At 70.1% G+C, this 57,671-nt stretch carries 46 protein-coding genes and 2 pseudogenes (1 of these 48 cut by a window edge); 37 read left to right on the top strand and 11 right to left on the bottom strand.

The window, feature by feature from the left end:
* Positions 1–1,991, top strand: the 3' portion of a protein-coding gene (locus tag ACT53R_RS18790) for an XVIPCD domain-containing protein (RefSeq protein WP_476173442.1). Its footprint begins 973 nt before the window's first position; 1,991 of the gene's 2,964 nt are visible here — the last part of the coding sequence; its start codon lies beyond the left edge, outside the window; it ends in the stop codon at positions 1,989–1,991.
* A 72-nt stretch (positions 1,992–2,063) separates the two neighbouring features.
* Here ACT53R_RS18790 and ACT53R_RS18785 read toward each other — a convergent pair whose 3' ends face one another.
* Complete coding sequence (locus ACT53R_RS18785) at positions 2,064–3,704, bottom strand: electron transfer flavoprotein-ubiquinone oxidoreductase (RefSeq protein WP_476173441.1); 1,641 nt, start codon at positions 3,702–3,704, stop codon at positions 2,064–2,066.
* A gap of 219 nt (positions 3,705–3,923) precedes the next feature.
* Here ACT53R_RS18785 and rpoZ point away from each other — a divergent pair, with 219 nt between their 5' ends.
* From rpoZ to recG, 4 genes are all read left to right on the top strand, one after another.
* Entirely contained in the window at positions 3,924–4,226 is a 303-nt protein-coding gene (gene rpoZ, locus ACT53R_RS18780; RefSeq protein WP_476173446.1) for a DNA-directed RNA polymerase subunit omega, read from the top strand.
* A 146-nt stretch (positions 4,227–4,372) separates the two neighbouring features.
* Complete coding sequence (locus tag ACT53R_RS18775) at positions 4,373–6,550, top strand: RelA/SpoT family protein (RefSeq protein WP_476173440.1); 2,178 nt, start codon at positions 4,373–4,375, stop codon at positions 6,548–6,550.
* Between the two features lie 189 nt (positions 6,551–6,739).
* Positions 6,740–7,123 carry a RidA family protein gene (locus ACT53R_RS18770; protein ID WP_476173439.1) on the top strand — a complete coding sequence of 128 codons (384 nt, stop codon included), beginning with the start codon at positions 6,740–6,742 and terminating at the stop codon, positions 7,121–7,123.
* Positions 7,124–7,148: 25 nt separating this feature from the next.
* A complete protein-coding gene (recG, locus tag ACT53R_RS18765; RefSeq protein ID WP_476173438.1) occupies positions 7,149–9,269 on the top strand; it encodes an ATP-dependent DNA helicase RecG in 2,121 nt (706 codons plus the stop codon).
* Between the two features lie 4 nt (positions 9,270–9,273).
* On the opposite strand, the gene ACT53R_RS18760 is transcribed toward recG, so the two are convergent.
* Together ACT53R_RS18760 and ACT53R_RS18755 are read right to left on the bottom strand one after the other, a co-directional pair.
* Positions 9,274–9,594 carry an ArsR/SmtB family transcription factor gene (locus ACT53R_RS18760; RefSeq protein WP_476173437.1) on the bottom strand — a complete coding sequence of 107 codons (321 nt, stop codon included), beginning with the start codon at positions 9,592–9,594 and terminating at the stop codon, positions 9,274–9,276.
* Between the two features lie 38 nt (positions 9,595–9,632).
* Entirely contained in the window at positions 9,633–10,028 is a 396-nt protein-coding gene (locus ACT53R_RS18755) for a rhodanese-like domain-containing protein (protein ID WP_476173436.1), read from the bottom strand.
* Positions 10,029–10,122: 94 nt separating this feature from the next.
* Here ACT53R_RS18755 and ACT53R_RS18750 point away from each other — a divergent pair, with 94 nt between their 5' ends.
* The 11 genes from ACT53R_RS18750 to ACT53R_RS18700 all read left to right on the top strand — a co-directional run bounded on the left by ACT53R_RS18750 (position 10,123) and on the right by ACT53R_RS18700 (position 20,088).
* The gene (locus tag ACT53R_RS18750; protein WP_476173435.1) at positions 10,123–11,394 is read left to right on the top strand and encodes an NAD(P)/FAD-dependent oxidoreductase; all 1,272 of its coding nucleotides are present in this window, start codon (positions 10,123–10,125) and stop codon (positions 11,392–11,394) included.
* Positions 11,395–11,437: 43 nt separating this feature from the next.
* Complete coding sequence (locus tag ACT53R_RS18745) at positions 11,438–11,641, top strand: YgaP family membrane protein (RefSeq protein WP_476173434.1); 204 nt, start codon at positions 11,438–11,440, stop codon at positions 11,639–11,641.
* Complete coding sequence (locus ACT53R_RS18740) at positions 11,638–12,720, top strand: efflux RND transporter periplasmic adaptor subunit (protein WP_476173433.1); 1,083 nt, start codon at positions 11,638–11,640, stop codon at positions 12,718–12,720. The genes ACT53R_RS18745 and ACT53R_RS18740 overlap by 4 nt, the downstream gene beginning before the upstream one ends.
* Positions 12,713–15,979 (top strand): efflux RND transporter permease subunit, encoded by a 3,267-nt coding sequence (locus ACT53R_RS18735; protein ID WP_476173432.1) that lies wholly within the window; start codon positions 12,713–12,715, stop codon positions 15,977–15,979. Before ACT53R_RS18740 ends, ACT53R_RS18735 begins: the two co-directional genes overlap by 8 nt.
* Positions 15,976–16,617 (top strand): Tll0287-like domain-containing protein, encoded by a 642-nt coding sequence (locus tag ACT53R_RS18730; RefSeq protein ID WP_476173431.1) that lies wholly within the window; start codon positions 15,976–15,978, stop codon positions 16,615–16,617. The genes ACT53R_RS18735 and ACT53R_RS18730 overlap by 4 nt, the downstream gene beginning before the upstream one ends.
* Before the next feature lie 13 nt (positions 16,618–16,630).
* Positions 16,631–17,098 carry an OsmC family protein gene (locus ACT53R_RS18725; protein ID WP_476173430.1) on the top strand — a complete coding sequence of 156 codons (468 nt, stop codon included), beginning with the start codon at positions 16,631–16,633 and terminating at the stop codon, positions 17,096–17,098.
* Positions 17,099–17,121: 23 nt separating this feature from the next.
* Positions 17,122–17,580 carry a phosphate-starvation-inducible protein PsiE gene (locus tag ACT53R_RS18720; protein ID WP_476173429.1) on the top strand — a complete coding sequence of 153 codons (459 nt, stop codon included), beginning with the start codon at positions 17,122–17,124 and terminating at the stop codon, positions 17,578–17,580.
* Entirely contained in the window at positions 17,570–17,815 is a 246-nt protein-coding gene (locus tag ACT53R_RS18715) for a DUF2798 domain-containing protein (protein ID WP_476173428.1), read from the top strand. Before ACT53R_RS18720 ends, ACT53R_RS18715 begins: the two co-directional genes overlap by 11 nt.
* Before the next feature lie 31 nt (positions 17,816–17,846).
* Positions 17,847–18,287, top strand: a complete 441-nt coding sequence (trxC, locus tag ACT53R_RS18710; protein ID WP_476173427.1) for a thioredoxin TrxC — start codon at positions 17,847–17,849, stop codon at positions 18,285–18,287.
* A gap of 25 nt (positions 18,288–18,312) precedes the next feature.
* Positions 18,313–18,870 (top strand): protein tyrosine phosphatase family protein, encoded by a 558-nt coding sequence (locus ACT53R_RS18705; RefSeq protein WP_476173426.1) that lies wholly within the window; start codon positions 18,313–18,315, stop codon positions 18,868–18,870.
* Between the two features lie 81 nt (positions 18,871–18,951).
* Entirely contained in the window at positions 18,952–20,088 is a 1,137-nt protein-coding gene (locus tag ACT53R_RS18700; protein WP_476173425.1) for a redoxin domain-containing protein, read from the top strand.
* A 13-nt stretch (positions 20,089–20,101) separates the two neighbouring features.
* On the opposite strand, the gene ACT53R_RS18695 is transcribed toward ACT53R_RS18700, so the two are convergent.
* Positions 20,102–20,965: an MBL fold metallo-hydrolase gene (locus tag ACT53R_RS18695; RefSeq protein ID WP_476173424.1), complete on the bottom strand. Its 864-nt coding sequence runs from the start codon at positions 20,963–20,965 to the stop codon at positions 20,102–20,104.
* Between the two features lie 78 nt (positions 20,966–21,043).
* Here ACT53R_RS18695 and ACT53R_RS18690 point away from each other — a divergent pair, with 78 nt between their 5' ends.
* The 4 genes from ACT53R_RS18690 (at position 21,044) to ACT53R_RS18675 (ending at position 25,103) form a co-directional block, all read left to right on the top strand.
* Positions 21,044–21,991 carry a nucleoside hydrolase gene (locus ACT53R_RS18690; protein WP_476173423.1) on the top strand — a complete coding sequence of 316 codons (948 nt, stop codon included), beginning with the start codon at positions 21,044–21,046 and terminating at the stop codon, positions 21,989–21,991.
* 103 nt (positions 21,992–22,094) lie between these two features.
* A complete protein-coding gene (locus ACT53R_RS18685; RefSeq protein ID WP_476173422.1) occupies positions 22,095–22,337 on the top strand; it encodes a type B 50S ribosomal protein L31 in 243 nt (80 codons plus the stop codon).
* A gap of 318 nt (positions 22,338–22,655) precedes the next feature.
* Positions 22,656–23,939 (top strand): citrate synthase, encoded by a 1,284-nt coding sequence (locus tag ACT53R_RS18680; RefSeq protein ID WP_476173445.1) that lies wholly within the window; start codon positions 22,656–22,658, stop codon positions 23,937–23,939.
* A gap of 156 nt (positions 23,940–24,095) precedes the next feature.
* On the top strand, positions 24,096–25,103 hold the full coding sequence (locus ACT53R_RS18675; RefSeq protein ID WP_476173421.1) for an alpha/beta hydrolase: 1,008 nt from the start codon (positions 24,096–24,098) through the stop codon (positions 25,101–25,103).
* A 102-nt stretch (positions 25,104–25,205) separates the two neighbouring features.
* On the opposite strand, the gene ACT53R_RS18670 is transcribed toward ACT53R_RS18675, so the two are convergent.
* Positions 25,206–25,733 carry a Dps family protein gene (locus ACT53R_RS18670; RefSeq protein ID WP_476173420.1) on the bottom strand — a complete coding sequence of 176 codons (528 nt, stop codon included), beginning with the start codon at positions 25,731–25,733 and terminating at the stop codon, positions 25,206–25,208.
* Between the two features lie 120 nt (positions 25,734–25,853).
* On the opposite strand from ACT53R_RS18670, the gene hrpA reads away from it, so the two are divergent.
* The 3 genes from hrpA (at position 25,854) to ACT53R_RS18655 (ending at position 30,763) form a co-directional block, all read left to right on the top strand.
* Positions 25,854–29,900, top strand: coding sequence for an ATP-dependent RNA helicase HrpA (hrpA, locus tag ACT53R_RS18665; protein WP_476173419.1), 4,047 nt, complete (start codon positions 25,854–25,856; stop codon positions 29,898–29,900).
* Between the two features lie 137 nt (positions 29,901–30,037).
* On the top strand, positions 30,038–30,283 hold the full coding sequence (locus ACT53R_RS18660; protein ID WP_476173418.1) for a hypothetical protein: 246 nt from the start codon (positions 30,038–30,040) through the stop codon (positions 30,281–30,283).
* A gap of 231 nt (positions 30,284–30,514) precedes the next feature.
* Positions 30,515–30,763: a hypothetical protein gene (locus ACT53R_RS18655; RefSeq protein WP_476173417.1), complete on the top strand. Its 249-nt coding sequence runs from the start codon at positions 30,515–30,517 to the stop codon at positions 30,761–30,763.
* Positions 30,764–30,859: 96 nt separating this feature from the next.
* On the opposite strand, the gene ACT53R_RS18650 is transcribed toward ACT53R_RS18655, so the two are convergent.
* A complete protein-coding gene (locus ACT53R_RS18650; RefSeq protein ID WP_476173416.1) occupies positions 30,860–32,275 on the bottom strand; it encodes a S8 family peptidase in 1,416 nt (471 codons plus the stop codon).
* Between the two features lie 571 nt (positions 32,276–32,846).
* Between ACT53R_RS18650 and ACT53R_RS18645 the strand changes: the two genes are divergently transcribed.
* Entirely contained in the window at positions 32,847–33,101 is a 255-nt protein-coding gene (locus ACT53R_RS18645; protein WP_476173415.1) for a hypothetical protein, read from the top strand.
* Between the two features lie 81 nt (positions 33,102–33,182).
* Here ACT53R_RS18645 and ACT53R_RS18640 read toward each other — a convergent pair whose 3' ends face one another.
* Positions 33,183–33,680: a hypothetical protein gene (locus tag ACT53R_RS18640; protein ID WP_476173414.1), complete on the bottom strand. Its 498-nt coding sequence runs from the start codon at positions 33,678–33,680 to the stop codon at positions 33,183–33,185.
* A 75-nt stretch (positions 33,681–33,755) separates the two neighbouring features.
* On the opposite strand from ACT53R_RS18640, the gene ACT53R_RS18635 reads away from it, so the two are divergent.
* Both ACT53R_RS18635 and ACT53R_RS18630 read left to right on the top strand, forming a co-directional pair.
* Entirely contained in the window at positions 33,756–35,915 is a 2,160-nt protein-coding gene (locus ACT53R_RS18635) for a RelA/SpoT family protein (RefSeq protein WP_476173413.1), read from the top strand.
* Between the two features lie 43 nt (positions 35,916–35,958).
* Positions 35,959–37,470, top strand: a complete 1,512-nt coding sequence (locus tag ACT53R_RS18630; protein WP_476173412.1) for a hypothetical protein — start codon at positions 35,959–35,961, stop codon at positions 37,468–37,470.
* Positions 37,471–37,971: 501 nt separating this feature from the next.
* Here ACT53R_RS18630 and ACT53R_RS18625 read toward each other — a convergent pair.
* Positions 37,972–40,083 (bottom strand): glycosyltransferase, encoded by a 2,112-nt coding sequence (locus tag ACT53R_RS18625; RefSeq protein WP_476173411.1) that lies wholly within the window; start codon positions 40,081–40,083, stop codon positions 37,972–37,974.
* A gap of 203 nt (positions 40,084–40,286) precedes the next feature.
* On the opposite strand from ACT53R_RS18625, the pseudogene mrcB reads away from it, so the two are divergent.
* The 6 genes and pseudogenes from mrcB to lepB all read left to right on the top strand — a co-directional run.
* Positions 40,287–42,686 (top strand): annotated as a pseudogene (gene mrcB, locus ACT53R_RS18620) (penicillin-binding protein 1B); the annotation flags it as partial.
* 95 nt (positions 42,687–42,781) lie between these two features.
* A complete protein-coding gene (locus ACT53R_RS18615) occupies positions 42,782–43,399 on the top strand; it encodes a tetratricopeptide repeat protein (RefSeq protein WP_476173410.1) in 618 nt (205 codons plus the stop codon).
* A gap of 10 nt (positions 43,400–43,409) precedes the next feature.
* Complete coding sequence (locus ACT53R_RS18610) at positions 43,410–45,578, top strand: ATP-dependent DNA helicase (protein ID WP_476173409.1); 2,169 nt, start codon at positions 43,410–43,412, stop codon at positions 45,576–45,578.
* Between the two features lie 129 nt (positions 45,579–45,707).
* Positions 45,708–46,439 (top strand): tRNA (adenosine(37)-N6)-threonylcarbamoyltransferase complex dimerization subunit type 1 TsaB, encoded by a 732-nt coding sequence (tsaB, locus tag ACT53R_RS18605; protein WP_476173408.1) that lies wholly within the window; start codon positions 45,708–45,710, stop codon positions 46,437–46,439.
* 32 nt (positions 46,440–46,471) lie between these two features.
* Positions 46,472–47,620 (top strand): hypothetical protein, encoded by a 1,149-nt coding sequence (locus ACT53R_RS18600; RefSeq protein ID WP_476173407.1) that lies wholly within the window; start codon positions 46,472–46,474, stop codon positions 47,618–47,620.
* Between the two features lie 103 nt (positions 47,621–47,723).
* Positions 47,724–48,347 (top strand): signal peptidase I, encoded by a 624-nt coding sequence (lepB, locus tag ACT53R_RS18595; protein ID WP_476173406.1) that lies wholly within the window; start codon positions 47,724–47,726, stop codon positions 48,345–48,347.
* Between the two features lie 135 nt (positions 48,348–48,482).
* Here lepB and ACT53R_RS18590 read toward each other — a convergent pair whose 3' ends face one another.
* Together ACT53R_RS18590 and gshB are read right to left on the bottom strand one after the other, a co-directional pair.
* A complete protein-coding gene (locus tag ACT53R_RS18590) occupies positions 48,483–49,397 on the bottom strand; it encodes an energy transducer TonB (protein WP_476173405.1) in 915 nt (304 codons plus the stop codon).
* 5 nt (positions 49,398–49,402) lie between these two features.
* The gene (gshB, locus tag ACT53R_RS18585) at positions 49,403–50,347 is read right to left on the bottom strand and encodes a glutathione synthase (RefSeq protein ID WP_476173444.1); all 945 of its coding nucleotides are present in this window, start codon (positions 50,345–50,347) and stop codon (positions 49,403–49,405) included.
* A gap of 198 nt (positions 50,348–50,545) precedes the next feature.
* Here gshB and pilG point away from each other — a divergent pair, with 198 nt between their 5' ends.
* The 5 genes and pseudogenes from pilG to ACT53R_RS18560 form a co-directional block, all read left to right on the top strand.
* Positions 50,546–50,947 (top strand): twitching motility response regulator PilG, encoded by a 402-nt coding sequence (gene pilG, locus ACT53R_RS18580; protein WP_476173404.1) that lies wholly within the window; start codon positions 50,546–50,548, stop codon positions 50,945–50,947.
* A gap of 17 nt (positions 50,948–50,964) precedes the next feature.
* A complete protein-coding gene (locus tag ACT53R_RS18575; RefSeq protein ID WP_476173403.1) occupies positions 50,965–51,336 on the top strand; it encodes a response regulator in 372 nt (123 codons plus the stop codon).
* Positions 51,333–51,911, top strand: a complete 579-nt coding sequence (locus ACT53R_RS18570; protein WP_476173402.1) for a chemotaxis protein CheW — start codon at positions 51,333–51,335, stop codon at positions 51,909–51,911. The genes ACT53R_RS18575 and ACT53R_RS18570 overlap by 4 nt, the downstream gene beginning before the upstream one ends.
* 53 nt (positions 51,912–51,964) lie before the next feature.
* Positions 51,965–53,986: a methyl-accepting chemotaxis protein gene (locus ACT53R_RS18565; RefSeq protein ID WP_476173401.1), complete on the top strand. Its 2,022-nt coding sequence runs from the start codon at positions 51,965–51,967 to the stop codon at positions 53,984–53,986.
* Positions 53,987–54,083: 97 nt separating this feature from the next.
* A pseudogene (locus ACT53R_RS18560) lies at positions 54,084–57,329 on the top strand (Hpt domain-containing protein); the annotation flags it as partial.
* Here the strand turns inward: ACT53R_RS18560 and ACT53R_RS18555 are convergent.
* Positions 57,319–57,671: pentapeptide repeat-containing protein (locus ACT53R_RS18555; RefSeq protein ID WP_476173443.1), on the bottom strand; the 353-nt coding region annotated here is incomplete at its 5' end. The pseudogene ACT53R_RS18560 and the gene ACT53R_RS18555 overlap by 11 nt on opposite strands.

The raw sequence follows: 57,671 nt of genomic DNA, 5'->3' as shown, positions 1-57,671 counted from the left end.
CATCGCAGGCCAACACGCAGCTGAAGTTCGACGCGAACACGCACATCAACGCCGACTGGCTGCGCAATCGCGACGGCCAGCAGATCTACGGCGCCGACAGCGGCTTCAAGCTCGGCAAGGATGGCAACGGCACCGCGGCGTTCCGTGTCGACGAAGCGGCCGGCACGTCGCAGGCCAACACGCAGCTGAAGTTCGACGCGAACACCCACCTCAATGCCGATTGGCTGCGCAACCGCGACGGCCAGCAGATCTATGGCGCCGACACCGGCTTCAAGCTCGGCAAGGACGGCAACGGCACCGCGGCGTTCCGCGTGGACGAAGCGGCCGGCACGTCGCAGGCCAACACGCAGCTGAAGTTCGACACGAACACCCACCTCAACGCCGACTGGCTGCGCAATCGCGACGGCCAGCAGATCTACGGCGCCGACAGCGGCTTCAAGCTCGGCAAGGACGGCAACGGTACCGCCGCGTTTCGCGTCGACCAAGCCGCCGGCACATCGCAGGCCAACACGCAGCTGAAGTTCGACACGAACACGCACCTCAATGCCGATTGGCTGCGCAACCGCGACGGCCAGCAGATCTATGGCGCCGATACCGGCTTCAAGCTCGGCAAGGACGGCACCGGCACCGCTGCGTTCCGTGTCGACGAGCCCGCCGGGACGTCGATGTTCAACACCAAGCTCAAGTTCAACGACGACTTCCATCTCAACGCCGACTACAGCAATACCAAGGCCGGGCAGATCTACGGCGCCGACGCCGGCTTCAAGCTGGGCAAGGACGGCAACGGCACGGCGGCGTTCCGCGTCGACGAACCAGCCGGCACGTCGATGTTCAACACCAAGCTCAAGTGGAATGACGGTTTCGGTCTCGGTGCCGACTACACGAACACGAAGAATGGCGCGATCTACGGTGCCGAAACGACGTTCCGCCTCGGGCAGAACGGCACCGGCACCGGCGGTTTCCGCGTCGATGAGCCGGCGCACACCTCGTCGCTGAATTCCAGGCTGAAGTTCGACAACGGCGACACGCTGAACTTCGATCTGTCGAAGTCGCCGGCGGGCAAGGTCTACGGTGCCGATGCGGCGTTCGGCGTGTGGCGCGACGGCAAAGGCCTGGCGAGCTTCCGGATCGACGAGCCCAACGGCGCGTCCAACTACAAGCTCGGCGCCAGTTTCCCGAACGGCAACGAGCTCAACGCGACGCTGACCAAGGACCGGCTGGGCAACACGTTCGGCGTCGGCGGCAAGCTGGGTTTCAACGACGGCGCCGGATCGGTGGGATTCGACGGCAAGTTCGGTCCGGTGACCAGCGTTGGCGGCTCTATCAATTTCAAGAACAAGGATCTGGAATACAGCGGCGTCGTGCGTGCGGACAACAGCATGGGGCCGTTTCGCGTGTCCGAGTTCGGTGCGAAGGTGTCGACCACCGGCAGCGATCGCTACCAGTTCACCGCCGAGGCCGGTTATCGCCCCGAGACCCACGAAACCTACGGCCGCGTCGGCATTACCATCCACTTCGGCGGCGGCTCGAAGCCTTCCCGGCCGATCTCGCATGCGCCCGATCCGATTCCGTTCCCGGAGCCTTCGCGCCCGATCGCGGCGTCGCGCGACGCGCAGCCGGTTGTCCTGCCGGAAAACCAGGGGTTGTACCAGCAGGCGGTGTCCGGCGTGCAGCGGTTGAACGGTTCCGGCGCGCAGTTGCCGGTCGAACAGACCGCGGCGAGTCTGGTGGTGCTGGCGAAGGAAAACGGCATCCGCAACATCGACTACGTGGTCATGGGCCACCAGACCGCGGGCGGGAAGCAGAACATCTTCATCGGCGACGGTGATCCGTCGGGCGCGACGTCGCGGCAGGCACACATCGATCGTGCGCAGGCGGAGAGCACGCCACTGCGCGACAGTCTGCAGAAGATGGACACGACTCCGTTCGCGCAGACGTCGGGCCAGCACATGCCGGCGCCCGGCCAGGAGCCGGTGGCAGCGCGACGCTGATCCGATTCGTCGTCGCGAAAAGGAAACGCCCGGGATTCCCGGGCGTTTCTTCGTGTGCCGAGCGGGACGCGCTCAGAGATTCTGGTAATTCGGCCCCGAGCCGCCTTCCGGCGTGACCCAGTCGATGAGCTGGTACGGGTCCTTGATGTCGCAGGTCTTGCAGTGCACGCAGTTGGCAGCGTTGATCTGCAGGCGCTTTCCCTCGCTTCCATCAGCACGCACGTCGGCGACGATTTCGTACACGCCGGCGGGACAGAAGCGCGTGCACGGGTTGCCGTATTCCTCTGCGCACTGGCTCACGCAGACCGACGTGTCCCGCACCTTCAGATGCACAGGCTGGTCTTCGTCGTGCTCGGTCGCGGCAAAGTACACCGCAGCGAGGCGGTCGCGCGGCGCCAGCGTGCGGTCGACATAGTCGCGTTTCGGTTGCTCGTGCGCGCCGACCTTGTCCAGCGACGACCAGTCCGCCTTGTTCTTCAGCGTCCACGGCGAGGCGCCGCCGGTGACGGTCTCCCAGGCCGCATTGAGCATGCCGAGCCACAGGCCGCGCTTGAAGCCGGGCTTCACGTTGCGGACTTTCTTCAGCTCGGCCATCGCGTCGGAGGCGCGCAGCTTCGCGTCGAAGCCTTCCGGCGCCAGTTGCGAGCCGACCAGGTGCTCGGCCGCGAGCATGCCCGAGCGGATCGCCTGGTGCGTGCCCTTGATCTTCGGCACGTTGAGCAGGCCGGCGGTGTCGCCGATCAGCAGCGCGCCCGGCATCTCGACCTTCGGCAGCGACTGCCAGCCGCCGGTGACGATGGCGCGGGCGCCGGCAGAGACGATGCTGCCGCCGTCCAGCAGCGGCTTCACCATCGGATGGTTCTTCCATTGCTGGAAGGCTTCCCACGGCTTGTAGTCCGGGTCGTGGTAGTCGAGGCCGCTGACGTAGCCCAGCGCGACCCGGCCCTTGTCCAGGTGGTACAGGAAGCTGCCGCCGTAGGTGTGGCTGTCGGCCGGCCAGCCGAAACTGTGGACGATCTTGCCGGGCGTGACCCGGTCCTCGGGCACCTGCCACAGTTCCTTGATGCCGATCGAGTACCCCTGCGGGTCGCTGTCCTTGTCCAGCTGGAAGCGCTGGATCAGGCGCTTGGTGAGGTGGCCGCGGGCGCCCTCGGCGAGCACGGTGACCTTGGCGCGGATGTCGATGCCGGCGGTGAAGCCGGGCTTGTGCGACCCGTCCTTGGCCACGCCCATGTCGCCGATGCGCACGCCGACGACCTTGCCGTCGGCGTCGTGCAGGGTCTCGGCGGCGGCGAAGCCCGGATAGATCTCGACGCCCAGCGCCTCGGCCTGCGGCGCCAGCCAGGCGCACATCGCGCCGAGGCTGACGATCACGTTGCCGTGGTTGTTCATGCCCGGCGGCACGGGCAGCTTGCGGCCGCCGGTCTTGGTCAGCAGCCAGAACTCGTCCTCGGTCGCCGGCACGCAGATCGGCGGCGGCGCCTTGCGCCACTCGGGCAGCAGGGCGTCCAGCGGGCCGGTCTCGATGACCGCGCCGGAGAGGATGTGCGCCCCGATCGTCGATGCCTTCTCGATCACGCAGACCGACAGCTCGGGATTCAGCTGCTTCAGGCGGATCGCGAACGCCAGCCCGGCCGGGCCGGCACCGACGGTGACGACGTCGTACTCCATGACGTCGCGTTCGATCTCGGCCTGCTGCGTGGGCTCGCTCATGTCGGACTCCTGCGGGAATCCCGCGATTTTCGCGGTTTGCGCCGGGCGGGGCAAATTCCGCGAACGTGGCGCCGCGGCGTGGGCCGCTCCGGGGCGCGGGTGGGCCGCACGGCAGGCCTTGGGCAGGGGGAATGCTGGACTTGTCCACAGCCGCCTGGAATCGTTACAATCTCCGGTTCCCACACAATGACGGACGGCCTCGCGCCGCCGGGAGCCCCCATGGCCCGCATCACCGTTGAAGATTGCCTGCAAGTCGTCGACAACCGCTTCGAACTGGTCATGATGGCCGCCAAGCGCGCCCGCCAGCTCGCCAACGGGGTCGATCCGCAGATCGACAACAGCGAAGCCAACGACAAGCCCACCGTCCTGGCCCTGCGCGAAATCGCCGCCCGCCGCATCGACAACGGCTATATCGACGCCGTCGAGAAGGCGGAGCGCGAGCGCAAGGAGCGCGAGGCGCTGGAATGGGCCGCCGCCGAAGTGGTCGCCGACGACGACCTGTCGAAGGGCGACGACCTGTAAGCCTTGCCGATCCATCGGCCGCACACCGAAACCCCGCCCAGGCGGGGTTTCGTCGTTCAGGGCCCCATGCCGTCGCCGTGCGCGGTGCATGCAGGGCCCGGCGAGACCCATTCCCAATCTCCGGCGTTTCCCCTTAGGCTTCGGGGATGAGTCAACTCGAGCCGATCCAGTCCGGTCCCACGCCCGCGCCCGACGCGGAGCTGCCGGACTACGTCCGTGCGCTGGAGGTGGCGGCGGCGTACCTGCCGGCCGAGCAACGCGCCACGCTGATCCGCGCCTGGCGCGTCGGCGCCGCGGCGCACGCCGGCCAGACCCGCAAGTCAGGCGAGCCCTACATCACCCATCCGGTGGCGGCGGCGACGGTGCTGGCCGAGCAGGGCGTGGACATCGAGACGCTGGTGGCGGCGATCCTGCACGACACCATCGAGGACACGCCGCTGACCGGCGAGGAGATCACCGCCGAATTCGGCGCGACCGTGGCCGAACTGGTCGAGGGCGTCACCAAGCTGGACAAGCTGCAGTTCCGCGATCGCCAGGAGGCGGCGGCCGAGAGCTTCCGCAAGATGATGCTGGCGATGGCGCGCGACCTGCGCGTCATCCTGATCAAGTTGGCCGATCGCCTGCACAACATGCGCACGCTCGGCGCGCAGAGTTCGGAAGCGCGCACGCGCATCGCGCGCGAGACGCTGGAGATCTACGCGCCCATCGCCCAGCGCCTGGGCATGAACAAGATCAAGGCCGAGCTGCAGGACCTCGGCTTCCGCGCGCTGCATCCGTGGCGCCACGCGGTGCTGGGCCGGCGCATCCGCACGCAGCCGCTGGTGCGGCGCGAGGCGATGACCAAGATCGAGGCGCAGTTCGCGCAGCGCCTCGGCAAGGAAGGCTTCCAGTTCCGGCTGGTCGGTCGGGTGAAGTCGCCGTGGAGCATCTACACGAAGATGCGCGCGGAAGGCAAAACATTCGATCAGGTGATGGACGTCTTCGGCTTCCGCCTGGTGCTGCGCACGGTGCCGGAGTGCTATCACGCGCTGGGCGTGGTGCATTCGGTGTTCAAGCCGCTGGACGGCCGCTTCCGCGATTTCATCGCGATCCCCAAGGCCAACGGCTACCAGTCGCTGCACACGGTGCTGTTCGGGCCCTACGGTTCGCCGATCGAGGTGCAGATCCGCACCGAGGAAATGGACCTCATCGCCGAACGCGGCATCGCCGCGCACTGGTCGTACAAGCACGGCGAGGGCAAGTCCAGCAGCGCACAGAACCGCGCGCAGCTGTGGGTGGCGAACCTGATCGAATCGCAGCGCGGCACCGGCTCGTCGCTGGAATTCCTCGAGAACGTGAAGATCGACCTGTTCCCGGACGAGGTCTACCTGTTCACGCCGAAGGGCGACATCATGGCGCTGCCGCGCAATTCGACCACGCTGGACTTCGCCTACGCGGTGCACACCGACGTCGGCAACCATGCGGTGGCGGCACGCGTCGACCGCCGGCTGGTCGCGCTGCGCACGAAGCTCGTCAGCGGCCAGAGCGTGGAGATCATCACCGCGAAATCCGCGGCGCCGAAGCCGCAGTGGCTGGAGTTCGTGGTCACCGGCAAGGCGCGCACCGCGATCCGCCACCAGCTCAAGCAGCTCGAACACGAGGACGCGGTGCAGCTCGGCCATCGCATGCTCGACCGCGCGCTGGAAGGGATGGACACCTCGCTCGACCGCATCCCGGCGACGCGGCTGGAGGCTTTCCTCTCCGACCATCGCTACCCGCGGCTGGAAGCGCTGCTGGCCGACATCGCGCTGGGCAATCGCATGCCGACGCAGGTCGCGCAGGTACTCGCGCACCGTCTGCCGGACAAGCAGGACGGTTTCGATCCCGCGGCGGTCGTCCGCCATGGCGAGAAGATCCTGATCACCGGCGCCGAGCGCGGCGTGGTCACGTTCGCGCAGTGCTGCATGCCGATCCCCGGCGACGACGTGATGGGTTACCACACCGCCGGCCGCGGCATCGTCGTGCACCGCATGGATTGCGCGAACGTCGCCGAATACCGCAAATCTCCCGAGCGCTGGGTCGCGATCGGCTGGGATCGCGAAGTCAGCGGTGATTACTCGGTCGCCCTGCGCATCGAGGTCGAGAACCGTCCGGGCGTGCTGGCGCAGGTCGCTGCCGCCATCGCGCAGGCCGACTCCAACATCGACGCGGTGGAATACCTCGACCGCGACAGGAACATCGCGGTGATCCGCTTCGGCATCGAGGTCGGCGACCGCAAGCATCTCGCCGAGGTCATCCGCCGCGTGCGCCGGCTGGGCGTGGTGCACGGCGTGCAGCGGATGTAGGCGGGCCCTGGCCTGCCATCGCGACGCGCCTGATCGTTCCGCATCGCTGTCGGCACGATTTCGATTTTCGTTGAAGACGCCCGGCCGGTCGCTTCGACGTTCGTTCGGCGCGACCTGCAGCGTCGCGATGTCGGGCCAAGGCCCGACCTACAACGGTACACTTCCGTTCTCTTCCAGCAGGTGATGCCCATGCCCCGCGAGCCCATCCAGACCCCGCACGCTCCCGCCGCCATCGGTCCGTATTCGCAGGCCACCCGGGCCGGCGACATGGTCTTCCTCTCCGGCCAGATTCCGCTGGATCCGGCGTCCGGCCTGATCGTCGAAGGCGACATCACCGCGCAGGCGCAGCAGGCGTTCGCGAACCTGCGTGCGGTGTGCGAAGCCGCCGGCGGTTCGTTCGACGACATCGTGCGCGTGGGCCTGTACCTGACCGACCTGTCGGAGTTCGCCGCGGTGAATGCGGTGATGGAAGCCGTGTTCGATGCGCCGTATCCCGCGCGTTCGACCATCCAGGTGTCGGCGCTTCCGCGCGGCGCGAAGTTCGAGGTCGACGCGATCCTCGTCCTGCGCTGAGCTGCGTCTTTCCGCGCCGTCGCGCATGGCCCGCGCCCCGTCCCGCCCGGTTCCGCAGCTCGACCCCGCCGCACAGCCGCTCGTGGCGCTGGACGGCGTGGGCGCGAAGGTCGCGGAGAAACTCGCCGCGCGCGGGCTGACGACGCTGCAGGACCTGTGGTTCCACCTGCCGCGGCAGTACGAGGACCGCACCGAGCTGACGCCGATCCGGATGCTGCAGCCCGGCCGGCCGGCACAGGTCGAAGGCCGGGTCGAAGCGGTCGAGCGCGGCTACCGTTTCCGGCCGATGCTGCGCGTGGCGATCGGCGACGATTCCGGCGCGACGCTGGTGCTGCGCTTCTTCCATTTCCGTTCGCAGCAAGTGTCGCAGTTCGCCGTCGGTGCGCGCGTGCGCGCCTACGGCACGCCGCGGCCCGGCCAGAATGGACTCGAAATCGTGCATCCCAGCTATCGCGTGCTGGGCGCGGACGATGCCGGCGAACTGAGTGATCGCCTCGATCCGGTGTATCCGATGATCGAAGGCATCGGTCCGGTGACGCTGCGGCGCCTGATCGCGCAGGCGCTGGAGCGATTGCCCGACGAGGCCGCACTCGAACTGCTGCCGGCCGACGTGCTCGCGCGCGAGTCGCTGTGCACGGGGCTGCCGTCGCTGCGCGACGCGCTGCTGACGCTGCATCGCCCGCCGCTGGGCAGCGACGTGCAGGCGCTGCTGGCCGGCACGCATCCCGCGCAGCGTCGGCTTGCGCTGGAGGAACTGCTGGCACACCACCTCACATTGCGGCGCCAGCGCATCGCCGCACAGGCGCATCGCGCGCGGCCGCTGCGCGACGGGCGCCTCGCCACGCGCCTGCGCGAGACGCTGCCGTTCGCACTCACCGGCGCGCAGGCGCGGGTGTTCGAGGCGATCCGCGAAGACCTCGCGAAACCCATGCCGATGCTGCGACTGGTGCAGGGCGACGTGGGCAGCGGCAAGACCGTGGTCGCGGCGATGGCCGCGCTGCTGGCCGTGCGCGAAGGCCGCCAGGCGGCGCTGATGGCACCGACCGAACTGCTGGCCGAACAGCATCTCGCGAACCTGCGCGCGTGGCTCGAACCGCTGGGCGTGCGCGTGACCTGGCTGGCGGGCAAGGTCGGCGGCAAGGCGCGTGCCGTGGTGCTGGCGGAGATCGCCGACGGCACCGCGCAGATGGTCGTCGGCACGCACGCGCTGATGCAGGAAGGCGTGGCCTTCCACGATCTCGCGCTCGCCATCGTCGACGAGCAGCACCGCTTCGGCGTGCACCAGCGCCTCGCGCTGCGCGACAAGGGCGATCGCGGCGACTGCGTGCCGCACCAGTTGGTGATGACCGCCACGCCGATCCCGCGCACGCTGGCGATGGCCGCGTACGCGGATCTCGACGTCTCCGCCATCGACGAACTGCCGCCCGGGCGCACGCCGGTGCAGACGGTGGTGCTGAGCGCCGAGCGCCGGCCTGAACTGATCGAACGCATCCGCGCTGCGTGTCGCGAGGGCCGGCAGGCGTACTGGGTGTGCACGCTGATCGACGACAGCGACGAAGTCGTCGCGCAGGCCGCGCAGAGCACCTACGAGACGCTGGTCAAGCAGATGCCCGGGCTGAGGATCGCGCTGGTGCACGGGCGCATGAAGCCGGCCGAGAAACAGAAGACGATGGCCGCGTTCAAGGCCGGCGAGCTGCAGTTGCTGGTGGCGACGACGGTGATCGAGGTCGGCGTCGACGTGCCGAACGCGTCGCTGATGATCGTCGAGAACGCCGAACGTCTCGGTCTGGCGCAATTGCACCAGTTGCGCGGCCGGGTGGGGCGGGGCTGTGCGGCGTCGAGCTGCGTGCTGCTGTACCAGACGCCGCTGTCGCGCATGGCGAAGCAGCGGCTGGAGACGATGCGCGAGACCAACGACGGGTTCGTGATCGCCGAAAAGGATCTCGAACTGCGCGGCCCGGGCGAACTGCTGGGCACGCGGCAGACGGGACTGGCCGCATTCCGCATCGCCGACCTCGGCCGCGACGCCGGTTTGCTGCCGACCGTGCAGCGGATCGCCGATGCGCTGCTGCGCGCCGCGCCGGACACCGCCGACGGCATCGCGCGGCGCTGGGTCGGCGGCGCCGCGCGTTACGCCGGGGCCTGAGGCATCAGCACAGGCCTTCGCCGGCGCCTTCCGGCGTCGGGCAGTAAATGTCGTGCAGGGTGCGGATCAACTGGTGCACCGGGCCGGTCGCGACCGAGTAGTACACGCTCTGCGATTCGCGCCGGGTCTGCACCAGCCCGCCCTCGCGCAGCACCGCGAGATGCTGCGACAGCGCCGACTGGCTGAGGTCGACCTCGGCGTTGATCTCGCCGACGGTCTTCTCGCCGTCGATCAGCAGGCACATCACCCGCAGGCGCTGCGGGTTGGACAACGCTTTCAGCAGCTCCGCGGCCTGTTCGGCCTGTGCCTGCATCTGTTCGCCCATGGAAGCCGCGTCCGCGGCCGTGCGACGGCGCGCTGCATTCATCGTGCGGGACCCTCGACCTCGCCGCCGGCTTCCACCCAGCGCAGCCAGCCGCCGGCCAGCGAGAGCGGGCGGTCGAAGCCCAGTCGCTTCAGTGCCTCGGCCGCCAGCGCCGAACGGCCGCCGGTGCGGCAGTAGAGGATCACCGGCGCGCGCCGGTGGGAGAGGTTCGGATCCGCGCCGGTCGCCACGGCCGGATGGCCGTCGACCTGGAATTCCAGCACGCCGCGGGGCAGGTTGACGGCGCCGGGCAGGTGGCCTTCGGCGTATTCGGCCGGCTCGCGCACGTCGATCAAGGGGGCACCGGCGGCCTGCAGGGCGCGCAGGCGATCGGGATCGATTTCCTCGATCACGGCCCGCGCCTGGGCCACGAGATCCTGGGCGGTGTAGGTCATGGGGGAGTCCTCCGTGGGGCGATTGACAGTCTAGCAAACTCTAATTAAGATAATTCTAAATTAGAAATACATCAAATTCACCCTGGGAGGGGCCATGAGCAGCATCGTCGTGATCGGAGCGGGACTCAGCGGCATGAGCGCGGCCTACGAACTGCGCGACATCCTCGGCAAGGCGCATCGCATCACCGTCGTCGGCGACGGTGAGCGCTTCAGTTTCACGCCATCCAATCCCTGGGTGGCGGTCGGCTGGCGCAAGCCGGACGACATCACCCTCAAGGCCGGCGAACACCTGGCGAAGAAGGGCATCGACTTCCGCAGCGACGGCGTGGCAAAGATCGACGCCGACGCGCACTGCGTCGTCACCGGCGACGGCACCACCCTCGATTACGACTATCTGCTGATCTGCACCGGCCCCAAGCTGGCCTTCGACGAAGTGCCGGGCAGCGGCCCGGATGGCGGCCACACGCAATCGATCTGCACCACGCCGCATGCGCAGCACGCCTGGGATGCCTACGAGGCCTTCCTGAAGGCGCCCGGTCCGGTGGTGGTCGGCGCGATGGCCGGCGCCAGCTGCTTCGGCCCGGCCTACGAATTCGCGATGATCCTCGACGCCGACCTGCGCAAGCGCAAGCTGCGCGACAAGGTGCCGATGACCTTCGTCACCAGCGAGCCCTACATCGGCCACATGGGCCTGGGCGGCGTCGGCGATTCCAAGGGCCTCATGGAATCGGAGATGCGCCAGCGCCACATCAAGTGGGTCGTCAACGCCCGGGTGAAGGACGTGCGCGCCGGCGAGATGACCGTCAACGAGTGCGACGACCAGGGCCAACCGGCGAAGGAGCACGTGCTCCCGTTCGCCTATTCGATGATGCTGCCCGCGTTCCGCGGCGTGGATGCGGTGGCGGCGGTCGAAGGCCTGTGCAATCCGCGCGGCTTCGTCATCGTCGACAAGCACCAGCGCAGCCCGAAGCATCCGCGCATCTTCGCCGCCGGCGTGTGCGTCGCCATTCCGCCGGTGGAAACCACGCCGGTGCCGACCGGCGCGCCGAAAACCGGCTTCATGATCGAGTCGATGGTCACCACCATCGTGCGCAACATCCAGGCCGAACTGAAGGGCGAGCCGCCCGTGTTCGAAGGCACCTGGAACGCGGTGTGCTTGGCCGACATGGGCGACACCGGCGCCGCGTTCGTGGCGCTGCCGCAGATCCCGCCGCGCAATGTCACCTGGACGAAGATCGGCAAGTGGGTACACCTGGCCAAGATCGCGTTCGAGAAGTACTTCCTCTACAAGATGCGCAACGGCACCAGCGAGCCGATCTACGAGAAATACGTGCTCAGCGCGCTGGGCATCGAGCGCCTGAAGTGATGCCTTCCTCCCCCACGTCCTTCGCCTTGTCCGGAGCATCGACATGAATCTCGACCGTGCCGTCCTTGCCTTCGCCGGCATGATGATCCTGCTGAGTCTCGCGCTCACGCATTTCGTCTCGCCGTGGTTCTGGCTGTTCACCGCCTTCATCGGCGCGAACCTGCTGCAGTCCAGCGTCACCGGCTTCTGCCCGGCGGCGATCGTCTTCCGCAAACTCGGGATCGCCAGCGGATGCGCCTTCAAGTGAACACGTCCTTCCGTTCCATCACGCTGGCAACGGCGCTGGCGCTCGCGCTGTCCGCATGCGGTGGCAACGACGCCGCGCGCGAAACGGCGCCGCTGCCGAAGCTCGACACGCTCGTCGTCGCGGCCGATGCCGCGACCGGCGGGCAGACCTGGGACGGCACCGTGGAAGCCGTGCGCGAAGCGGTGCTGTCGGCGCAGACCGGCGGCCGCGTGACCGCGGTCGATGCCGACGTGAACGATCGCGTCGCCGCGGGCCAGGTGCTGCTGCGCCTGACCGTGGTCGAACAGCAGGCCGGCGTCGACGCCGCGCGCGCGCAGCTGCGTGCGGCGGAAGCCTCCGCCGCGGAAGCCGAACGCCAGTTCCAGCGCTACGCCGCGCTCTCCAAGGGCGAATACGTCTCGCGCGCACAGCTCGACCAGGCGCGCGCCGCGCGCGATGCCGCGAACGCCGCGCGCGACGCCGCACGTGCGCAGCTGTCCTCGGCCGGGCAGAACGCCGACTACACCACCGTGCGCGCGCCGTATTCGGGCATCGTCTCCGCGCGCGACGTCGAGCCAGGCGAGACCGTCGGCCCCGGCCAGCGCCTGCTCACCGTGTACGCGCCGGACGATCTGCGTATCGAAGTGCACGTGCCGCAGTCCGCGGCCGACGCCATCCGCGCGCAGCCCGGTGCCCGCGTCGCGTTCGACGACGGTCGAACGGTCGACGCGCGCCAGGTCATCGTGTTCCCCGCCGCCGATGCGGCCAGCCACAGCGTGACCGTGCGCGTGCTGCTGCCGGCGCTCGACACGCCGCCGACGCCGGGCCGCACCGCCAAGGTGACGTTCCCGATCCGCAGCGAGGCCCGCACGCTGCGCGTGCCGGCATCCGCCATCTACCGCCGTGGCGAACTCGCCGCCGTCTATGTCGTGAAGGACGGCCGTGCGCTGCTGCGGCAGGTGCGGCTGGGCGATGCCGCGGGCGACAGCGTCGAAGTGCTGGCCGGCCTGCATCCGGGCGACGCGATCGCGCGCGATCCGCAGGCGGCGTTGCAGGCGGTGGTCGCGCAGCGCGAAGCCGCGGGAGCGACGCATGAGTGACGCAGCCCCCCGCGACGCGGCGCCGCGGCTCGGGTTTTCCGGCCGCATCGCGCGCGCGTTCCAGGCCAACCCGCTGACGCCGATCCTCGCGCTGATGGGCCTGATGCTCGGCCTCGTCGCCGTGCTGATCACGCCGCGCGAGGAAGAGCCGCAGATCGACGTGACCATGGCGAACGTGTTCGTGCCGTTCCCCGGCGCGACCGCGCGCGATGTCGAGCAACTGGTGAGCTATCCGCTCGAACAGAAATTGTCCGAGATCGAAGGCGTGAAGCACGTCTATTCGATCAGTCGTCCCGGCATGGCGGTGCTGACCGTCGAATACACCGTGGGCGTGGAGCGCCAGCCGGCGATCGTGCGCCTGTACAACCAGGTGTTCTCCAACGCCGACTGGTTGCCGGCGGGCACCGGTGTCGGCCAGCCTCTGATCAAGCCCAAGGGCATCGACGACGTGCCGGTGATGGCACTGACGCTGTGGTCGGACGATCCCGACACCGGCATCGAGCAACTGTCGGCGGTGGCGCGCACGCTGGAAACCGAACTCAAGCGCGTGCCCGGCACGCGCGACGTCTACGCCATCGGCGCGCCGGATCGCGTGGTGGCGGTGACGCTGGACCCGACCCGACTCGCGGCCTTCGGCCTGAGCGTCGGCGAAGTGGCGCAGGCATTGCAGGCCGCGAACGTCGTGCGCCAGGTCGGCGAACGCGTCGGCGGCGACACCGCGGTGCCGGTGACGGCCGGTCGCTTCCTCGCCGATCGCGACGACGTCGCGACGCTGGTGCTCGGCGTGCAGGGCGGCAAGCCGGTGACGCTGGCCGACGTCGCCGACGTGCGCGCCGGCATCGATGTGCCGTCGAGCTACGTCTGGCACGGCACGCCCGCGGGCAAGGGTGGACCGAAGGCCGGCACCGCGCCGGCGCTGACGATCGCCATCGCCAAGAAGCCGGGCAGCAACGCGTCCGACATCACCTCCGCGATCGCGACCCGCCTCGATGCGCTGCGCGGCGAACTGATCCCCGAGGGCGTGCACGTCGAGATCGTGCGCGACTACGGCCAGACCGCCACCGACAAGGCGAAGAAGCTCATCCAGAAGCTGATGTTCGCGACGATGTCGGTGGTGCTGCTGGTGCTCTTCGCGCTGGGCCGCCGCGAGGCGGTCGTGGTCGGCGCGGCGGTGGTGCTGACGCTCGCGCTGACGCTGTTCGCGTCGTGGGCGATGGGCTTCACGCTCAACCGCGTGTCGCTGTTCGCGCTGATCTTCTCGATCGGCATCCTCGTCGACGACGCGATCGTGGTGGTGGAGAACATCCACCGGCACATGGCGCGCGGCGGCAAGACCTTGCTCGAAGCGATCCCGCCCGCGGTCGACGAAGTCGGCGGGCCGACCATCCTCGCCACGTTCACCGTGATCGCCGCGCTGCTGCCGATGGCGTTCGTCAGCGGCCTGATGGGCCCGTACATGCGGCCGATCCCGATCAACGCTTCGGCCGGCATGGTGCTGTCGCTGGCGGTCGCGCTGGTGGTCACACCGTGGTTGTCGCTGAAGCTGCTGAAGCCGCACGTCGCGCACGACGAGGCGCACGGCGACGCCGCGCAGGAGCAAGGCCGCCTGCATCGCCTGTTCGACAAGGTGATGACGCCGTTCCTGTCCGGCGATCGCGCGCCGCGTCGTCGTCGGCTGCTGTTCGCCGGCATGGCTGCGCTGGTGCTGCTGGCGGCGAGTCTCGCGGTGGTGCAGCTGGTCGTGCTGAAGATGCTGCCGTTCGACAACAAGTCCGAAGTCCAGGTGGTCGTGGACATGCCCGAGGGCAGCACGCTGGAGACGACGAACGCGCTGCTGACCGAACTCGCGGCGAAGGTCGCCACCGTGCCCGAAGTCGAGAGTTTCGAGGGCTATGCCGGCACGTCGGCGCCGATCAACTTCAACGGCCTGGTGCGCCAGTACTTCCTGCGCAGCGGCGCGAATGTCGGCGACCTGCAGGTCAACCTGGTCGACAAACACCATCGCAAGCGCAAGAGCCACGACATCGCGCTGGCGATCCGGCCGGGGCTCGACGCCATCGGCCGCCGCTACGGCGCGTCGGTGAAAGTGGTGGAAGTGCCGCCCGGCCCGCCGGTGCTGTCGCCGCTGGTGGCGGAAATCTACGGCCCGGATTATGCGGGCAGCCGCAAGGTCGCACTGGCGCTCGAAAAGCGCCTGCACGGCACCGAAGGCCTCGTCGACATCGACACCACGGTGGAAGCGCCGGCGCCGCGCGAAGTGCTGGTGGTCGATCGCGAGCGTGCGACGAAGCTCGGCGTCGACCAGTCGACGATCGCGAACACGCTCGCGGCCGCGGTCGGCGGTTACGACGCGACGTTCGTGCAGGACGGCGTCTCGCGCCAGCCCAAGCCCGTGCGCCTGCGCGTGCCGGTCGCCGAACAGGCGTCGCTCGATCGCCTGCTCGCGCTGTCGGTGAAGGGCGGGCAGGGCCAGTCGGTGCCGCTCGCAGAAGTGACGAAGACCGTGCGCACCACGTGGGACGGCGCGATCCATCACAAGGACCTGTTGCCGGTGGTATACGTGACCGGCGACGAGGCCGGCGCGCTCGACAGCCCGCTGTACGGCATGTTCGACGTGGTCGGGCAGGTCTCGGACAACGCCGTCGACGGTCGCAAGCTCGGCCAGTTCTTCATCCGCCAGCCCGCGGACACCGCGACGTATGCGATCAAGTGGGACGGCGAGTGGCAGATTACCTACGAGACCTTCCGCGACATGGGCATCGCCTACGCCGCGGGCCTGGTGCTGATCTACCTGCTGATCGTCGCCCAGTTCCGCAGCTATCTGGTGCCGCTGGTGATCATGGCGCCGATCCCGATGACGGTGATCGGCGTGATGCCCGGGCACGCGCTGCTGGGCGCGCAGTTCACTGCGACCTCGATGATCGGCATGATCGCGCTCGCCGGCATCATCGTGCGCAACTCCATCCTGCTGGTCGACTTCATCAACCAGGCCGTGGGCGAGGGCAGGACGCCGGCCGAGGCGGTGATCGAGGCCTGCGCCGTGCGCGCGCAGCCGATCGTGCTGACCGCGGCCGCGGCGATGCTGGGCGCGTTCTTCATCCTCGACGACCCGATCTTCAACGGCCTCGCGGTGTCGCTGATCTTCGGCATCCTGGTGAGCACGGCGCTGACGCTGGTGGTCATCCCGCTGCTGTATTTCGTATTGTTGTCGGCGAAGGCCGCGCGCGGCGCGCCCGCCGCATCGGAGGTCAAGCCATGATCGGTTCGCGTTTCGCCGCTTGTGCGCAAGCCTGCGCCCTGGTGCTGGCCATCGCCGGGTGCGCGCGGACGGCCGTGCCGGCAGCGCCGTCGGCGGCGGTCGTGGCGCCGCAGGCAACGGTCGCGGTGCCGATGGCGCCCGCCGAGCGCGCCAAGGCAGCCGGCGCTGCCTTCGCCGGTGCGCTGAAGTCCGCGCTGGGCGCGAAGCTCGCCGCAGACGGTACGGTCGGGGCCATCGGTTTCTGCCACGACGAGGCGCCGAAGATCGCCGCGCGGGTCTCCGCGGAATACGGCGTCCGCCTCGGCCGGGTGCCGGTGGCGGGCCGCCGGCGCAGTCCCGCCAACGCGCCGGCCGCATGGCAGGCCGAGGTGCTTGCCGCGTTCGAGCACGAGGCCGCGGCGGGGACGCCCGTGTCAGCGCTGCAGCGCGTCCAGACCGAGAGCCTGCCTGCGGGCATCGCGCTGCGCAGCATGCGTGGCATCGCGGTCGAGCCGGTGTGCCTGGCGTGCCACGGCAAGGCGCTGGCGGACGACACCCGTGCCGCCCTGGCCCGTCACTACCCCGGCGACACCGCCATCGGTTTCGAGGCCGGTGATCTGCGTGGCGCGCTGTGGGTGGAAGTCCCCGCATCTCCCTGAGAGGAATCCGCGCATGAGCGACGCGACCGACATCCGCATCGTCCTGGAACAGGAAGGCCCCTACGCCTTCAAGGTGAATTTCGAGGGCACCGCGCTCGAAGCGCTGCATACCGACGAGCCCGCGCCGCTGGGAGCCGGTGCCGGCCCCAATCCGTCGGCGCTGCTGCTGTCGGGCATCGCCAATTGTCTCTCCGCCAGCCTCGTGTTCGCGCTGCGCAAGTTCAGGAACGATCCGTCGCCGATCCGTGCCGAGATCGTGGCCCGCCGTGAACGCAATGCCGAAGGGCGCTGGCGTATCCCGCATGCCGACGTGACGATCCACCTCGGCGACAAGGCGGCGGACCTCGAACATTTCGACCGCGTGCTGGCGCAGTTCGAGCAGTTCTGCATCGTCACCCAGAGCGTGCGCGAGGGCGTGTCGGTCGACGTGAAGATCGTCGATGCCGACGGCGCCGTGCACGTGCCGGGCGCACCGGCCTGAGCGACGCAGGCCCGACGACGACCATGACGATTTCGCCGCTGCCGCCGGGTGCCGCCGCGCCGATCGCACGCGGCATCCGCCTGCTCGAATACATCGGGTTGGCCGTGGTGCTGGTGGTCGTGATCGCGGCCGGTGTCGGCCACGTGCGCGGCATGCTGCACAGCGGTGAGGTCGGGATCGGCGACCTGCTGTTGCTGTTCATGTACCTCGAGATCGTGTCGATGGTCGAAACGTACTGGCGCATGGGCAAGTTGCCGGTGCGGATGCCGCTGTACATCGCGATGGTCGGCATCGCCCGCCACCTGATGGCCGATTCGGCGTACCACTCGCCGCTGCTGATGATCAGCGGCGCCGCGGCGATCGTGCTGCTGGCGCTCGGCGTGCTGATCGTGCGTTTCGGCCATGCGCGGTACCCCTACGAAAGCACGCTGGGGCCGGACGATGGCGAGGCGGAATCCGCACGGGCGCACCGTGAACGATAAACGCTTGCCGAAACCGTGGTTCCCGTGGGTATTCGCGCTCTTGATGGGCGGGGCGATGACCGCCATCGTCACTGCGGTGCTGACGTTGTCGCTGGATGCGCGGGAATGGCCCGCGGTCGCCCGCTGGCTCCTGCGCTGGGCGCTGGCCTGGCCGGTGGCGACGGTGAGCATCGTGCTGCTCGCGCCGCGCGCGCGCCGTCTCACCGCGCGTCTCGCCATTCCCCCGGATGCCTGACCTGCGCAGGCATGATCCACACGGAGCCGTCATGACGACCGAAAGCCTGCACATCGCCTGTCCCGCCTGCCATGGCCTCAATCGCGTGCCGGCCGCACGCCTCGCCGACGGTCCGGTCTGCGGGCGCTGCCGGCAGCCGCTGTTCGCGGCGCATCCGGTGGCGCTGGACGCCGCCGCGTTCGAGCGCCACGTCGTGCAGTCCGACCTGCCGGTGCTGGTCGATTTCTGGGCGCCGTGGTGCGCGCCCTGCCGCGCGATGGCGCCGCAGTTCGAGGCCGCCGCGCGCACGCTGGAGCCGGCGTTCCGCCTCGCCAAGATCGACACCGAGGCGCAGCCCGACCTCGGCGCGCGCTTCGGCATCCGCAGCATTCCCACGCTCGTCCTGTTCCGCCACGGTCGCGAACTCGCGCGCCAGTCCGGCGCGATCGGCGCCGCCGACATCGTGCGCTGGGCGCGTGCGCATGCCGGCTGATCCTTCGTCCTCCCGGGAGTTTCCGATGCCACGTCCATCGCTGCGTTCCGCCGGTATCTTCGTTTTGATCGCCGTGCTGGCGGTCGCGTGCACGAGCCTCCCTTCGCGGCAGGCGCCCGCCGCGCTGCCCGCGACCGCGCCGTCCGGCCTCGCGCTGCATCATCCGCAGCCGCAGGTCTACACCGCGGGCCAGCCCGCCGCCGGCGACTGGTCGGCACTCGCCGCGGGCGGCGTGCGCACCGTGATCGACCTGCGCACACCGGGCGAGCTGCAGGACCGCGACGAACGCGCCGAAGTCGAGGCCGCCGGCATGCGCTACCTCGCGCTGCCGATCGCCGGCCATGCGGGCGTCACGCCCGAGAACGCCCGCGCGCTGTTCGCGCTGATCGACGACGCACACGGGCCGGTGCTGGTGCACTGCGCCAGCGGCAACCGCGCCGGTGGTCTTCTCGCGCTGGCGCTGGCCGCACGCGGCATGACGCCCGCGGACGCGGTGGATATCGGGCGCAGCGCAGGCATGACCTCGACGGAAACGGGAGTGCGGCAGGCGCTGGGTCTGCCGGCAGCGAACGCCGCGCCCTGATCGACGGATTCGGGGGCGGTTCATCCGGCGACGGCAATCGTTCGCGCTCCCGTCCGAATCCCCGTCGCAAGGAGAGCCCGCATGTCCCGTTCCCTCGATGCCATGCGGACGCTCGGTCTCGGCGGGCTGCTTCTCGCGGCCTGCGGCATCGGCCCGGCGGCGGCAGCGCCCGCTGCGGTCGGCGACCACGTGCCGGCGTCGCTGTTCTGCCGCGATCCCGCCGCGGGCTGGGACGGCGCGCCCAGGCTGGTGGTGCTGATGCCGGCGCGGAGCACGTACGGCGGCATGCTCCTGCTCGCTTTCCAGCAGTATTTCCGCTTCGGGCACGCGCTGCCGCCGGCCGCCCGCGAGCCCGGCGTCCGGACCGTGTTCGTGACCGGCGCCGTCGAGGAACCGGCCACCCTGTTCACCGACAGCGACTGCGCCCCGGTCATCGACGCGCGGGCGCTGGCCGGCATCGCGAGCGCCACCGGCCGCACGCTCCCGCTCGCCGATGATGCCGACGCCACCGTGCTGCTGCTCGACGCGCATGACGTGGTGCGCTGGCGCGACGACGGCTACCGCGCGCAGGGCGAGCATCTCAAGCCGCTGGAGGTGGCGGTGAAGGGGCTGCTCGGCGCGCCCGATCCGATCGTCGCCGACCCGGGCACGCCGCCGCCGGTCGTCGGCGATCAGGCGCCGGACTTCGCGATCGGCATGCCCGCGCCGCGCGGCCAGGCAGCGCGACCTTCCGCCGCCGGGCCGCGGCTTTCGGAGCTGCGCGGCAAGGTCGTCGTGCTCGCGTTCTATCCTGCCGCCTACAGCGGCACGCTGCCGCTGCAGGCTGGTTCGGTGGAAGCGAAGATCGAGGCCGCCCGTGCGCGCGAACGCCGGCGGATGATGTCCTGCGCGGTCCAGCTCGACGAGATGGATCGCCTGCTCGCCAAGGACGATCCGCTGCGCGGCGATGTCGTGCGGCTCGCGGTCAGTGCGTCGACGCCGGCATTGCTCGACGGCTGGCGCCGCGTGCTGGAAACCCGCGACCTGCGTTACGTCAACGATCCCGATTACGCCATCGCCCGCCGCTACGGCAGCTACGACGCGCAGGCGGGCTACGACCTGCGCAAGGTCTTCGTGATCGATCGCGACGGTCGCGTCGCCTACGTCGAATCCGATTACGCCGAAGGCGATGCCGACGCGCTGCATCGCGCGATCGAAGCCGCGGCGGTGCGACGTTGATCGTGCGGGCGGATCAGAACCGATCGAGCGGCAGCTTGAGGTAACGCACGCCGTTGGCGTCGGGCTCGGGCAGGCGGCCGGCACGGATGTTGACCTGGACCGACGGCAGCAACAACGCCGGCATCGCCAACGTGGCGTCGCGCGCGGTGCGTACGGCGACGAACGCCGCTTCGTCCACGCCGTCGCGCACGTGGATGTTGCCGGCCTTCTCCGCGCCGACCGTGGTTTCGCAGGCGTAGGCGCGGCCGCCCGGCGCGTAGTCGTGGCAGACGAACACGCGGGTGTCGTCGGGCAGCGCGAACAGGCGTTGGATCGAGCGGTACAGCATGCCCGCGTCGCCGCCGGGGAAATCGCAGCGCGCGGTGCCGCCGTCGGGCATGAAGATCGAATCGCCGACGAACAGCGCATCGCCGATGCGGTACGCGACGCTGTCGTTGGTGTGGCCCGGCACCGCGATCACCTCGGCGTCGATCGCGCCGACCGCGAACCGTTCGCCGTCGGCGAACAGATGGTCGAATTGCGAGCCGTCGGTCGCGAAGTCGGCGCCGAGGTCGAAGATCGGCCGGAACGTCGCCTGCACGGTGCGGATGCCTTCGCCGATGGCGAGCATCGCGGCGGGGAACGCGGTCTTCAGCCAGTGGCCGGCGCTGAGATGATCGGCATGCGCGTGGGTTTCGAGGATCCAGCGCACGTCGAGGCCGTGTGCCTGCGCGTGATCGACCAGCTGTTGCGCCGACGTCGTGCCGGTGCGTCCGGATTTCGCGTCGAAGTCGAGCACCGGGTCCACGATGGCCGCCTGCTTGGTTGCGTCGTCGGCGACCACGTAGGTCCAGGTGCAACTGTCGGCGTGGAAGAACGGGGTGACGGTGGGGCGCATGGGCGGCTCCGGTGATGCGAGTGCCCGATTCTAGCCCGCGGGGCTGTGCCGTCGCCCCGGCATCGGCATAATCCGTCGATGAACGACAAACTCCCTCTGCTGATCGACACCGACCCGGGCGTGGACGACGCGCTCGCCCTGCTGATGGCCTTCGACGCGCCGCGTCACGAGGTGATCGCGCTGACCATCGCCGCCGGCAACGTCGGCCTGAAACACACCGTCGCCAACGCGCTGAAGCTGTGCGACGTGGCCGAGGTCGACATCCCGGTGTTCGCCGGCTGCGACGCGCCGCTGCTGCACGCCGCGCCCGATGCCTCGTACGTGCACGGCCGCGACGGTTTCGGCGACATTGGCTATGCGCCGGCCGCGAAGCAGGCCGAAGCCGAACACGCCGCGCTCGCGATGATCCGCCTCTCGCACACGCATGCCGGCCGGCTGGTGGTGTGCATGCTCGGGCCGCTGACCAACCTCGCCGTCGCGCTGAAGCTCGACCCGACGCTGCCGCAGCGCATCGGCCGGATCGTGGTCATGGGCGGTGCGGTGACGGGGCAGGGCAACACCACGCCGACGGCGGAGTTCAACATCGGCTTCGACCCCGAAGCCGCGTGGGTGGTGTTCGAGGCGTTCGCCGCAACCGGGAAGGTCGTCGAAGTGGCGGACTGGGAGGCGGTGATCCGTCACGGCTTCCTGCACACCGACGTCGAGGCCTGGCTGCGCGCCGATCATCCGCGCGCCCGGTTCTACGAGGCGATCTCGCGCAAGACCCGCGAATGGTCCGCCGGCCTGCGCGGTGAACGCTGGCATGCCGCCGACGCGCTGGCGATGGCGCTGGTGGTCGCGCCGGAAGATGCCGTGACGCTGGAACGCCGGCCGCTGCGGATCGAACTGGTCGGGACCGAGACGCGGGGCGCCACCGTCGTCGACTGGGGCCGGCGCAGCGGCCGGGCCGACAACGCCGAGCTGCTGATGGCCTACGACCAGGCCGCCTTCGAGGCGCTGATCCGGCGGGCACTGCGGGCCGGATGAGGCCCGCGGGGCCGGGTCGTGCCGGCGGTCGGGTCCGGACTTGAGCCGGGGCGCGGGGCGCCGCTATAATGCCCGGCTTTCCGCCCAACTCCGGTACCCTGCCATGAAGGCCGACATCCATCCCGAATACCGTCAGGTCGTGTTCCAGGACGTGACCTCGGAGTTCAAGATCCTCACCCGCTCGACCCTTGGCAGCAAGGAAACGATCAAGTGGGAAGACGGTAACGAGTATCCGCTGATCAAGGTCGATATCTCGTCGTCCTCGCACCCGTTCTACACGGGCCAGCACAAGATCGTGGACACCAGCGGTCGCGTCGACAAGTTCCGCAAGCGCTACGGCAAGTAATCGCGCGTCGCGCGACGGGTCGGTCCGCCGGCCCTGCGCGCGCATCGCGATCCGTACGTTCAGTGTGCACGTTCCAGGACGGCCGCCTTCGGGCGGCCGTTTCCGCGTGCGCATTCGTGTGCGTGCAGGAGGCCGAGGGCATTGCCTCCGACCAAAGTCCGGAGCGGCACATGCGGGACGGTATGCGATAATCGCCTGCTGTCGCGACCGCGGTTGCGGCTTCCTTCCCCCGAACGCGCTGTGGCCGCTCCAGCGGTCCTGCGGTTCCAGTTCATCCAACGTTTCCGGGAGTGCGCCGTGTCTCAGCAGGATTCCAACATCCCCACCCAGGTGACCGTCGACGTCGACGGCAAGTCCGTCGTGCTGCCGGTGCATGCGCCGACGCTCGGCAACGGCTGCATCGACATCGCGAAGCTGCCGAAGGACACCGGGCTGTTCACCTACGACTCCGGTTTCACCGCCACCGCGTCCTGCCGTTCGGCCATCACCTACATCGACGGCGACGCCGGTGTGCTGCTGTACCGCGGTTATCCGATCGAGCAGCTCGCCGAGAAGTCGAGCTTCCTCGAAGTCGCCTATCTGCTGATGAACGGCGAACTGCCCAACGCGAACGAATTCTCCACGTTCGAGCATGAGGTCACGCATCACACGATGATGCACGAGGCCTTCCGCACCTTCCTGTTCGGCTTCCGCCACGACGCCCATCCGATGGCGATGCTGGTGGGCATGCTCGGCTCGATGGCGAGCTTCTATCACAACACCCTGGACCTGGACGACGCCGAGCAGCGCCGCCTCGCCGCGATCCGCCTGATCGCGAAGGTGCCGACCATCGCCGCCGCCTGCCATCGTTATTCGATCGGCTGGCCCAGCCGCTATCCGAAGAACAACCTCGAATACGTCACCCGCTTCCTGCACATGATGAAGGAAGTGCCGAGCGAGCCGCTGGAACTGAATCCGGTCGCGGCCAAGGCGCTGGACCTGCTCTTCATCCTGCACGCCGACCACGAGCAGAACGCGTCGACCTCGACCGTGCGTCTGGTCGGTTCCACCGGCGCCAACCCGTACGCGTGCGTCGCCGCCGGCGTCGCCGCGCTGTGGGGCCCGGCGCACGGCGGCGCCAACGAAGCCGTGCTGAAGATGCTGGAAGAGATCGGTCGCCCGGACAACGTGCAGTCGGCGGTCGACAAGGCGAAGGACAAGAACTCGGGCTTCCGCCTGATGGGCTTCGGCCACCGCGTCTACAAGAACTTCGATCCGCGCGCCAAGATCATCCGCGAGATGTGCTACAAGGTGCTGAACGAGCTCGGCGTGAACGATCCGCTGCTCGAAGTAGCGATGAAGCTCGAAGAGGCTGCGCTGAAGGACGAATACTTCGTGCAGCGCAAGCTCTATCCGAACGTCGACTTCTACTCCGGCATCATCTACAAGGCGCTGGGCATCCCGACCGAGATGTTCACGGTCATGTTCGCCATCGCGCGCACGGCCGGCTGGGTGTCGCACTGGCTGGAACAGCAGAACGATCCGGAAGCGAAGATCGGCCGTCCGCGCCAGATCTACACCGGCTACGCCGGCCGCGACTACAAGCCTGCCGACCAGCGCTGATCATCGCGCCAATGGCTGCTGACGAAGGCCCCGCACTGCGGGGCCTTCGCTTTTCCGGTGGCGGCGATCGCTTCGCGCGTCAACGCTGCGTGCGATGACGCGTTGATGGTGCCGGTCCGAAGGGGCGGACCGTTTTCCATCACACAAGGACAGGACATGAATGCGAATGTTACGTGGGCGCGACGTGCAGGCGTCGTGCTGCTGGGATTGCTCTGCCTCGCCGGCAACGCGCAGGCACAACAGGCTTGCAAGCCGGTGATGCTGGCGCCCGGCGCGCAGGGTGCGGATCTGTGCTACGGCAAGGAAACCTGGCAGGAGCCGACGCTCCGCAACGCCTGGATCAAGCAGAACTTCGATTTCTACCGCGCGCCGTCGACGACGCCGGTGCCGCTGATCATCTGGGCACATCCCAACGGCATGAGCAAGGCGCTGACGCCCGGGACGCACATGTACGAGGCACTGGTCGTTCCGGCGCTGCGTGCCGGGTATTCGTTCGCATCGATCGAGTTCCGCCATCCGGTAGTGAACGAAGATCTGCCGAACGGTCCCAACGATCCCGGCGTGCCGCACTACGACATCGCCCGCGCGCTGCAGTTCATCCGTGCCAACGCCGACGCGCTGGGCATCGACAAGCGCAACGTCTTCTTCGTCGGCCAATCGCGCGGCACGCTGACGATCTGGACGGCGCTGCAGGACGACATGGCGCGACCGAACAGCAACGACCCGGTCGCGCGCGAATCGACCCGCGTCAATGCGGTCTACGGCGTGAAGGCGCAGACGAGCTACGACGGCACGGAATTCGCGAACCTGTTCATCGTCAAGGCCGATCGCCCGGACTTCATCGCCGACTTCAACGCCGAGCACCCGAATCACGCGCAGTTCGGCAGCGCGATCCGCAGCGTCACCGCCGGCGCCGATCCTGATCCGCCGGTGCGGCTGATCTACGACGCACCGGTGGTGCCGCGACGCGTGACCTATGCCGAAATGCTGCTGATGGATTCGATCCACTATCCGAACTTCGGGCCCGCCCTGTGCCAGGCCTACACGGTGGCCTTCGGCAACAGCGCGCACTGCACCTACGACGCGGATGGGCGCTACAAGGACGATCCGATCGCCGCGTACGCCGGTTACATCGATTTCTTCAACCAGCACCGCGTGCCCTGATCCGCGCACGCGACGTGCGTCACCCGTCCCGCGATGTCGCCTGCATCGCGGGACGGAAGTGCCTCCGCGTCGTCACGGGAGGCATGCCGGCACGGGCATCGCTCAGGCCAGCAGCGAGCGCAGCATCCAGGCGTTCTTCTCGTGGATGTTCAGGCGCTGGGTCATCAAGTCGACGGTCGGGTCGTCGCCCGCGCCGTCGGCGGTCTTCAGCACCTTGCGCGCCGTGCGGCACACGGCTTCGTTGCCCACGACGAGTTGGCGTACCATTTCGCGCCAGTCACCGGCGCCGACCTCGCGGTCCTCGGCGATCGAGCTGAGCTTCACGAACTCGCCGTACGTGCCCGGCGCGCGGTAGCCGAGGGCGCGGATGCGCTCGGCGACGGCGTCCAGCGCGGTCCATTCCTCGGTGTACTGGCCCTCGAACATCAGGTGCAGGGTGTTGAACATCGGGCCGGTGACGTTCCAGTGGAAGTTGTGGGTCTTCAGGTACAGGGTGTAGCTGTCGGCCAGGAAATGGGAGAGGCCGTCGGCGATCTTCCTGCGGTCGCCGGCCGAGAGGCCGATGTCGATCTGCGGCGCGCCGTCGGTGGTGGCCGGGGCCGACTTGCCGGATTTGCGGGACTTGCTCATGGCGCTCACTCCGTAACGGTGGGACATGGGGCGCAGCCTACTCCTCGCTGCGCCGGACATACGCCAGACTAGTGGGACGACTTCAACAGATGAAGTCGATTGTTCGGATTGAAATGATTCATGCCTTCTATTGATCAGACCCGACAGGCCGCCCTGCGGCAGGGCCGCACCGCCATCGACGGCGCGCTGACCCGCGACCGCGGACGCCTGCACGGGCTGTGGTCGCGCTGGAGCGGCCGCCCGGCCGACGACGCGGCTCGGGACGCCTTCGCGCAGGCGCTGGCGGCGTCGGTCGCGGCGCGCGAGGCCCGCGCGGCGTCGCTGCCGACCGCGGTCGCGGTGGACCCGGCGCTACCCATCGCCGCCGAGGCCGACCACCTCGTCGAGCTGATCCGTGCCCATCCGGTCGTCGTGATCGCCGGCGAGACCGGCTCGGGCAAGACCACGCAGTTGCCGAAGCTGTGCCTGGCCGCCGGTCGCGGTGCCGCCGGCATGATCGGCTGCACCCAGCCGCGCCGCATCGCCGCGCGCGCGGTCGCCCGCCGCGTGGCCGAGGAGCTGAACGCGCCGCTGGGCGACCTCGTCGGCTACCAGGTGCGCTTCAACGACGCCGTCGGCGAGCGCACCGCGGTGAAGTTCATGACCGACGGCATCCTGCTGGCCGAGATCCAGTCCGACCGCTGGCTGTCGGCCTACGACACGATCATCGTCGACGAAGCGCACGAGCGCAGCCTCAACATCGACTTCCTGCTCGGCTATCTGAAGCAGTTGCTGCAGAAGCGCCGCGACCTGAAGGTCATCGTCACCTCGGCGACGATCGACACGGAGCGCTTCTCGAAGCATTTCAGCGATGCGCCGGTGGTGAGCGTCGAAGGCCGCGGCTATCCGGTCGAAGTGCGCTGGCGGCCGCTGGGCGGCGAGGGCGGAGACGATGGCGAGTCCGAAGGCGGCCGCTCGGTGCTCGACGGCATCGTCGCCGCCTGCGACGAGATCGCGCGCGGCAGTGGCTTCGGCGACACGCTGATCTTCCTGCCCGGCGAACGCGAGATCCGCGACGCGCACCAGGCGCTGGAGAAGCGCAAGTACCGTCACACCGAAGTGCTGCCGCTGTACGCGCGGCTTTCGGCGCGCGACCAGGACCGCGTGTTCAACCCCGGCCCGCAGCGGCGCATCGTGCTGGCGACCAACGTCGCCGAGACCTCGCTGACGGTGCCGCGCATCCATTACGTCGTTGATCCCGGCCTCGCGCGCGTGAAGCGCTACAGCCCGCGGCAGAAACTCGATCGCCTGCACATCGAACCGATCTCGCAGGCCAGCGCCGACCAGCGCAAGGGCCGCTGCGGACGCATCGCGCCGGGCACCTGCTTCCGCCTGTATTCCGAAGCGGAATTCCTCGCCCGCGATGCCTACACCGATCCGGAGATCCGCCGCGCCGCGCTCGCCGGCGTGATCCTGCGCATGCTGTCGCTGGGCCTCGGGCGCATCGAGGATTTCCCGTTCCTCGAACCGCCGGACCCGCGTGCGATCGCCGACGGCTGGCAGCAATTGTCGGAACTCGGCGCGATCGACACCGAACGCAAACTCACCGCGATCGGCCGCACGATGGCGCGCCTTCCGGTGGACGTGAAGCTGGCGCGGATGCTGATCGCCGCGCACAAGCACGGTTGCCTGCGCGAGATGCTGGTGATCGCGAGTTTCCTCGGCATCCAGGACCCGCGCGAACGCCCGGCCGACCAGCGCGGCACCGCCGACGCCGCGCACGCGCAGTTCGCCGATCCGAAGTCGGAGTTCATCGGCATCCTCAAGCTGTGGGAGGCGTATCGCGTCGCCCACGAAGAGATGACCCAGTCGCAGCTGCGCAAGTGGGCGGACAAGCAGTTCCTCGGTTTCCTGCGCCTGCGCGAATGGCGCGAACTGCATCGGCAGCTGAAGCTGCAGTGCGACGAACTGGATTGGGGCGATGGTCAGGGCGCGCGTGGCTCCGGTAGAGCGGGCTTCAGCCCGCTTGAACATGCCGCCGAAAAGCAGCGGCCTAAAGGCCGCTCTACCGAAGCCTTGGCAGATGCCGCGTCAGTCGACCACGCCATCGCCGTCGACTACGCGAAGCTGCATCGCGCATTGATCGCCGGCCTGCCGACGCAGCTCGGCAATCGCAGCGAGCGCGGGCTCTACGACGGTCCGCGCGGGCGCAAGTTCACGCTGTTCCCGGGTTCGCCGCTGGCGAAGAAGCCGCCGCCGTGGGTGCTGTCGGCGACGCTGCTCGACACCGAGAAGGTCTGGTCGATCACCAACGCCGCGATCGAACCGGAATGGGCGATCGACGAATTGCCGCATCTGCTCGCGCGACGCCACCACGATCCGCACTGGGCACGCTCGCAGGGTCGCGTGGTCGGCAGCGAGCATATCAGCCTGTTCGGGCTGGTGCTGGCGCCGAAGAAGCCGGTGCACTACGGCGCGCTGTTCCCCGAGGAATCGCGGACGATCTTCGCCCGAGACGCGCTGGTGACCGGCGAGATCAACACGCGCTGTGCATTCCTCGCGCGCAACCTCGCGACGCTGGCGAAGGCGAAGGAAGAGGAAGCCAAGCAGCGCCGCGCGGGCCTCGTCGTCGACGAGGACTGGCAGGCGCAGTGGTATCTCGATCGCCTGCCGCCGCAGGTGCACAACGCGCAGGCGCTGGACGCGTGGTATGCGAAACTGCCGGCAGCCGAGAAGGCGAAACTGGAGTGGTCGTTCGACGACCTGATGGTCGGTGGCGCCAGCGATGCCGAACGCTTCCCCAAGGTGCTGCCGCTTGGCGACGCGCGCCTCGCGGTGTCGTACCGCTTCGAGCCCGGCGCGCCCGACGACGGCATGACCGTGGCGGTGCCGCTGCACCTGCTCAACGCGCTCGATCCCGCACGGCTGTCGTGGCTGGCGCCGGGTTTCGTGCAGGACAAGGCGGCGGCGCTGATCAAGTCGCTGCCGAAGGCGCTGCGCCGCAACTTCGTGCCGGCGCCGGATTTCGCGCGTGCCTTTGCCGAAGCGTTCCCGCAGCCGGATGCCGACAGCTTCGAGGGCACGCTCGCGCGCTTCCTGAAGAAGCTCGGCGGCGTCGAACTCTCCGCGCTCGATTTCGACGTCGCGTCGATCGACGCGCACCTGCGCGCCAACCTGCGCCTGCTCGATGCGCCGGGTGCGCGCGGCGACGCGCGCCACGTGCTCGCCGAATCGCGCGATCTCGACGACCTGCGCGCACGCTTCGGCAAACGCGCGGCCGATGCCTTCTCGGCGCGAGCGGCGGAAGGCCTGGCGCAGCGCGGCCTGACGACGTTCCCGGCGACGGCGATCCCCGCGTCGGTGCCCGGCGCCGGCGGCGTGCCGGCGTATCCGGCGCTGCACGACGACGGCGACAGCGTGTCGCTGGCGGTGCACGCCGATCGCCGCGAAGCAGAGACGCATCATCCGCGTGGCGTGCGACGACTGCTGCGGCTCGCGCTCGCGGAACGCATGAAGCAGGCGCGGAAGCAGCTGCCGGTGCAGCCGAAGATCGCGCTGCTGTACGCGGCGATCGAGTCGCAGTCGCCGCGGCGCGACGGCCTGAAGGACAGCGATCGCCTGCGCGAGGATCTGGTCGAGGGCGCGTTCGCCGCGCTCGCCGCGGATGGGTTGGATGCGATCCGCGACCCCGACGCGTTCGCGCGCCGCGCGGATGCCGCCGGCAAGGCGCTGTTCGGCGAAGCGATGGACCGGCTGAAGCAGGCCGAGGTCATCCTCGCGCGCATCGCCGAGGTGCGCGCGGCGCTCGATTCGAAGCTGATGGGCTGGGCGCGTGCCAACCTCGACGACCTGCAGGCGCAGCTCGCGGGACTGGCGGCGCCGGGCTTCCTGCGCGACACGCCGGCGGACGCGCTGGCCGAATATCCGCGCTGGCTGAAGGCGATGGCGCTGCGTGCGGAGCGTGCGCTGCGCGATCCCGTGCGCGACCAGGCGCGGATGCTCGAACTCGTGCCGTTCGCGGACGCGCTCGCGGATGCCCGCGACCGCGGCGTCGACGCGCAGCCGGGCTGGCAGGCGCTGCGCTGGGAACTGGAGGAGTTCCGGGTCTCGCTGTTCGCGCAGGAACTCGGCGCGAAGGGCGGCGTGTCGGCGAAGAAACTGGCGACACGGCTGGCGCAATTGCGCTGAGCGTCGCGTCCCGCGGCGCCCCGGGTTGCTAGGCTGCCGCTGTCGCCCGCGTCGTGCCGTCGCGCGCGGGTGGGGGCGTCGCGGCATCACCGCTGTCGGCGTCGGACCTCGGCGGCTTCCGGACAAAAGGACATGCCATGCACAAGACCCTGCTCACCGGCGCCGCCGCCGTCGTGTTCGCCGCGGCCATGGGCGCCAGCGGCACGGCCGCCGCCTACCCGATGTATCCGACCACGCCCTGCACGTCGGCGAACGACGGCGAGATCACCACCGTCGACAGCTGGCGGCTGCCAGACGGCATCACCCAGCGCATCTACCAGTGCGATGCCGGCAACTGGGTGCTGATCGGCTACTGCGACGCGATGGGCTGCCTCTACCTCTGATCCGTTCGATCGCGTAAGCGACGCCCTCGGCGAACGTCGGGGGCGTCGCACGGCGGAGAGGCCGCGGCCGGCGGGCGCAACTGCGGCGAACGTCGCGTCTCGCGCGACGGCCGATTGCTAGTCTGCGATCGTCGCCCGTGCCGTGCCGTCGCGCCCGGGCGGCGATGCCGCGGGCGCCTCGTGCCTGCCGGCATCGGATCCCTCGACGGCTTCCACACGAAAGGACATGTCATGCACAAGACTCTGCTCACCGCGGTCGCCATCACCCTCTTCGCCGCGGCGATGGGGACCCCGGGTCGCGCCGCCGCCGCCCTGCCGTCGGGCCCGACCACGCCCTGCACCGACGAGAACCAGGGCGAGATCACGACCGTCGATTACTGGAGCCCGCGCACCGGTTACTGGGCGCGCATGTACCAGTGCGATTCCGGCAGCTGGCAGCTGGTCGGCTACTGCGACCAGAATGGCTGCATCTACTACTGATCGCCCAGCCCGCGTCGCACGAATCTCGCGGCGCACCAAAGACGAACCCCGGCTTTCGCCGGGGTTCGTGCTTTGCAGAACGATGCGACGCGACGCTTACGGCGTGGCGTTGATCGTCTTCTGGGCGTTGATGATGCCGGTGCCGATCGGCTGCGGCGGAGCGACGCCGAAGGCCTTGATGTTGGCCTTGACGATGCTTTCGCAGGTCGCCGGCAGGCAGTCGGCGCTGGGCTTGGAGTGCATCATCGCGACCAGGCCGGCCACGTGCGGCGACGCCATCGAGGTGCCGCTGTAGTACACGTAGGCATCCGCACCCGGCGTGGTGGTGCCGGCGTTCAGCGTCGAGGCGATGCTCACGCCCGGGGCCGAAACGTCGACGCCCGCGCCGTAGTTCGAGAACGAGGCCTTGGCGCCCGCGGAGTCGGTCGCGCCGACCACGATCAGGCCCGCGCCCGTGCAGCCGGCCGGGGTGAAGCCCGAGACGTTGAGGTTGCTGTTGCCGGCGGCCACGACCACCGTGGTGCCGCGGCTCAGCGCGCCGTTGATGGCGACCTGGATCGCGGACGTCGACGTGCAGACGCTCTGGCCGCCGAGGCTCATGTTGATGACGCTGGCCTTGTTCGCGCCGACCGTCGGCACACCGGCGACGGTGCCGCCCGAGGCCCAGGTGATGGCGTCGGCGATGTCGGCGAGCGTGCCGCCGCAACGGCCGAGCGCGCGCACCGCCAGCACCTTCGCCTGGTGGGCCATGCCCGCCACGCCGGCGGCGTTGTTGGTGACCGCGGCGACCGTGCCGGCGACGTGCGTGCCGTGCCAGCTGGAGTTGCTGGCCGGCGAGCCGGCGTAGCACTGGCCGGCGACGGTCCAGTCACCCGGATCCGAAGCGTCCGCATCGCGGCCGTTGCCGTCGTTGGCGGTGGTCACGTTCGAGATGAAGTCGTAACCGTTGATGATGTTGGCGGCCAGGTCGACGTGCGGGCGGTAGCCGGTGTCGATCACGGCGACGATCTTGCCGGCGCCGCGATAGCCGGTATCCCACGCCAGGTTGGCATTGCTGCCGCCGACGCCGCTCTGGAAGCCGTACTGCAGGTTGTAGTACGTGTCGTTCGGGGTCAGCGTGGGCTGCAGCATGATGTTCGGCTCGACGAACAGCACGTCCGGATCGGCCGCGATGTTGCGCATCAGGGTCTCGGCCTCGACGCGATCGAGCTTGCGGCCCGTGCGGACGAGGTCGGCGCCGATGCCGAGGGTGCGCTCGAAGCGGACCGACGTCGCCTTGGCGCGACCGAAGGCGCGGTTGGCGGCGGTGCCGACGCGGCTGATCATCTGGGTCTTGTCGCGCTTGGCGACGCTGCCGTCACGGTAGGTGACGATGAAGCCGTCGACCGGGCCGTTCGCGGCCAGGCCCGAAGCGTCGAAGCGGTTGGCGGCGAAGGCGGAAGCCGACAGCAGCGTGCCGCAGACGGCGGCCGAAAGGGCCAGGCGGCGAAGGGTCTTCTGTTGGGTGGACATACTCGTTAACTCTCCATGTGCTTGAGTGATGGTGTCCGCGCGCGGCTGCCGTGCCTGGCGAGTCTGGCTGCCATGCCGGTTCCGTCTCCGTGAAACCGGGCCGCCTGTGCGCGAAGGGCGACTCTGCGCCCGCGGCGAGAATCGTTTGCGTACCGGGGCTTGTCAAACCCGTTCGTCGCGGTGGCGATGACGTTCCGTGATACGCGTTCCGCGATCTCACGATTTCTTCACGGCTGTCGGACGAACGGTCGGCGGGCGGGGGGATGAACGGTGCGGACCTGCATGGAGACAGGCTTTCCGATGCCGTGGACGACTGTGCCGGACGCGCCGTGCGCGCCGACGGCGCGATGAAGCGCACGCGGGAAGCCGACGCGCGGGATGCGGCGCTCGCGTGTGCCGTCCGCACGCACGACGCTGGCGCAAACGATGACGAGCGGGTGTCGCCGTCGCACGACGGACGATGTGCTACGGTCGGGGCAGGGGTAGACCGGCAGGACGCCGTCGACTGCCAGGCGCGGGCGCCGCATGCCGACCGCGCGATCCCGGCGGCATTCCAGGAAGGAGAACCACCATGTTCCGCACGATGATGACCGGACTGCTGTTCGCGCTGCTGGCCGGCGCGATGGGATCGGCCGACGCCCAGTCGATGGGCTGGCCGCAGCCGCGGACCGCCTGCACCGAGGCCAACGCCTGGCAGACCTACGACGTGCAGTACTTCACCCGCTACCAGCAGCTCCAGATCACCTACGTCTGCGATCCCGATGCGGGCTGGACCGTGTCCATGGTCTGCGACCTGCAACCGGGCGGGATCTGCACCCTCTACTGACGACGCATCGCGACGACTGTCGCAAACGACGACGCCCGGCGAAGGCCGGGCGTCGTCGGTGCTGCGCGAGGGATGATGCGGTCACTTCACCCGTTCGACCTTCGCGCGGGTATTGAAGCCCTTCACCGCGAGGTACCAGCTGTTGCCGATCATGCTCGGGTTGATCCGCACCTCGGGATTCTCCAGGCGCGCGCCCACGAGGCTGGCTTCGTCGGTCTGGCGCCAGACTTGGCCGTTGTCGAGCGTGTACTCGCGGCCCCGGCCGAAGCCGCGGAACGACCCGGCGATGTGCGCGACGATCGGCTCGTCCGAACCGAAGTGGAAGAAGCCGCGGTTGTCGTTCTCGATCTTGTCCTTGGCTTCGGTTGCCGCCTCGGTGGCGACGGTCTCGATCTTGCGGCCCAGCCACTGGTTGAGCTTCGCCAGCTCCTCGGGCGAGAGCTTGTCCAGGCCCGCGGCGCGGAATTCCTCGTGCGTCATCTCGCGCTCGATCGGTTGCGCCTGGCGGGCGAAGGTGGCCGTCGGCACCAGCACGGCAGCGAGGAGGGCGACGGACAGGAACGTGCGGAGCATCGACATGGCGGGCCTCTGGGGATTTCGCTTGCGGCGGGACCGGTCTAGTGTAGGCGGACCCCACCTCGCTTGAACACGCGCGTGTCCGCCGTCGCCGAACTCCCGCCCGCCCTGCTGTCGCTGCCGCCGGTGGCGTCGTTGCCCGCGCCGCTGCGGCAGGCGCTGGCGCAGGCCGCCGGGCCGGAACCGGTCGCGCCGATCGATCCGGCCGTGCTGGCGCGGCTGGAAGACACGCTGGCCTCGCTGGCGCTGCTGAACGCCGATGGCGAAGCGGTGCTGGCGACGATCCTGCACGAACTGCCCGAGTGGGAGGCGCGGCTCGCGCCGCGGCTGGCGAAGGCGTGGCCGGGCGTCGCCACGCTGCTGGAAGGCCAGCGCGCCGCGGCGCAGGTGTGGACCCTGCACGCCGCCGACGCGGGCGGACGCAACGCCGAGGGCCTGCGCCGGCTGCTGCTGGTGATGGTCAAGGATCTGCGCGTGGTGCCGATCCTGCTGGCGCGGCAACTGGCGCTGCTGCGCGCCGCCGGTGCGCTGCCCGAGGCCGAACGCCGCGCGCTGGCGCAGCTCACCCGCGACATCCACGCGCCGCTCGCCAACCGGCTGGGCATCTGGCAGCTGAAGTGGGAACTCGAAGACCTCGCGCTGCGCCATCTCGAACCGGAGACCTACAAGCGCATCGCGCGCTGGCTGGACGAGAAGCGCGGCGACCGCGAGCGCTACATCGAGACCGTGAAGCGCCAGCTCGGCGACGCGCTGAAGGCGCAGGGCGTGGACGCCGAGGTCGCCGGCCGGCCCAAGCACATCACCAGCATCTGGAAGAAGATGCAGAAGAAGGGCCTGTCGATCGATGGCCTGTACGACCTGCGCGCGGTGCGGGTGATGGTGAAGGACCTGCCCGCCTGCTACGCCGCGCTGGGCGTGGTGCACGCGCTGTGGACGCCGATCCCGAGCGAGTTCGACGACTACATCGCGCGGCCCAAGGCCAACGACTACCGCTCGCTGCACACCGCGGTGGTCGGGCCCGAGGGCAAGACGCTGGAGGTGCAGATCCGCACCCACGAGATGCATGCGCAGGCGGAACTCGGCGTCGCCGCGCACTGGCGCTACAAGGAAGGCCGCAGCGCGCCCGCCGACGCCGGACTCGACCGCAAGATCGAATGGATGCGCCGGCTGCTCGACGCCGGCCGCGACGGCGGCGAGGCCGAGGGCCTGTCCGCCGCGTTCGACAGCGAACTGATCGAGGACCGCATCTACACGCTCACGCCGCAGGGCGACGTGATCGACCTGCCGGCCGGTGCGACGCCGCTGGATTTCGCGTACCACGTGCACACGATGGTCGGCCACCGCTGCCGCGGCGCGAAAGTCGACGGCCGCATCGTGCCGCTCGACTACCAGTTGCGCAGCGGCGAACGTGTCGAAATCCTCACTGCGAAGACCGCGGAGCCGCGCCGCGACTGGCTGGTGGCGGCGAACGGCTTCCTCGCCAGCGGCCGTTCGCGCGACAAGGTGCGCGCGTGGTTCCACAAGCTCGACCGCGCGCGCAACGTGCAGGCCGGCAAGGAATTGCTGGAGAAGGAACTGCGCCGGCTGTCGCTGCTGCAGGCCGACCTCGCGCCGATGCTGGCGAAGTTCAACGCGCCGACGCTCGACGACCTGTACGTGCTGGTCGCGCTGGGCGACCTCGGCCCGCACCAGGTCGGCCGCGCGCTGCTCGACCACGAGCGCGCCGCGCAGGCGCCCGCGACCGATCCGGTCGAACTGGCGCCGCGCCCGCCGACGAAACCGCGCGGCGGCACCGGCAGTTCCGCGTTCACCGTGGTCGGCGTCGACAACCTGCTGGTGCAGATCGCGCGCTGCTGCCAGCCGCTGCCGGGTGAACCGATCGCCGGCTTCCTCACCCGCGGCCGCGGCGTGACCGTGCACCGCGCCGACTGCGCGTCGTTCCTGCGTCTGTCGACCAGCCAGCCGCAGCGCGTGCTGTCGGTGGAGTGGGGCCGCAGCGGCGGCGGGCACACGGCGTCGGTCGCGGTGGAGGCGGTGGACCGGCGCTGGCTGCTGAAGGATCTGAGCAACCTCATCGCGCAGGACGACGCCCACGTGCTGTCGATCCACAGCGACCGGCTCGAAGGCAACCGGGTGCGCCTGCGCCTGCAGTTGCGCGTGCGCGACCACGACCAGCTCAGCCGCCTGCTCGGCCGCATCGACAGCCTGGCGGGCGTGGAGACCGTGCGCCGGGTGTGAGCGCGCGCCTCTGGCCGTCGCAACGGCGCGCTATGCTCGCGCGGTGACCGCCGGCCGCGACGACTTCCCGTCCCGATTCGCCCACGCGCTGCGTCGGCGCTGGCCGCTGTGGCTGGCGTCGGTGCTGGCGCTGCTGCTGCCGCTGGCGTGGTGGCTGCGCGGTCCGCTGGCCGAGCGCCTGTGGCCCGCGGCCGAAGCCGAACGCCTGCGCGTGCAGGCCGACGCGGCGCTGCGCGCGGGAAACCTGAGCGCCGCCGATGGCCGCGGCGCGCGCGAGCTGTACGAAGCCGCGATCGCGATCGATCCCGACCGCGCCGAACTGCGCGCGGGCCTTGGCCGCGTCGCGCAGGCCGCGGTCGCGCGTGCCAGGCGCGCTGCCGCCGCCGACCGCTTCGCCGACGCGCATCGCGACCTGACGCTGGCCCGCGCGCTGTCCGCGCCGCGGCCGCAGGTCGACGCCGTCGCCGATGACCTGCGCCGGCGCGAAGCCGCGGTGGCGGGCATCGACGGCCTGCTCGATGCCGCCGACGCGGCGCTCGCCGCCGGCCGTCTGCACGGCGCCGACGATGCGGCGCTGCCGCTCTACGCCCGCGTGCTGGCGCTGCAACCGAAACACCTGCGTGCGCTGGAAGGTCGCGACGACGCGCTGTCGGCCTTGCTGCGGCAGGCGCGCACGGCGCTGTCGCGCGGCGATCTGGCCGGCGGCGCGGCGCTGATCGATGCGGCCGCGGGCTTCGACCCGGGCCATGCGGAACTGCCGGACGCCCAATCGACGCTGGCGCAGGCCGGCGAACGTGCACGCCGACGCGCTGACGCCGATCTGCGCGCCGGTCGCCTGCCGCGTGCAGAGGCCGGCTACCGCGCGCTGCGTGACGCACACCTGCAAGGCGACGCGCCTGCTGTCGGCTTGCGCGCGGTCGGTGCCGCGCACGCGCAGCAGGCGCGCCGGGCAGCGGAGGATTTCGCGTTCGATCGCGCCCGCGCCGAACTCGACGCGGCGCGCGCACTTGCCGCCGATGCGCCCGACGTGAAGCGCGCCGAGGACGCGCTGCAACGCGCCGAGCGCACGCACGCCGGCCTCGGTGCACCAAAGCGTTCGCCCGAGACCGAGCGCCGTCTGCGTCGATTGCTGCTGGAATCGGAAGTCGCCGAAGCGCGCGGCGACTGGCTGACGCCACCGGGCGACAGCGCGTTCGACAAACTTCGCGCCGCACGCGCGCTGGCGCCCGACGACCTCGGCGTGCGCCGCGCCAGCGAACGCATGCTGCCGCGCGTGCGCACCTGCTTCGAGACCGCACTGCGCGACAACGCGCTGCAACGCGCCCGCGTCTGCCTCGACGCGCGTGTCGTGCTCGAAGGCGCCAGCCGCGACAGCGCCGCCGCCCGCACCCGTCTCGCCCAGCGCTGGGTCGCGATGGCCGAACAGCGCTTGCGCGACGGCGACATCCCCGGTGCCACCACCGCCCGCGACGCCGCCCGCGGCCTCGATGCGAAAGCCGATGGGCTCGCCGACCTCGACGAACGCCTGCGCGCCGCTGCGTCGGCCGAACGCTGATCCCGCTGCGTGCTCGGTAGAGTGGAGCGAAGCTCCGCTGCACCCTTTCCGTCGTGCGGTCGCCGCGAATCCGGACACCACCTTTCCTGTAGGAGCGCCGGAAGGCGCGACGGGCTGCGGAAAGGCTGTCTTCCGTCCGTCGCGACTTCCGTCGCTCCCACAGGATGTTGCGCGTGCATCTCGCGACGGCGGCGGCTCCCGTGCGGGAACGCTGTTCAGGCGAATCGCTTGCGGAGGGGGCAGCGGAGCTTCGATCCGCTCTACGCGCGCGGCGTCGAGGCGAGTCTCCGTCATGCGATCGCCGCGGATCCGAACACGACCTTTCCTGTGGGAGCGACGGAAGTCGCGACGGGCTACGGAAAGGCGGTCTTCCGTCCGTCGCGACTTCCGTCGCTCCCACAGGATAGTGCGTGTGCATCTCGCGACGGCGTTGGCTCACATGCGGCAACGCCGTTCCGGCGACCGGCTTGCGGACAGGGAGTAGCGGATCTTCGATCCGCTCTACGATCGTGAGACCGGAGCGAGAAACACCTCGCGCACGGTCGTGCGGGCGGCGTCGAGGGAGAAATGCGCGGCCACGCTGTCAAGGCCGTGGCGGGCCAGCATGTTCCACCGCGCTTCGTCTTCGTGCAGGCGCACGACGGCGTCGGCGAAGGCCTGCGGGTCGTCGGCGACGAGGACGTCTTCGCCGTCGCGCAGGTGCATGCCTTCGACGGCGCAGGCGGTGGCGACCACGGGTTGGCCGTGGGCCATGCTGAGGTTGACCTTGCCCTTCACGCCGGCGCCGAAGCGCAGCGGGGCGACCGCGACGCGCACGTCGCGCATGTACGGGTCGAGGTCGGCGACGTGGCCGTGCACGGTCACGCCGGGCACCGACGCCAGCGCGTCGATCTCCGGCGGCGTGTGGCTGCCGATGCAGTGGAAGCGCAGGTCGGGCAGGCGCACGCGCACGCGCGGCCAGATCTCGGCGACGAACCAGCGCACCGCGTCGACGTTCGGCGGATGGCGGAAGCCGCCGACGAACACCACGTCGCGGCGTTCGGCGAACGCGGGGCCGGCACCGGCGATGCGGTGCAGGTTCGAGAGGATGTCGACTTTCGCGTCAGGCGCATCGGTGCGCAACAGCGTGCGCTCGACCTCGCTCACGACGAGGGTGACGTCGGCGTGCGCGATGACGTCGAGTTCCAGCGCGCGGGTGCGTTCGGCCGCACGGGCCAGCGCGGCGTCGCACGCGACCTCGGCGCCGCGGCGTTCACGCAGGTAGTGCAGGTCGACGGTGTCGAACACGATCCTCGCCTGCGGCGCGCAGGCGCGCATCAGCGGCAGGAATTCGCTGGCGACGTAATGACGGCTGACCACCACGCTGCGGAAGCGCGGGCCGTGCGTGCGCAGCCACGCGGCCATGCCGCCGAGGAACGGCTGGTGCCACACCTCCACGCCCATCCGCTGCAACGACGTGGTGTACGCGCCGACGTGGTGGCCGTCGGCGGGCAGGAACACGACGTGCGCGCCTTCCTCGCGCAGCAGGCGCATCAGGTTCACCAGCCGCAGCGAGCCGGAATCGTGGTCGGGGCGCGGTGTCATCGCGTCGATCAGCAGCACCTGCGGCCGGTCGCGATGCAGCAGTGCCGGCGTCGGTACGGTGTGCGGCGGCAACATCGCGCGCAGCGCGTCGGCGCGATGCGCGGCGAAGGTGCCGCGGTTGCGCACCTGGTGCGCCTTCATGCCGCTGCCGGTGTCGGTGCCGGCGGTCGCGCCTTCGGCGTGGATCACCCGCGACGCCGGCTGGTACACCACGCGCCTGCCGGTCGCGCGCACGGCGAACGCGAGGTCGGTGTCCTCGTAATAGGCCGGCGTGTAGCGCACGTCGAAGCCGCCGAGGTCGGTGAACAGCGCGCGCGGGATCGCGATCGCGGCGCCGCTGGCGTAGTCGCAGTCGCGCAGGTAGGCGAAGCGCGGGTCGTCGGGCGATTCGAAGCGGCCGTAGTTCCACGCGCTGCCGTCGGCGAACACCACGCCGCCGGCTTCCTGCAGGCGGCCGTCGGGATACAGCAGCTGCGCGCCGACGAGGCCGGTGCCGGGTTCGTCGTCGAAGGTCGAGAGCAACGCTTCGAGCCAGCCCGGCTGCGGGATCGTGTCGTTGTTGAGGAACACCAGCACGTCGCCGCGCGCCCGCGACGCGCCGTCGTTGCAGGCGGCGATGAAGCCGCCGTTGGCGGCACGACGGTGGTAGCGCACGCCGGCGATCTGCGGCAGGGCGTCGGGCGTCTCGTCGGCGCTGCCGTCGTCGACCACGATCACCTCGAACGCGGTCGCCGGCGGATGCGCCGCCAGCGCGCGCAGGCAGGCGAGGGTGTGCGCGAACTGGCCGTAGACCGGGATCACCAGGCTCGCGACCGGCGCGTCGGACGTGGGCACCGCGAACGGCGCGAACGGCGCCGGCGTCGGCAGGTACAGCGCCTCGGGCGGGAGCGGCCGCGCGCGATGGAACTGGGCGCGGGTGCGATCCCAGGTGGCCTGCCAGCCGCGGGTGCGCAGGCTGGCCCAGCCGCGGCGCATCAGCCCCAGCCCGCGACGCCACAGGAAGCCCAGATCGGCAGGGGACAGCGGCATCTGAACGGACTCCTGCGGCGGGCGACGGCGGGGACGGAGCGCCGGGACATGCCGTTCCCGGCACCCTGCTAGACTCGCGACGCCCCATTTTCGCATCCCCGCACCGAACGAGGCGCCCCCGAGCCCGCATGGCCCGACAGCACGACATCGACGACGATCCCGAGGACGACGACCTCGAAGACGATCAGAACGAGCGGGACGACATGGATGACGACCAGGACGATGACGGCAGCGACGGCGAAGGCCCGGGCTGGCGACGCCGTCTGCTGGGCTGGGCGCTGACCGCGACCGCGATCGGCCTGGGCTTCCTGATTCCCTACGTGCTGTACCTGAACCACCAGGTCAGCGTCCGCTTCGGCCAGCTGCGCTGGCAGGTGCCGACCCGGGTCTACGCGCGACCGCTGGTGCTGGCGCCGGGGCTGGCGATGGACGCCAACACGCTGAAGACCGAGCTGGATGCCGCCTCGTACCACGAGGACGGCCGCGGCGAGCGTGCCGGCAGCTACCTGCGCGACGGCGCGCGCTGGCGCATCGCCAGCCGCGGTTACCAGGACATCGACGGCCGCGTCGGCCCGAGCCGGATCGAGGTGACGCTCTCCGGCGGTCGCGTGGCGTCGGTGCGCGACCTCGTCGGCAAGCGATCGGTGAAGTCGGTGCGGCTGGACCCGGCGCGCATCGCCACGCTGTACGGCCAGAAGCAGGAAGAACGCCGGCTGGTGCGCATCGACGAGGTGCCGCAGAAGCTCACCGACACCTTGCAGGCGGTCGAGGACCGCGACTTCGCCCACCACATCGGCATCGACTTCAGCGGCATGGCCCGCGCGCTGTTCGTCGCGCTCAAGAGCGGCGGCGAGGTGAAGCAGGGCGCCAGCACCCTGACCCAGCAGCTCGCGCGTTCCGGCCTGCTGGGCATCGGCAAGGAGCAGACGCTCCGCCGCAAGTTCAACGAGATCCTCTACGCGCTGATCATCGACGCCCGCTACGACAAGGGCGTGATCCTGGAGGCCTACCTCAACCAGGTCGACATCGGCCAGAACGGCTCGCAGGCGATCCACGGCTTCGCGGCCGGTGCGGAGTATTACTTCGGCCGCCAGCTCGACGAACTGAGCACCGAGCAGATCGCGCTGCTGGTGGGCCTCGTGAAGGGGCCGTCCTGGTACAACCCGCGGCGCAACCCCGAACGCGCGCTGGCGCGGCGCAACCTCGTCATCGACAAGATGCTGCAGAACGGCATCGTCGACCAGGCCGAGCACGACCGCGCGATCAAGACCCCGCTCGGCGTGCCGGCGGTGCCCGGCAGCATGGTCGCGAACCGCTTCCCGGCCTACGTCGATCTCGTGCGCCGGCAACTCGCGCGCGACTACGCCGGCGAGGAACTGCAGGGCGCCGGCCTGACCGTGCTCACCGCGATGTCGCCGTCCGCGCAGGCCTACGCCGAGGGCGCGGTGACGCGCACGATGAAGGCGATCGCCAATCCGCGGCGTCCGCCCCTGCAGGCTGGCGCGGTGGTCACCGACGTGCACACCGGCGAAGTGGTGGCGGTGATCGGCAGCCGCAGCTTCGAGGAGCACGGCTTCAATCGCGCGGTGCAGGCACAGCGCCCGGTGGGCTCGCTGATCAAGCCGTTCGTCTACCTGCTGGCGCTGGCGCAGCCTGACAAGTTCTCGCTGGCGACCTACGTCGACGACGGCCCGGTCACGGTGACGCTGGACAACGGCCGGCGCTGGACGCCGGGCAATTCCGACGGCCGCAGCCACGGCACGGTGCGGCTGATCGACGCGCTGGCGCATTCGTACAACCAGTCGACGGTGCGCGTGGGCATGGACGTGGGCCCGAAGCGCGTGGTCGACCTGATGCGCACGCTGGCCGGCATCGACGCCCCGGCGAATCCGTCGCTGATCCTCGGTGCGCTGGACCAGAGTCCGTACGCGATGGCGCAGGCCTACCAGTTCCTGGCGTCCGGCGGCGAGATCCAGCCGCTGCACGCGGTGCGCGGTGTGCTGGCCGCCAACGGCAAGGCGCTGAACCGCTACGACGTGAAGCCGCAACCGGCGCAGGCCGGCGATGCCGTCGCCGCGCGGCTGGTCACCACCGCATTGCAGGCCGCCGTGAGCGAGGGCACCGGCCACCAGCTGGTCGCCGACGGTCTCGGTCGCCTGCAACCGGCCGGCAAGACCGGCACCAGCAACGACAGCCGCGACAGCTGGTTCGCCGGCTGGACCGGCGACCACCTCGCCGTGATCTGGGTCGGCAACGACCAGAACGCGCCCACCGGCCTGTACGGCGCCACCGGCGCGATGCGGGTGTGGTCGGGCCTGTTCTCGCGCCTGCCGAGCGCGCCGCTGCAGGTCGGCGGCAAGGGCGTGGACTGGCAGTGGGTGACCGACAGCCACAGCACCGATCCCGGCTGCCCCGGCGCGCGCCGGCTGGCGTTCGTCGCCGGTTTCGTGCCGCCGTACGAAGCCTGCGCGCTGGCCGAGCCCGAAGCCACCGACGGCAGCGAGGCGGGCGCCGATGGCGACCAGCCCGGCTTCTGGCGCAGCCTGTTCGGCCTCGACAAGAAGGACGATGGCCAGGCCGCCCCCCCGCAGGAGGATCCGCCGCGCGACGGGACCTCGCCGGGCGGCCAGGCGTTCCAGTCCATGCCGGCGCCTCGCGACCTGCGGGCACCGCACGACCGATCCGGAGTCCACCTCGCATGACATGCCTTCGCCGCTCGATGGTCCGTTCGACGCTGCGCGCCTTCCCGGCGCTCGCGCTGGCCACGCTGCTCGCCGCCTGCGGCAGCACGCCCGTCGCGAACACCTGGATCGGGCCATCGCCGGAACTGATGGTCGGCGAGATCCGCGCCGTCGGCGTGGCGGCCCCCGGAGAACTCGACGTGCAGCCGCTGCGCGACCCGATGGTCGAGGATCTGCGCGTGCAGGCCGCCCGTGCCGAGCGCGCGAAACGCTATGCCGATGCCGCCACCGCGCTGGACAAGGCGATGTCGCTGGCGCCGGAGGATCCCGCGCTGTTGCAGGAGCGCGCCGAGGTCGCCGTGTTCCAGAAGAACCTGCCCGAGGCCGAGCGGCTTGCGCGGCGCGCGTTCGCGCTGGGCGGCAAGGTCGGCCCGCTGTGCCGCCGGCACTGGATGACCATCCGCCAGTCGCTGGCGCAGCACCAGAGCCAGTTGCTCGCGATGCAGAACGGCGGCCATCTCAAGGGCCCGAAGCTGAAGCAGTGGGAAGACGACATGACCCGGGTCGCCAGCGATCTGGAGCTGGCGCGTGGCGCGCAGGAAGACTGCACCCAGACCGGTCCGCCGCGGTACTGAGGCGATGACGATGTCCGATGCTTCCGTTCGCGACGACCTCGCCGCGGACCCGCCCGACGCCGCGCCTGCGTCCGCGCTGGCCCGCGCCAGCCGCGAGGCGCTGAGCGCCGGCAGCCTGCTGGCCGAGGCGATCCCCGGCTTCGTCGCGCGCGCGCCGCAGCAGCGGCTGGCGGAAGCGATCGCCGCGACCGTCGAGGATCGTGCCGCGCTGCTGGCCGAGGCCGGCACCGGCACCGGCAAGACTTTCGCGTACCTCGTGCCGGCGCTGCTGTCGGGGCTGAAGACCATCGTCTCCACCGGCACCCGCGCGCTGCAGGACCAGCTCTACCACCGCGACCTGCCGCGGGTGCGCGACGCGCTGGGCCGCGGCGTGAAGACCGCGCTGCTGAAGGGCCGCGCGAACTACCTCTGCCGCCATCGGCTGGAACTGGCCAAGGGCGAGCCGCGCCTCACGAACAAGGAACAGATCACCCAGTTCCAGCGCATCGTCGCGTGGAGCGGGCGCTCGCGGCTGGGCGATCTCGCCGAACTCGACGCGCTGCCCGAGGATTCGCCGCTGATCCCGATGGTCACCTCGACCGTCGACAACTGCCTCGGCAGCGACTGCCCGTTCTGGGACGACTGCTTCGTCGTGCAGGCGCGCCAGCGCGCGCAGGCGGCCGACGTGGTCGTGGTCAACCATCACCTGCTGCTTGCCGATCTCGCGCTGAAGCAGGAAGGCTTCGGCGAGATCCTGCCGGGCGCGCAGGTGTTCGTCGTCGACGAAGCGCACCAGTTGCCCGAACTCGCCGCGCAGTTCTTCGGCGAAGGCCTGAGCGCGCGGCCGCTGGTGGAACTGGCGCGCGACGCCGTGGCCGAATGCAAGACCGTGACCGGCGCGCTCGCGACCGTGCAGACGCCGGCGCGCACGCTCGAAGAAGCGACCCGCGGATTGCGCGCGGCGATGGACCTGTTGCCGGTGCGCGGCACGCGCTGGCGCGCGCTGGATGAACCCGGCGTGTTCGAGGCGCTGGGCGCGCTCGACGACGCGCTGGTCGCGATGGCCGACGCGCTCGCGCCGCTGCGCGAAACGTCGCCCGGGTTCGACGGCTGCCATGCGCGCGCGATCGACCAGCGCGCGCGCCTGCTGCGCTGGGCGCCGCCGGATTTCGCGCAGCGTCCGCGCGGCGATGCCGACGACGACGCGGCGGACGCGCAGGGTGACATCGCGCTGCCCGAGCCGTCGCCATTCGAGGCCGCGCCGCCGCCGCCGCATGCCGCCGGCGACGATCTCGCGCAGGATCTCGACACGCCCGCGCACGACGGCAAGCTGTGGGACGTGCGCTGGTACGAACTCTCGCCGCGCGGTTTCAGGCTCCAGCGCACGCCGCTGGACGTCTCCGGCCCGCTGCGCACCCATCGCGAGCAGTCGCGTGCGGCGTGGATCTTCACCTCGGCGACGCTCGCGGTCGACGGCCATTTTGACCACGTCTCGAAGCGGCTGGGGCTGGAATCGCCGCGCGAGCTGATCGCGCCGAGCCCGTTCGACTGGCCGCGGCAAGCGTTGTGCTGGCTGCCGCCGCGGCTGCCCGATCCCAACGCCCGCGATTTCACCGCCGCAGTGATTCACGCGGTGGTGCCGGTGCTGGAAGCCTCGCGCGGCCGCGCGTTCGTGCTGTTCGCCTCGCTGCGCGCGCTGCGCGAGGCCGCCGCGCTGCTGCGCGATGCCGATCTCCCGTGGCCGCTGTTCGTGCAGGGCGAAGCGCCGCGCTCGGTGCTGCTGCAGCGCTTCCGCGATTCCGGCAACGGCGTGCTGCTGGGTGCGGCGAGTTTCCGCGAAGGCGTCGACGTGGCCGGCGACGCGCTGAGCGTGGTCGTCATCGACAAGCTGCCGTTCGCCGCGCCGGACGATCCGGTGTTCGAGGCGCGGCTGGACGCGATCCGACGCGCCGGCGGCAACCCGTTCCGCGACGAACAGCTGCCGCAGGCGGTGATCGCGCTGAAGCAGGGCGTCGGTCGCCTGATTCGCACCGAGACCGATCGCGGCGTGCTGGTGCTGTGCGACCCGCGCCTGATCGGCAAGTCCTACGGCCGCGTGTTCCTCGACTCGCTGCCGCCGTTCGCGCGCACCCGCTCGATCGACGACGTGCGCGGGTTCTTCGCCGAACCGGCGACGACCGATCCGGAGCCGGCGTCGTAGGTCGGGGCTTGACCCGACATCGCACCCTGTCCGATCGCACTGTCCGATGATCGGAACCGCTCCGATCCTTCGACGATGCGACCTGTCACACCGTCATGTCGGGTCAAGACCCGACCTACAATGCCCGCCATGAACCTCCTCGCCTTCGAACTGTCCACCGAAGCCTGCTCCGTCGCCGTCCTCGCCGGTGGCGAGGTGCGCGAGCGGCACGAGATCGCGCCGCGCAAGCACGCCGAATACGCGCTGCCGTGGGCCGAGGCGCTGCTGGCGGAGGCGGGGATCGCGAAGTCGGCGCTCGATGCGATCGCGGTTGGTCGCGGGCCGGGTGCGTTCACCGGCGTACGGCTGGGCATCTCGATCGCGCAGGGCATCGCGCTCGCGCTCGACGTCCCGGTGGTGCCGGTGTCGACGCTGCGGGCGCTGGCGATGCGCGCATTGCCACTCGGCGCGGGCGACGGCATGCGTGTGCTCGCCGCGATCGACGCGCGCATGCGCGAGGTCTACGTCGCGCGCTTCCGTCTCGACGCCGGCGCGGACGGGCTGCTCGATGCGATCGCCGACGGCGACGAGGCGGTGATGCCGCCCGATGCCGTGACGGCGCCCGATGGCGACGGCCCGTGGCATGGCGTCGGCACCGGATTCGGTGCGCTCGACGGCGTGCTGCGCCAGCGGTTCGCCGACCGGCTGGTCGCGGTCGATGCCGAGGCGCTGCCGCATGCGGCCGATGTCGCGCGGCTCGCCGCGGCGGCGCTGCGGCGCGGCGAGGGCATCGCGCCCGAACGCCTCGAACCGGCGTACCTGCGCAACGCCGTCGCGCTCACCCTGGCCGAGCAGCAGGCGCTGCGCGCCAGCCGGGCCTGATCCGTCTTCTCCGCATCCGCAAGGACGTCCGCATGCCGTCGTTCCCTCTTGTCGCCCGTCGCGCCTTCGTCGCACTGCTGGGCCTGTGCGCCGCCTGCACCGTGCAGGCCGAGGTCTGGGAGGGCACGGTCGGCGGGCAGCCGGTCGTCGCCGACCTGCATCTGGGCGACGATCCCGGCGGCCAGTACTTCTACCGCAAGCATTCCCGTACCATCGAACTGATGCGCGCGGAAACGCCTGCCGCCGGCGTGGCCTTCGACTTCCAGGAATGGGCGCGCGGCAATCCGGAGGACACGCCGCCGCACTGGCGTCTCTCCGCGCCGAAGGGCGATGCGCTCGAAGGCGACTGGGTCGGCGGCGGCAAGACGTTGCCGATCCGTCTGCATCGGCTGAAGTCCTCGTCGCTGCCGCGCGGCGTCGATCCCGGCCTCGACGCGCTGCGCACCGACGATCCCTACCGCTTCCTGCTGTTGTCGGGCATGGCGTTGAAGGCCGGCCGCGCGCAGACGGTCGACGGGTTCCGCCTGCAGTGGTGGACCGAACCGCAGAGTGGCGTCGAGCTGTTCCGCGTGGTGTCCGGTTATCCCGCCGAGCGCCTGCCCGTGATCAACACCGCGCTGGCGCGCCGGCAGTGGGAACAGGTGCTGGCCTACCTCGACTGCACCGCCGCGCCGCAGTCCGACTACGAATCCTCGACCACGCTGCGCCGCATCGGCCGCGACGTGATCAGCGTCAGCCTGTTCGCCAGCTATTTCTGCGGCGGCGCGCATCCGGATTTCGGCGACAGCCCGTTCAACCTCGATCCGCGCACCGGCAAGGAACTGGCGCTGGAGGACGTGTTCTGGCTGGGCAAGGGCGCGCCGCCGCCCTATGACCCGCAGGGCGCCAGCCAGGCGTGGTTCGACTACCGCGGCGAGGTGTTCGGCCCGTGGGTCGCCGCGCGCATGGTGGCGCTGTACCCGACGCAGGCGAAGCCCTCGGCCCCGGGCGATGACGCCGATGCCTGCGATTACGGTGACCCGGGCGTGTGGTCGTACGCGAACTGGTACGCCACGCCGAAGGGCCTGCACGTGTCGGCGACGTTCGCGCGGGTCATGCGGGTCTGCGACGACCCCGACTGGTCGGTGATCCCGTGGGCGGACGTGCGCCGGCATCCGGGCAAGGTGAAGCTCGCGCCGTGATCCTGCCGCCCGCCGCACGGGCGCCGTCATGGCCCATCGGTCACGGGAACCGATCCCGGTCGCCGACGGTCCATCGTCCACATCGCATGCCAAGGGGAATCCCGTGTCCGACTCCGTCACCGCCGCGCCCGCCGGGCGCCGCCGTTTCCTGCAGAACGAATGGCTGCAGTTCGCCGGCGTCCTGCTGCTGCTCGCCGTCACCCGCACTTCGCTGGCCAATCACTACCAGGTGCCCAGCGGCTCGATGCAGCCGACGCTGGAGCCCGGCGACCGCGTCGTCGTCGACATGCGCGCCTACGGCCTGCGCGTGCCGTTCACCGACATCGAACTGGTCGACAACGGCGACCCGAGCCCCGGTGACGTGGTGGTGTTCAAGTCGCCGGCCAACGGCGAGCGGTTGATCAAGCGCGTGGTCGCGGTGGGTGGGCAGACGGTCTCGCTGCTGGACGGCCATCTGCAGGTCGACGGCCATCCGCTGGCGGCCGGCGTCGCCGGCGACATCGAACGCTTCGGTGCCCGCGAGGTGCACCTGGATCTCGCCGACGGCGGCGGCCCGGACATCGACGGCCTCACCATTCCCGCCGGCATGGCGCTGGTGCTGGGCGACCATCGCGGCAACAGCGCCGACGGCCGCTACTTCGGGCTGGTGCCGATGAAGACGCTGTACGCCCGCGCCGTCGCGGTGTACTGGCGCAGCGGCGAAGGTTTCGCCTGGAAGCGCCTGTAATTCCACCTGCGGAATCGTAGGTCGGGCCTTGGCCCGACATTGCGGTGCCGCAGGTAGCCGCGCACGTGGATCGGAACGGCTCTGATCATTCGGCGGCGCGATCCGACAAGTCGCAATGCCGGGCCAGGGCCCGGCCTACTCGTCGATCAGCTCGCCGCCGGGCATGAACCGCCAGGTGCGGACGACGTTGAGGATGTCCGGGTTCTCCTGCGTCTTCGGCAGGGGCGGGTAGGGCTCGGCGAGGCGGGCGATGCGCAGCGCGGATTCGTCCAGCAGCGGGATGCCGCTGGATTGCACGACGTCGGCGCGCTCGATCGTGCCGTTGCGGCGGATTCCGATGTTGATGACCACCGTGCCCGACAGCTTGCGGCGGCGGGCTTCGTCCGGGTAGTTCAGGTTGCCGACGCGCTCGGCGCGGTCCACCCAGGCGCGCAGATAGGTCGCCCAGACGTACTCCTGGGTGCTGGCCGACACGAACTTCCGCGACGGCCGCTTGGCGTAGCGCGACGAGCGCAGGTGGATCTCCGCCGCCAGCCGGGCCATCGCCATGTCGTGTTCGATCTTGCGGTCGCCGGTGCGCGTCGGGTCCGGCAGCGGCAGCGGCTGCGGCTTGCGATTCGGCAGCGGCAGGCGGTCCTCGGCCTGCGTCGTGGTCACCACCCGCGCCTCCGGTGGCGGGGAGGGCGCCGGCGACTGCGCCCGCACAGTCTGCGGGGCGGTCCCGGTCTCGGTCTGCGGCACCGTGCCGGGCTGCGGATCGCGGGGGCGCCGGGCCTTGTCGTCCTCGCCGCCGCCCTGGTTGTTGGCCTGGGCGAGGAAGTCCGCCTGCTTCGGGCTCAGCGGCGTGCGGGTCTGGGTCAGGATCACGTCCAGCATCGGCACCACCGGCGCCGCTTCCTTCAGGGCGAAGCCGACGCCCAGGATCACCAGCGCATGCAGCAGCAGCGACAGCACGATGGTCGCGACCAGACGCTGGTCCTCGCCGATGGCCGGCGGCGGGGGCAGCGCCGCGGACGAACGGGGCGGGGCGGAAGGCGGGGCGGCGGACATGCGGCTCAGGCCGACGCCTCCAGCGCGTCGAACAGCAGGCCGGCGATGTTCAGGCCGAACTGCTTGTCCAGCTCGCGGATGCAGGTCGGGCTGGTGACGTTGACCTCGGTCAGGTAGTCGCCGATCACGTCCAGGCCGACGAAGCGCATGCCGCGGCGCTTCATCTCCGGGCCGACCTGGGCCGCGATCCAGCGGTCGCGCTCGCTCAGCGGGCGGCCTTCGCCACGGCCGCCGGCGGCAAGATTCCCTCTGAATTCATCGCCTTGCGGAATCCGGGCGAGGCAGTAGTCCACCGGCACGCCGTCGATCAGCAGGATGCGCTTGTCGCCGTCGACGATCTCCGGCAGGTAGCGCTGGGCGATCGCCAGGTGGCGGCCACCGTCGGTCAGCGTCTCCAGGATCACGTTCAGGTTGGCCTCGCCGGCGCTGGCGCGGAAGATCGAGCGCCCGCCCATGCCGTCCAGCGGCTTGAGCACCGCCTGACCATGTTCGGCGACGAAGGCCTTCAGTTCGGCGGCGTTGCGGCTGACCAGCGTCGGCGGGCAGCACTGGGGGAACTCCAGCGCCGCCAGCTTCTCGTTGTGGTCGCGCAGCCCGGCCGGGTCGTTCACCACCAGCGCACCTGCCCGTTTGGCGGCAGACAGGATCTGGGTGTCGTGGATGAATTCCGGGTCGACCGGCGGGTCCTTGCGCATCAGGATCAGGTCGGCCGGTCCCAGCGCACGCTGTGACGTGGGTCCGGTTTCGAACCAGCCCGCGGGGTCCTCGCGGACGGTCAGCGGCGCGACCTCGGCGGTGGCGATGCCGCCGCGCATGCCCAGTCCGCCCGGGGTGACGTAGAACAGCCGATAGTGACGCTGCTGGGCTTCCAGCAGCATGGCGAATGTGGAGTCCTTCGCAATTTTGATCGACCCGATCGGGTCCATGACCACCAGAACGTCGCGCGCCAGTTTCGGCATGCCGCATCACCTGCAGGAATCGACCGGTCGGGATGGTAACAAGGCGACGCGCGCGAAGCCCGCATTCCGTGTTCGCGGCCGGGAAATTGAGAAGCGAACCTTGACAGTCCAGCTTCAGACTGGGATATAGATGGCTGATAATGATGGCAAAGCTGCACGGCCATCGCCGCCGGCGCCTGGGGAGACACGATGACGCAAGACGAGAATGCAGCCGGCGGCCTTCAGGGTTTGCGGGTGATGGTGATCGACGATTCGAAGACGATCCGGCGCACCGCCGAGACGCTGCTCAAGCGCGAGGGCGCCGAAGTGGTGACCGCGACCGACGGGTTCGAGGCGCTCGCCAAGATCGCCGACCAGCGTCCGCAGATCATCTTCGTCGACATCATGATGCCGCGCCTGGACGGCTATCAGACCTGCGCGCTCATCAAGAACAACCAGGTGTTCAAGCACACGCCGGTGATCATGCTGTCCTCCAAGGACGGCCTGTTCGACAAGGCCCGGGGCCGCATCGTCGGTTCCGAGCAGTACCTGACCAAGCCCTTCACGCGTGAAGAACTGCTCGACGCCATTCGCAAGCACGTGAACGCCTGACCGGGGGGCAGGCAACGATGGCCCGTATTCTGCTGATCGAAGACTCGCCGACCGACACCGCGGTCCTGACCCGGCTGCTGGAGCGGCATGGGCATCGCGTGCTGGCCGCGACCAGCGCGGAAGACGGCATCGAAGTCTGCAAGCGCGAGCTGCCGGACGTCGTGCTGATGGACGTCGTGCTGCCGGGCATGAACGGCTTCCAGGCCACCCGCGCGCTGTCGCGCGAACCGTCGACGAAACACATCCCGGTGCTCATCGTCAGCACCAAGGGCATGGAAACCGACCGTGCCTGGGGCCTGCGCCAGGGCGCCCGCGACTACATCGTCAAGCCGCCGAGCGAGGACGCGCTGATCGCCCGGATCGAACAGTTGCTGGGAGGCAGCGCATGACCCTCGACGACACGCCCGCCGACCTTCCCGGCGACGTCGCCCCGCCCGACGCCTTCGAGCTGCTGGCCGACTACGAGCGCCGCAGCCTCGCGCACGTCGCCGGCCTGCCCGAGCAGTTGCAGGCCGCCGGCCTGTGGCGCGGCATCGGCTTCCGCATCGGCCAGCGCCGGCTGGTGTCGCAGTACGAGTCGGTGGCGGAAATCCTCACCGTGCCGCAGATCACCCCGGTCCCGGGCGCCTACGGCTGGATGCTGGGCGTGGCCAACGTGCGCAGCAACCTGCTGCCGGTGGTCGACCTCAAGCAGTTCCTGGAAGGCGCGCGCAGCGTGCTGTACGAAGGGCACCAGAAGGTGATGGTGCTGCGTCAGCCCGGCGGCGACGTCGCGGTGACGATCGACGAACTCTACGGGCAGCGCTCCTTCATGGACGAGCAGGAAGTGGACGCCGGCGCGCTCGCCGACGGCCGCTATGCCGGTTTCATCGATCGCGCGTACCGCCTGGACGACGACGTGTGGGGCGTCTTCAGCCTCGATCGTCTGGTCCGCACCCCCGAATTCCGGCACGCCGCCGTCTGACGGCGCGCCATCCCCATCACGGTCACCGTTACGGCAACACATCGAGGCGAGACATGAGCACTCCGTTGGACAACATCGCAGGCAAGGGCCGCGGCCAGAACACCACCCTGTGGCTCTGGGTGCTGGCGCTGACGCTGTTCGTCTTCGCGGGCAACACCGGCTACGCGCTGTGGAAGACCGCGCGCTTCGGCGGCGCGAACACCGCGGCGTCGAACCTGCAGGTGAACTCGCAGAAGCTCGCCAACCTCGGTCGCGAGGCGGTCAACGGCGACGCCGCCGCCTTCAAGGCGTTCAAGGCCACGAAGGACCAGGTCGACAGCGACGTGAAGCTGCTCAACGACAACTTCGGCAACGCGCCCGACGTGTCCGGCCCGATCACCACCGTTACCCAGACCTGGGTGCCGATGAGCAAGAGCGCCGACCAGATCGTCGCCTCCGAGTCCGCGGTGCTCGCGCTCTCCGAGGACGCCAAGCGCTTCACCGACCGCGTGCCGCAGCTGCAGGCGCAGCTCGACGAACTGGGCCGCGCGATGTCGTCCACCGGCTCCGCGCCGCCGCAGGTGTACCTCGCGGTGCGCCAGTCGGTGCTTGCCGCGTCGATGGCCCGCCGCGTCGCCGAAATCCGCGCAGGCGGCCCGGGCGCCGCGCTCGCCGGTGACTCGATGCGTCGCGAGGTCGGCGTGTTCACGCAGGTGCTGAACGGCCTGCGCAACGGCGACCAGCCGATGAACGTGCAGAAGCTGGGCAACGCCAGTGCGCTGGCCGCGCTGAACCAGGCGACCACGCAGTGGGGCGAGATGAAGAAGGACGTCGACGCCATCCTCGGCTCGTCCGACGCCCTGCTGCGCGCGCAGACCGCCGCCACCGAACTGACCGGCAACTCCGGCCGCCTGCTGTCCGACAGCGAGAACCTGTTCCGCGCGTTCACCGCGTTCGGCTCGCTGCGCGACACCAGCATCCTCGGCAACATCTGGGTCAGCATCCTGTCCGGCCTGCTCGCGCTCGCCTCGATCGTGTTCCTGGTGGTCTCGCTGAACCGCGCGCAGCGCGTCCGTTACGAAAGCTCGATGGAGCTGAACAACCGCAACCAGGAGGCGATCATGCGCCTGCTGGACGAAATGGGTTCGCTCGCGGAAGGCGACCTCACCGTGAAGGCGACCGTGACCGAGGACATGACCGGCGCGATCGCGGACTCGATCAACTTCGCGGTCGAACAGCTGCGCAGCCTGGTGCAGACGATCAACGACACCTCGGTGCAGGTGGCGTCGAGCGCCCAGGAAACGCAGGCCACCGCCATGCACCTGGCGGAAGCGGCGGAACACCAGGCGCAGCAGATCAACACCGCGACCGACCGCATCAACGAAATCGCGAACAGCATCAACCAGGTGTCGAAGAACTCGTCCGAATCCGCGGACGTGGCGCAACGCTCCGTGCAGATCGCGACCAAGGGTGCCGGCGTGGTGCGCCAGACGATCCAGGGCATGGACTCGATCCGTGGCCAGATCCAGGAAACCTCGAAGCGAATCAAGCGCCTCGGCGAAAGCTCGCAGGAAATCGGCTCGATCGTGGAACTCATCAACGACATTTCGGAACAGACCAACATCCTCGCGCTGAACGCGGCCATCCAGGCGGCCTCGGCGGGTGAGGCGGGCCGCGGCTTCGCGGTGGTGGCGGACGAAGTGCAGCGACTCGCGGAACGCACCTCGAACGCGACCAAGCGAATCGAAGCGCTGGTGCAGACCATTCAGGCCGATACCAACGAAGCGGTGAGCTCGATGGAACAGACGACCTCCGAAGTGGTCGCCGGTGCCCGACTGGCCGAGGACGCGGGTACCGCGCTGGGCGAGATCGAAACGGTGTCGAACACGCTCGCGGGCCTGATTCAGGGCATCTCCAGCGCGGCGCAGCAGCAGTCCGCGGCGGCGACCGACATCACCCAGACGATGACCACGATTCAGTCGATCACCGCGCAGACCTCGCAGGGTGCGAACCAGACCGCCGAATCCATCGGAAACCTCGCGCAGCTGGCGGCGGACCTCCGTCGTTCGGTCGCCGACTTCAAGCTGCCGGCCTGACCGCGCGCGTTGCCAAGCATCGGCGGAGCGATTTCCAGATGATCCCAACCACTTCCCAACGTGAATGCGGGTGCGGTCGCGCCCTTGGAGGCGCACGATGACCGCGCTCCACGACGCGATCGAGTACAGCGCGCTGGGTTGGATCAAACCCGAGCTCGACGAGACCCTTCGCCTGGTCCGCGTCGAGATCGAGGGTTTCGCCGACGAACCGGCCGACACCAGCCGGATGCGCGTGTGCGCCGAGCTGCTGCACCAGGTGCAGGGCACCCTGCGCATGGTCGAGCTGTACGCCCCGGCCATGGTGGCCGAGGAGATGGAACAGCTGGCCGGCGCGCTGCGCGACGGCAAGGTCCAGGACCACGATGGCGCCTGCTCGGCGCTGATGCGCGGCGTGGTGCTGCTGCCGGACTACCTGGAACGCCTGCAGAGCGGCCACAAGGAAATCTCGATCGTCCTGCTGCCGATGCTCAACGAGCTGCGCGGTGCGCGCGGCGAGACGGGCCTCAGCGAAAGCGTCCTGTTCAACCCGGATCTCGATCGTCCGCTGCCGGCCACGCTGCCGCGCGCGACGCCGCTGTCGCCCGCCGCGCGCGCGCACGAAGTCGCGCCGTACCTCGTGCGGTTCCGCGATGCACTCGAAGCCTGGCCCGAGAACGGTCTGCCGGGCGACACCGAAGGCCTGCATTTCGCCATCGAGGCGCTGCTGGCCCGCACCACCGACGATTCGCAGCGCCGCATGCTGTGGGTCGCGTCGCTGGTCGCCGATGCGTTGCGCGACCGCGCGCTGCCGGCCAACGCCGGCCTGCGCCAGGTGTTCGCCAGCGTCGATCGCGAAAGCCGCAGTCTGTTCCAGCAGGGCGGTTTCGGCACCCCGCGCGCCGACGCCGCGATGGAGCCCACGCGCCAGCTGCTGTTCCACGTCGCCCACGCCGAGTCCGACCATCCGTCGCTGCTGAAGCTGCGCCAGGTGTTCGAGCTGGACGCGCTGAAGCCGACCGAATCCGAACTCGACCACGCCCGCGGCAGCGTCGCCGGCCGCAATCGCTCGCTGCTGGACACCGTGTCCGCGGCGATCAAGGAAGACCTGCTGCGGGTCAAGGACGAACTCGACCTCTACCTGCGCACCGCCAAGCAGGATCCGACCGAACTGCGTCCGCAGGCCGAACGCCTGCAGAGCGTGTCCGACACCCTCGGCATGCTCGGCCTCGGCCTCGCGCGCAGCCTCGTGCAGCAGCAGCGCGACGCGATGCAGGACATCGTCGACGGCAAGCGCAAGGCCGACGAGACCGCGCTGCTGGAAGTCGCCGGTGCGCTGCTGTACGTCGACGCTTCGCTGGATGACCAGGTCGCGCGCCTCGCCTCGGGCGACGGCACCGACACCGAGGAAGACCTCGCCAACGCCGAAGCCCGCAAGGTGCTCGACGTGCTGGTGCGCGAGGCGATCGGCAACTTCGCCGCCGCCCGCCAGGCGTTCGTCGCCTTCGTCGAGACGGCGTGGAACCACGCCGAACTCGAACCCGTGCCGCCGCTGCTGCGCGAAGTCTCCGGCGCGCTGAAGATCCTCGAATTGCCGCTGCCGGCGTCGTACCTCGACGGCGTGCGCCTGTACACCGAATACGAACTGCTGGGCCGCCGGCGCATTCCGAACAGTCGCCAGCTCGACACGTTCGCCGACGCGCTCGCCAGCGTCGAGTACTACCTCGAAGCGCTGCGTGAGCAGCGTGCCAACCGCGACGACATCCTCGACATCACCCGCAACAGCCTGGAAGCGCTGGGCTACTGGCCGCTGCCGGCCGAACGCGCGGTGCCTGCGCCGGTCGAAGCAGCGTCGGTCCCGGCCGCGCCGCGCGACGTGCCCGCCGCCGTCGAAGTACCCGCCGCCGAAGTGCCCATGGCCGCGCCCGAGATCGATGTCGCGCCGGTCGCTGCCATCGAGCCGCCGCAGGTCGAGATCGCGCCCGTCGAGGCCGCGCCGGCGCAGGAAGCTCCTGCCGAAGCCGCCATCGTCGAGCCCGAGCCCGTCGCCGTCGAGCCGGTCGAAGCCGCGCCCGAGGTGTTCGCGTTCGAAGCGGTCGAGATCGAATCGATCGATCTGGCGCCCGCCGACCTCGCGCCCGCCGAAGTGGCGCCGGTCGCCGTCGAACCGCCCGCCGCCCCGGAACCGCCGGCGCCCGCGCCCGCTCCGTTCGTCACGCTGTTCGTGCCGCCGCGCGAACCGGTCGCACCGCCGGCAGCGCCGGCCCCTGCGCCGGTCGCCGCCGAGCCGCCGGCAGCCGCACCGGTCGCGGCGCCCGCGCCCGCGGTGGTCGCCGCCGGGTTCGATACCGCCAGCGACGACATCGACGACGAAATCCGCGAAATCTTCCTCGAGGAATTCGAGGAGGAGATCGGCAACCTCGCCCAGCTGCTGCCGGCGTGGAAGGCCGATCCGAACAACATCGAACTGCTGCAGCCGGTGCGCCGCGTCTTCCACACGCTCAAGGGCAGTGGCCGCCTCGTCGGCGCGCGCACGCTGGGCGAGTTCAGCTGGAAGATCGAGAACATGCTGAACAAGGTGCGCGACGGCCTGCGGCCGGCGACGCCCCCGGTGGTCGCGATGGTCGACCAGGCCTATGCCGCCCTGCCGCAGCTGCATGCCGCACTGCGCGGCGACGGCGTGGTGACCACCGACCTGCGTGCGCTCGAAGGTTATGCCGAGCGCATCGCCGGCGGCGAAGAGGTCATGCCGGTGCTCGTTGCCGCCGCGCCGCTCGCGGCGCCGGTCGAAGCGGTCGAGGCCGCGGCGCCCGTCGAACCGGTGCCTGCGATGGTCGAAGCGGCTGTCGTCGATGTCCCGGCCGTCGAAGCCCCGGCCGTCGCCGACACCGGCACCGAAGTCAGCGTCGATCCGGTGCTGTTTGAAATCCTGCAGGCCGAAGTCTCCGGCCATCTGGTCACGATCGACGAATGGCTGTCGCGCGCGCAGGCCGCGCCGACGCCGGCCGACGATCCGCTGCTGCGCGCGATCCACACGATGAACGGCGCGTTCGCGATGACCGAAGTGCCGTCGATCACCGACGCGCTGACGCCGGCGGAAGGCTATGTCCGCCGCCTGCTGGCCACCGGCGGCAACGTCGATGCCGAAGGCGTGTCCGCGATCGCCGAACTGTCCGACCGCATCCGCGACACCGTCGTCGCGATCGCCGTGTCTGGCGGCCGCGTGCCGTCCTGCGACGCGCTGGCGGCCAAGCTGTTCGCGCTGCGCGACAGCCTGCCCGAGGCCGGCCCCGTGCACGTCGTCGATCATCCGCCCGCGATGCCCGAGGCGCCGGTCGAACTCACCGACCTCGACCTCAGCGCCTACGGCCGGTTCGATCTCGAACCCGCTGCCGAAGCGCCGACGGCCAAGGTCGCGACGCCGGAACAGGCGCCGCTGGACGCCGACCAGCTCGCCCGCGAAGCCGAAGCCGAACTCGCCCGCCTGTTCGCCCAGGCGGATGCGCCCGCTGCCCCGGAAACGCCTGCCGTGTCCGAGCCGGCCGCCGGCGCGCCGACCAGTCCGGAGGATCCCGCACGCCTGCTGGCGTTGATGGAATCCTACGAAGCCGAACGCCTCGAAGCCGAACGTCTCGAAGCCGAACGTCTCGAAGCCGAACGTCTCGAAGCCGAACGTCTCGAAGCCGAACGTCTCGAAGCCGAACGTCTC

The sequence above is a fragment of the Lysobacter sp. DMC104 genome (genome assembly GCF_056313665.1).
The sequence above is the reverse complement of the archived record's forward strand: the minus strand, read 5'-3'. Positions and strand labels throughout refer to the sequence as shown.

Coding starts and splice junctions, on each gene's coding strand:
- ACT53R_RS18785 (WP_476173441.1), bottom strand. CDS start 3,704: ATGAGCGAGCCCACGCAGCAGGCCGAGATCGAACGCGACGTCATGGAG.
- rpoZ (WP_476173446.1), top strand. CDS start 3,924: ATGGCCCGCATCACCGTTGAAGATTGCCTGCAAGTCGTCGACAACCGC.
- ACT53R_RS18775 (WP_476173440.1), top strand. CDS start 4,373: ATGAGTCAACTCGAGCCGATCCAGTCCGGTCCCACGCCCGCGCCCGAC.
- ACT53R_RS18770 (WP_476173439.1), top strand. CDS start 6,740: ATGCCCCGCGAGCCCATCCAGACCCCGCACGCTCCCGCCGCCATCGGT.
- recG (WP_476173438.1), top strand. CDS start 7,149: ATGGCCCGCGCCCCGTCCCGCCCGGTTCCGCAGCTCGACCCCGCCGCA.
- ACT53R_RS18760 (WP_476173437.1), bottom strand. CDS start 9,594: ATGGGCGAACAGATGCAGGCACAGGCCGAACAGGCCGCGGAGCTGCTG.
- ACT53R_RS18755 (WP_476173436.1), bottom strand. CDS start 10,028: ATGACCTACACCGCCCAGGATCTCGTGGCCCAGGCGCGGGCCGTGATC.
- ACT53R_RS18750 (WP_476173435.1), top strand. CDS start 10,123: ATGAGCAGCATCGTCGTGATCGGAGCGGGACTCAGCGGCATGAGCGCG.
- ACT53R_RS18745 (WP_476173434.1), top strand. CDS start 11,438: ATGAATCTCGACCGTGCCGTCCTTGCCTTCGCCGGCATGATGATCCTG.
- ACT53R_RS18735 (WP_476173432.1), top strand. CDS start 12,713: ATGAGTGACGCAGCCCCCCGCGACGCGGCGCCGCGGCTCGGGTTTTCC.
- ACT53R_RS18730 (WP_476173431.1), top strand. CDS start 15,976: ATGATCGGTTCGCGTTTCGCCGCTTGTGCGCAAGCCTGCGCCCTGGTG.
- ACT53R_RS18725 (WP_476173430.1), top strand. CDS start 16,631: ATGAGCGACGCGACCGACATCCGCATCGTCCTGGAACAGGAAGGCCCC.
- ACT53R_RS18720 (WP_476173429.1), top strand. CDS start 17,122: ATGACGATTTCGCCGCTGCCGCCGGGTGCCGCCGCGCCGATCGCACGC.
- trxC (WP_476173427.1), top strand. CDS start 17,847: ATGACGACCGAAAGCCTGCACATCGCCTGTCCCGCCTGCCATGGCCTC.
- ACT53R_RS18705 (WP_476173426.1), top strand. CDS start 18,313: ATGCCACGTCCATCGCTGCGTTCCGCCGGTATCTTCGTTTTGATCGCC.
- ACT53R_RS18700 (WP_476173425.1), top strand. CDS start 18,952: ATGTCCCGTTCCCTCGATGCCATGCGGACGCTCGGTCTCGGCGGGCTG.
- ACT53R_RS18695 (WP_476173424.1), bottom strand. CDS start 20,965: ATGCGCCCCACCGTCACCCCGTTCTTCCACGCCGACAGTTGCACCTGG.
- ACT53R_RS18690 (WP_476173423.1), top strand. CDS start 21,044: ATGAACGACAAACTCCCTCTGCTGATCGACACCGACCCGGGCGTGGAC.
- ACT53R_RS18685 (WP_476173422.1), top strand. CDS start 22,095: ATGAAGGCCGACATCCATCCCGAATACCGTCAGGTCGTGTTCCAGGAC.
- ACT53R_RS18675 (WP_476173421.1), top strand. CDS start 24,096: ATGAATGCGAATGTTACGTGGGCGCGACGTGCAGGCGTCGTGCTGCTG.
- ACT53R_RS18670 (WP_476173420.1), bottom strand. CDS start 25,733: ATGAGCAAGTCCCGCAAATCCGGCAAGTCGGCCCCGGCCACCACCGAC.
- hrpA (WP_476173419.1), top strand. CDS start 25,854: ATGCCTTCTATTGATCAGACCCGACAGGCCGCCCTGCGGCAGGGCCGC.
- ACT53R_RS18660 (WP_476173418.1), top strand. CDS start 30,038: ATGCACAAGACCCTGCTCACCGGCGCCGCCGCCGTCGTGTTCGCCGCG.
- ACT53R_RS18655 (WP_476173417.1), top strand. CDS start 30,515: ATGCACAAGACTCTGCTCACCGCGGTCGCCATCACCCTCTTCGCCGCG.
- ACT53R_RS18650 (WP_476173416.1), bottom strand. CDS start 32,275: ATGTCCACCCAACAGAAGACCCTTCGCCGCCTGGCCCTTTCGGCCGCC.
- ACT53R_RS18645 (WP_476173415.1), top strand. CDS start 32,847: ATGTTCCGCACGATGATGACCGGACTGCTGTTCGCGCTGCTGGCCGGC.
- ACT53R_RS18640 (WP_476173414.1), bottom strand. CDS start 33,680: ATGTCGATGCTCCGCACGTTCCTGTCCGTCGCCCTCCTCGCTGCCGTG.
- ACT53R_RS18625 (WP_476173411.1), bottom strand. CDS start 40,083: ATGCCGCTGTCCCCTGCCGATCTGGGCTTCCTGTGGCGTCGCGGGCTG.
- ACT53R_RS18615 (WP_476173410.1), top strand. CDS start 42,782: ATGACATGCCTTCGCCGCTCGATGGTCCGTTCGACGCTGCGCGCCTTC.
- ACT53R_RS18610 (WP_476173409.1), top strand. CDS start 43,410: ATGTCCGATGCTTCCGTTCGCGACGACCTCGCCGCGGACCCGCCCGAC.
- tsaB (WP_476173408.1), top strand. CDS start 45,708: ATGAACCTCCTCGCCTTCGAACTGTCCACCGAAGCCTGCTCCGTCGCC.
- ACT53R_RS18600 (WP_476173407.1), top strand. CDS start 46,472: ATGCCGTCGTTCCCTCTTGTCGCCCGTCGCGCCTTCGTCGCACTGCTG.
- ACT53R_RS18590 (WP_476173405.1), bottom strand. CDS start 49,397: ATGTCCGCCGCCCCGCCTTCCGCCCCGCCCCGTTCGTCCGCGGCGCTG.
- pilG (WP_476173404.1), top strand. CDS start 50,546: ATGACGCAAGACGAGAATGCAGCCGGCGGCCTTCAGGGTTTGCGGGTG.
- ACT53R_RS18575 (WP_476173403.1), top strand. CDS start 50,965: ATGGCCCGTATTCTGCTGATCGAAGACTCGCCGACCGACACCGCGGTC.
- ACT53R_RS18570 (WP_476173402.1), top strand. CDS start 51,333: ATGACCCTCGACGACACGCCCGCCGACCTTCCCGGCGACGTCGCCCCG.
- ACT53R_RS18565 (WP_476173401.1), top strand. CDS start 51,965: ATGAGCACTCCGTTGGACAACATCGCAGGCAAGGGCCGCGGCCAGAAC.